The following is a 55,910-nucleotide window of genomic DNA, read 5'->3' as shown; positions in this document are numbered from 1 at the left end:
GCCTGTTCCACGTGTTGGCCGTGCAGATCAGGGCGATGAGCTGGGCGAGTTCCCGCTCGTCGAACTCCTCGGCCGCCTCGTCCCAGACCGCGTCGGACACCCCTTCGGGAAGCCGGGTCATCGCCTCGGTGAGGGCGAGGGCGGCCCGCTCCTTGACGGTGTAGAGGCTGGACTCCTCCCAGGCGCTGAGCTGGTAGACGCGTTCTTCCGTCTCGCCCGCCTTGCGGGCGTCGGAGGCGTGGTAGTCGATGCAGTACACGCAGCGGTTGATCTGGGAGGCGCGGATCTGCACGAGCTCGACGAGCACCGGGTCGAGCCCTTCCCGGGCCGCCCCGTCGAGGGCCAGGACGGCCTTGAAGACCCGGGGGGCGGCCTTGCCGAAGTTCATGCGCTGGGGGACCTGGAATGTCGTCATGTGTTCACCGTAGGGCGGTCAGTGACTGGACATAGGGTGCATTTCCATGCGGGATTCATGGGTCACTTCGGCGGCGGAGCCTTCGAGAGGCGGCGGCGATCTGCACCTCGAGCTGACGGGCGGCGGGAGCATCCGGGTCCGGCTCATGCACGCGCTGCGGGAGGCCGTCCGCTCGGGCAGGCTCGCGCCGGGCGCCCGGCTGCCCTCCTACCGGACGCTCTCCGCCGATCTCGGCATCGCCCGCAACACCGTCGCCGAGGCCTACGCCGAACTCGTCGCCGAGGGATGGCTGACCGCCCGTCAGGGATCGGGGACCCGGGTCGCCCGGCGGTCGGCGCCTCCGCCGCCCGTCCGCCGGGCCGCGTCGGCTCCGCGGCGCGGCCCGATCCACGATCTGGCGCCGAGTTCCCCCGACGCCTCCGCCTTCCCCCGCGCCGCGTGGCTGGCGGCCGCCCGCCGCGCGCTGACCGCCGCGCCGAGCGAGGCCTTCGGGCCCGGCGACCCGCGCGGCCGGCCGGAACTGCGGCGCGCGCTCGCCGACTACCTGACGCGCGCCCGAGGGGTGCGCGCCGACGCCGAGCGGATCGTGGTCTGCGCCGGCTTCGCGCACGGCCTGCGGCTGCTCGGCGCGATCCTGCCGGACACCGTCGCCGTGGAGTCCTACGGTCTGGCCTTCCACCGCGACCTGCTGCGAGAGGCCGGAAAGCGGACGGCGCCGCTGGAGGTCGACGAGCGCGGCGCCCGTGTCGCCGGGCTGCCCGGCACCGGGGCGGGGGCGGTGCTGCTCACCCCGGCGCACCAGTACCCGCTCGGCGGCCCGCTGCACGCCGCGCGCAGGGCAGAGGTCATCGACTGGGCCCACGGGACCGGCGGCCTCGTCCTGGAGGACGACTACGACGGCGAGTTCCGCTATGACCGGCAGCCTGTCGGCGCCGTGCAGGGCCTCGACCCCGATCGCGTGGTCTACCTCGGTTCGGCGAGCAAGAGCCTGTCGCCCGCGCTGCGCATGGGCTGGATGGTGCTGCCCGACCGGCTCATCGACGACGTACTGGCCGCCAAGGGGCCGCGCGAGTTCTGGTCCGGGTCGCTCGACCAGCTCACACTCGCCGACTTCATCGCCCGCGGCGCCTACGAACGGCATCTGCGCGCCATGCGGCGCACCTACGGACGGCGCAGGGATCTGCTGGTGCGGGCTCTCGCCGAGCACGCGCCGCACATCCGGGTCACCGGCATCGCCGCGGGGCTGCACGCGGTCCTCACCCTGCCGCCCGGCACCGAGCCCGCCGCGCTGTCCGCGGCCCGCAGGCAACGCCTCGCCGTCGACGGCCTGTCCGCCTACCGGCATCCCGAGAGCACCATGCCGCCCGGCGACGGCCTCGTCGTCGGCTACGGCACCCCGCCCGAGCACTCCTTCGCGGCGGCCCTGCACGCCCTGTGCCTCGCCCTGCCCGCACGACCTTAGGCGAAGGGGCACTCACGGCGCCGACATGAAAGACGGTCGCCCCTTGCGGACGGTCCATGGCATGCGCTCCGCGCCGGCCTGGTCCGGTGCCGCCTGCGATTCTCTGGGCGACGCTCCGGAAAATGTTGATCTTTGGTGCCATACTCGCGAACGGCGGACGTGGGGGTGGGAAGGGGCTGTTGTGCGGCGCTGGGTGAGTGGTGGGGTGTGGGGGTCGGTCGTGCTGTTCGCGGGGTGGGCGGTCGGGTGGGTGGTCGGGTGGGATCTGGGGTTTCGGTGGGTGCAGTTGGTGTCGTTCACGCCTTATGTGGCCGGGGTGTCGGTGGGCGTGCCGGTCGTCGCTCTGGTTCTGCGCCGCTGGAAGGCGGCGGCGGTCGGGCTGGTCACGGCGCTGGTGCTGGTGGCCGGGGTGGTGCCCCGGGTGGTGGGGGACGGGGAGCCGGTGGCCGGCGGGCCGGAGGTGCGGGCGTTGAGTGTGAACACGCTGCATGGGCGGACGCGGCCAGGGCGGATTCTCGAGCTGGTGCGGGAGTTGCGGCCGGATGTGCTGTCGGTGCAGGAGCTCTGGACCGAGGACCGGGCGGAGCTCGATCGGCTCGGGCTTCAGGAGGTGCTGCCGCACCGGCTCGACGGGACCAACGGGACGTCGCTGTTCTCGCGGTATCCGGTGGTCTCCCCCGGGCCGTCGCCCGGCGGGTCGGTGCGGGGGGAGGTGACGGTGCCGGGGTTCGCCGAGCCCGTCGAGGTGGTCGCGGTGCACACGTGCGCGCCGGTCCATCCGGGGAAGGCGGAGTGCTGGCGGGCGAGCCAGGCCACGGTGCCCGCCGCCACCCCGGACGGAAGGATCCGGATCCTCGTCGGCGACTTCAACGCCACCTTCGACCACGCCACGTTCCGCCGCGTGCTGGACACCGGGTACCGGAGCGCGAGCGCGGCACTCGGCGACGGCCTGGAGGCCACCTGGCACGCCCGCGCCCACCCGCTCCCCGGCATCGTGATCGACCACGTGCTGGCCGACCGGCGCGTCGCCGTCCTCGGCTACGCCACCCGCGCCCTGCCCGGCAGCGACCACCGCGCGGTCTACGCCCGCCTCCGCCTGCCCTGACCCGGACGGCCCCGCCGCGTCAGCCGGAGCCGCGGGACAGGGCCCGCATGGTGGGGGCGGTGGCTTCGCCCAGGGCGCGCCACTGGCGGTAGGCGTCGTCGTAGCGGGAGGTGAGGACCGGGTTCGGGTCGATCACGGGGCCGGGCCTGACGAAGGCGTCGATCGCTTGCCAGCCGGGGAGGGCGGACCCGCCGACGGCGGCGGCCACGGCGGCGCCGAGGGCGGCGCCGGGGTGGTCGCGGAGGGTGCGGAGGGGGGTGCCCAGGACGTCGGCGTGGATCTGCTTCCAGAGGGCGGAGGTGGCGCCGCCGTTGGTGATGCTGGCGGTGGTCAGGGCGATGCCGCGGGCGCGCAGGACGTCGGCGTTGTGCCGGAAGCCGAAGGCGATGCCCTCCAGGGCGGCGCGGTGCAGGTCGTGTCGATCGTGGCCGAGGTGGAGGCCGGCGAAGACGCCGCGGAGGAGGGGGTCGTTGAGCGGGGTCTTCTCGCCGAGGAAGTAGGGCAGGCAGAGGAGGGAGGCGGCCTCGCGCCGGCTCGCCCCGTCGTCCAGGGAGGCGAGGTCGTCTTCGCCGAGGAGCGCCTGGACCCAGCGGACGAGGCTGCCGCTGGTGGCCATGCAGCCGTTGGGGAGCCACAGGCCGTCGACGGGGTGGCGGTCCAGGTAGAAGCGGTCGTCGCTGACGGGCTCGGCGCTGACGGCGAGGATGTCGCCCGCGCCGCCGAGCTTCACCAGCCAGTCGCCGGGCGAGGTGAGCCCGGCGCCGTAGGCGGACAGGACGTGGTCGGCCCCGCCCACGACGAGGGGGATCCCCTGCGGCAGGCCGGTCCGCGCGGAGGCGGCGGCGCTCAGCTCCCCCACGACGGTCCCGCCGGACGCCACCGGGGGAAGGCGGTCCCCCACCCCGCCCGCGGCGACGGCCGGGCCGAACGGCCGCCCGTCGAGGTCGAAGAGCCCCGATTCGATGGCCCAGTTGAGCTCGACGTGGGGGCGTGCGCCCAGCCCCGTCAGGACCGCGTCGTAGGAGCCGAGCACCGTCGCGGTCCTGTCCCAGACGTCGGGTTCGTGGGTCCGCAGCCAGCGGGTCGTGGGCGCCACGGACTGCTGGGTCACCGGCGATCCGGTGCGCCGCAGCACGTCGGCGTCGCGCAGCAGCTCCCCGACCTCCGCGACCTCGGTGACCGCGCGCGCGTCGTTCTGGAGGATCGCCTTCCGCAGCGGCCTGCCCGACGCGTCGAGGCACACCACCGCCGGGACCATGCCGGTGGTCGCCACGCCGACGACCCGGGCGACGTCGATCCGCGACGCGAGCTCGGCGAGGACGTCGGCGACGTTGGCCGACCACTGCCCCGGATCGGCCTCGGCCCAGCCCGGCCGGGGCGAGCCCAGCGCGTTGCCGCGGCCCGCCTCGGCGACGATCCCCCGCTCGACGTCCAGGGCCACCCCCTTCACGCCGGTCGTGCCGACGTCGATCCCGAAGGCGATCGCGCTCACGCGCGCGCCACCTCGACGAAGCGCCGGGCCCGGTCGGCGTCCACCGGGTTCCAGGTGTGCCCGTCGACCTTGAGTGACGAACCGACGACGCACCCATCGGCGATCTTGAGCAGTTCCGCGATGTTCTCCTCGCGCGCCCCGGTATTGAGCAGCACGGGGACCTCGTCAGGCACGCTCTCGCGCACCTCCCGCAGGGTCTGCGCGGCGGGTTCGGCCCCGGCCATCGGCCCGGACACGAGGATCACGTCGGCGAGGCTCGACACGACCGTCGAACGCGCCATCTGGGCGGGGGTCCGGGAGCCGATCGGGGAGGCGAACTCCGGCGTCACGTTCATGAAGATCGCGAGGTCCTCGTGGTCGAGGCGGCGGCGCTCGCGCAGGGTGTGCGCGGCGTTGGTGTGCCACAGGCCCATGTCGGACTCCCACACCCCCGTCACGACCTCCCGCATGAAGCGCGCGCCCGTCGCGACCGCGGTCGCCAGCGCGATCCTGCTGTCCCAGAGGTAGTCGACGCCGAAGGGGATCGACGCGGGACGGCACTCGGTGACGACCCGCGCCATCACCGCCGCCGCCTCGGGCCCGGCCTCGAGCTCGTACGGCCGGTCGTTCTCGTTGCAGAACATGACGGCGTCGAACCCCGCGTCGACGAGCAGGGCCACATCGGCGTCGACCTGGTCGATGATGCCCTGGATGCCCGCTCCCGCGTCGTACAGGGGGGTGCCGGGGAGGGCGGGAAGATGCGCCATCGCGATCAGCGGCTTGTCGGCCGTGGAAAAGATCGCCGCGAAACGGTTCATGCGCTGTCTCCTGTTCGTTCGCCGGCGGTCGCGGGGGTCAGCACGACCTCCGCGCCGGCCGCGAGGGCCGCTTTGACCGTCGGGTGGTCCTGCGGGGCGTCGGTGACGAGGACGCCGACCGCGGTGATGGGGGCGATGTTGACCAGATGGACCCGGCCGAGCTTGGCGGCGTCCGCGCCGACCAGCAGCCGGGACGACGCGGCGAGCGCGGCGCGTTTCACGCTGGCCTCGCCCGGGTGGTACTCGGTGAGGCCCTTGTCGGCGTCGACGCCGGCCACCCCGATCACGAAGGTGTCGCAGTTGAAGCGTTCGAAGGTCCGCTCGGCGTCGTGGCCGATGAGACTGAGCTCGCCGGGACGGACGGTGCCGCCGGTCAGGATGACCTGGGTGTCCGGTTCGTCGGCGAGCGCGGTCGCGACGGGGAGGCTCGGCGTGATCACGGTGAGCCCGAGGCCCCGGCCCCGGATGGCCTGGGCGACCCTGGCCACGGTGCTCCCGCTGTCGAGCACGACGGTCTCGCCGGGACTCAGCAGGCTCGCGATCGCGGTCGCGATGTCGTCCTTGCTGTCGGCGGCGAGGTCGGCGCGCAGGCCGTAGGAGGGTTCGAAGGCCGTCGCCGAGACGGGGATCGCGCCGCCGGAGACCCGCCGGACGACGCCCTGCCGTTCGAGCGCGTCGATGTCGCGGCGCACCGTCATCTCCGAGACGTCGAACTCCTCGGCGAGGACGCTGAACTGGACCTCGCCGGTGCGGATCACCTGCTGCTCGATGAGTTTGCGGCGGTCCTGCGCGTTCATGTGCTGGTCTCCCTCGTCCCTCGGGCGTGCATCCTGGACGAGAGGATGTCGTAGTCGGCCTGCTGCCGCCGCGCCGCCGCCGCGAGATCGAGGGTGCGCACGGCCCGGTCGGCCATCAGCCACGCCCCGTCGGCCATCGAGTGCGTCACCGACGCGCCGGAGGTGCCGTAGACCAGCGCGGCCTCCAGCGACTGGGCGCCCACCGGGCCGCGGGCGATCTCGGTGACGGGGACCGCGATCAGGTCGGCGACGGCCCCGGCGACGAGCCGTCCGTCGTCCGGGCCGCCCGCGAGGGCCCGGTGGCCGCCGACGGTGGCGATCTCCAGGATCTCCCGCGAGGTCACCTGGTCGGGCACGCGCGAGGTGAACGCCGCGAGCTTCCCCAGGGTCCGCATCTCCTCGAAGAGGTCGGTGTTGGTGTTGTTGCAGACGTTGTCCGAGCCGAGCGCGACGAGCACGCCGTGGTCCAGCGCGGCCCTGACGGGCGCGGCGGGCACCCCGCTCATCATCGCGACGCTCGGGATCACGGTCATCGCCGCGCGCGTCCCGGCGAGCAGCGGAAGCTGGTCGACGGGCACCGTGGTGCAGTGCGCGAGGATCGTCGGGACGTCCAGCATCCCCAGGTCCCGCAGCACCTCGAGCGCGGAGCGTCCGTAGTGCTCATGGCACCACTTCTCCTCCTCGCCGGAGGTGGCGAAGTGGACGTGGAGGCCCGCGTCCAGGCGGCGGGCCAGCGCGAGTTCTGCGGCCATCGCCTCCGGGGTGTTGTCGACGAAGTAGGCGTGCGGGCCCACCCACGCCGACACCCGGCCCCCCGGGGGGAGGCTCTCGGCGAAGCGCGTCGCGGCGGCGAGTTCCCTGGCGCGCGCCGTGTCGTCGCCGAGTTCCACGATGCCCCAGGCGATCCTGGCCCGGAGCCCGGACCGCTCGACGGTCGGCGCGATCTCGTCGGCGTAGAAGTACTGGTCGGCGAAGGCGGTGGTGCCGTGCCGGATCATGTCGCCGCACGAGACCGCGACGGACGCGGGCACCAGGTCGGGCGTCAGGTGCTCCTCCCTGCTGCGGAGGACGGTCAGGAACCCCTCCATCGACAGCAGCGAGTGCCCTTCCGCGGTCCCCCGCATCAGCGACATCGGGGTGTGCGCGTGCGCGTTCACCAGGCCGGGCAGGACGACCCGGGCGCCGAGATCGGTGACCCCCTGCCCGCTCGGACGGGGTCCGGTGACGGCGCCCGCCGAGAGGATCCGGCCGTCCGCGACCTCGACGGCCCCGGGAGACAGCACGGTGCCTTCCCCGTCGTTGACGAACACGTGGTCGGCGACGATCAGTTCCGCCATGTCACTCCCCCTCCACGCCGGCCATCAGCCGGCCGAGGCGTTCCCGGTCGACGTCGGCCCGGTCGAACGGCCCGATCAGCCGCCCGTCGTACATCACGGCGATCCGGTCGGACAGCGCCATGACCTCGTCCAGCTCGGCGGAGACCAGCAGGACCCCCGCCCCTTGCGCGCGGGCCCGGGACAGGGCGCCGTGCACGAACTCGATGCTGCCCACGTCGAGCCCCCGGGTGGGCTGGTTGGCCAGCACCACGCGAGGGTTCCCGGACAGCTCGCGGCCGATGACGATCTTCTGGAGGTTGCCGCCGGACAGCGAGCGCACCGGCCGGGCGGGGGCCGCGCCGCGCACCTCGTAGTCGGCGATGAGCGCCGCGGCGAAGCGTCGTCGCGCCCGTCGTCTGATCAGTCCGGCCCGGCTGAACCTGCGGGTCCGGAACGCGGTGGACACGGCGTTCTCCTCCAGGGTGGCTTCGAGATTGAGTCCGACGCGCATGCGGTCGGCGGCGATGTGCGCGATGCCGCGCCGCCGCGTCTCGGCGGGGGTGGCGCGGGTGATGTCGACGCCGTCGACGGCGACGCTGCCGCCTTCGAGGCGACCGAGTCCGGTGACCGCGTCGATGAGCTCGTCCTGGCCGTTCCCGCCGACCCCGGCGATGCCGAGGATCTCGCCGGAGCGCAGCGCCAGGTCGACGCCGCGCAGCCCGCTGCCGCCCTCCAGCGTGGGCGGCACCGCGGCGCCCTCCACCCGGAGCAGCTCCGGGCCCGCCGGCGCGGTCGCGTACGAGCCCGTCACCGGGACGTCCCGGCCGACCATCAGCCGGGCGAGCGCCGCGTCGTCCGCGCCGCCGCGGCCGACCTCGCCGACGATCCTGCCGCGCCGCATGACCACGACGCGGTCGGCGACCTCCTGGACCTCGGGGAGCTTGTGCGAGATGAACACGACCGACCGGCCGGCCGCCGCCAGCCCCCGCACGAGGACGATCAGCTCGTCGGCCTCCTGCGGGGTCAGGACGGCGGTCGGCTCGTCGAGGATCAGCACCCGGGCGTCGCGGGCGAGCGCCTTGAGGATCTCGACCCGCTGCTGCGCGGCCACCGGCAGGTCGCGCACCCGGCGCCGGGGGTCGAGGACGAGCCCGGAGCGCGCCATCAGCTCCGTGACCCGCCGCTCGGCCTCGGCGTCGTCGTAGCGGCCCCGCCGGGTCGGCTCCCGCCCGAGGAGCACGTTCTGCGCGACGGTGAAGCCGGGCACCAGCTCGAAGTGCTGGTGCACCATCGCCACCCCGTGCTCGATCGCCGCCTGCGGGCCGCTGATCCGCACCGGCCGCCCGTCCACCCGGATCTCGCCGGCGTCGGGCTGGTGCACCCCGAACACCAGGTTCATCAGGGTGGTCTTGCCGGTCCCGTTCTCGCCGATGAGGGCGACGACCTCTCCCGGCGCGACGGCCAGCGACACCCCGTCGACGGCGAGGACCTTCGACGTCGCGAAGTACTTGCGCAGGCTCCGCAGCTCCAGGCGCGGCGGCGCGGTCATGGGCGGGCTCCCCGTGGTCGGCATCGGATGCGGTCTCGTGCGGTCAGGACTTCAGGCCGAGGTCGGCGCAGGCCGCGGAAGCCGGCTCGTTGAGCGCGTCGCAGACCTTGATCTCGCCCTTGAGGATCTGCTCCTTGAGCCCGGTGACCTTCTCGGTCACCCCGGCGACCTTCCCGGCCATCGCGGCGGGGCCCTTGTCGGCGAAGACGGTCGACCCGTCGGCCCACGACAGGCCGGTGACCTCGTCGGCGAGGCCCGCCTGCACGAAGCCCGCCTTGAACGAGCCGTTCTTGGCGGCCTCGATGAGCTGGAAGGTCGTCTGGTCGACGCGCTTCATGACCGACACGATGACGGTGCCCGGCGCGTCGCCGTCCTGGTTCGAGTCGACGCCGATGGCGTACTTGCCCTCCTGCTTCGCGGCGGTGAACACGCCCTGGCCGCTGAGTCCGGCGACCGCGTAGACGATGTCGTTGCCGCCCTGGAAGAGCGAGAGCGCCGCCTCCTGGCCGACGGACGGGTCGCTGAACTCGCCGTTGAGGTAGCTCGGCGTCACGGTGCAGTCGGGGCACGCGGCGAGCACGCCCTGCTTGTAGCCGTAGAAGAACTGGTTGAGCCCGGGGTTGTCGATGCCGAGGACGGCGCCGACCTTCTTGGTCTCGGTCATGCTCCCGGCGACGTAGCCGCCCAGGAAGCTCGACTCGTGCACGTTGATGGAGAACGCCGAGACGTTGTCGGGCAGCTTGTCGGCGAAGATGTCGCTCGGCACGCCGAAGAGCTGCCCGGGGTTCTCCCCGGCCACCGCGAGCAGGGACTCGGGATCGAGCCCCGGCGCGATGATGACGTCGGGGTGGGTCGCGACGGTCGAGCGGATCACGCCCTCCTGCTGCGCGACGGACTCGGCCTCGACGACCCGGCCGGTCACGCCGAGGTCCTTCTCCGCCTTCTTGGTGCCGAGGATCGCCGAGTCGATGAACCCGCCGTCTCCGGCGGCGCCGGGCGTGATGAGGGAGTAGCTGAACGCGTCGGGAGCGGCGGGGTCGTCGCCGCCTCCCGAGCAGGCCGCCGCGAGCGTCAGCGCGGCGGTGACGGCGGCCGTCCGGAGGAGGGTTCCGGTGCTGCGCGATCTGGTCATGGGATCTCCTGGGGGGTCTTGGTGGAGCTCTCTGGTGCGGGGGATGAGGGAGCGGGACGGGAACGGAGCGAGAGGGTGGTGCTGGCGCGCCACAGCCGGGCCACGTTGCCGCGCAGCCTGCCGTGCACGCCGACCAGGACGAGGGCGACGAACGCGGCGCCCTGGGGCAGGAACTGGGTCAGGTTCGAGGGCACGTCGAGCGTCTGGAGCCGGATGCTCGCGGCCGAGGCGAAGCCGAAGATCCCGGCGGCGGGCACGACCAGGGCGGGCCGGTTGAGCGCGAGCAGCGCCGCGGTGATGCCGATCCAGCCGCGGTCGGCGCTCATGTTGCGGGTGAACAGGCCGACGTCGCCGATCGAGAGGAACGCGCCGCCGATGCCCGCGACGGCGCCCGCCGCGACCAGGGCGAGCAGTTGCGTGCGCGCGACCGGGATCCCGGAGGCCGCCGCGGAGAGCGGCGCCTCACCGACGGCCAGGAGATGGCGGCCGCCGCGGGTGCGGAAGTAGAGGGCGACCGCGATCGCGGTGGCGAGGGACAGATAGACGAGCAGGTTGAGCCGGGCCGTCAGGTGGTCGAGGAAGGGCAGGTCGGACAAGAGCGGGATGCCCACCTCCGGCAGCCGGTCGATCTCCGGCGCGTAGGTGCCCACACCGCCCAGATAGGAGCGCATCAGGTACACGGTCAGTTGCAGGACCAGGATGTTCAGCCCGATCGCGAGCACCACGAGGTCGACGCCGATGCGATGCGCGACCGCCATGAGCAGGCCGAGGACGGCCCCGGTCAGCGCCGCGGCGGCGACGCCGGCCCAGCCGTTGCCGAAGGCGGCGGCCGCCAGGATCCCGACGAACGCTCCGGCGAGGACCTTGGACTCGATGGCGAGGTTGAGGATGCCGGCCCGGGCGGAGATCAGGGACGCGATCGCCGCGAAGAGGATCGGGGTGGTCATCCGGATGCCGCTGTTGAGGAAGTCCGCGATGAGGTTCATGGCGCGGCCTCCGCCGTCTCCCGTGCCGTCGTCAGGGGGCTCCCGGGGTCGTCGGGGGGGTCGCCGCGCCGTCCGCCCGCGCGGCGGCGGTTGATCGCGGCCTCGAACCTGGCGAGCAGCGGCGCCTGGAGCGCGACCAGGACGATCATCAGCGCCAGCGTGGTGGAGCCGATCTCGCGGGGCACGCCGAGCACGATCTGGAGCCCGTTCACCGCGCCGACCGTGATGCCCGCGTACAGCACGCCGGCCAGGCCCGCGCCGAGCGCGGTGGTCCCGCCGAGGATCGCGGCGGTCAGGCCGGTGAAGCCCGTGCCGTCGGCGAACCCCTCGATGACGCGGTAGTTGGTGCCGAGCACCTGGACGCCGCCGCCCAGTCCGGCGAGCGCGCCGCCGATCAGCCCGGCGCGCAGCACGCTCGCGGTGCTCGACATGCCCGAGTAGCGCGCGAAGGCGGTCGCCTCCCCCGACATCCGCTGCTCGTAGCCGGTCGTGGTGCGGCTGAGGAAGAACCACACGGCGGCGCACGCGAGGACCGCGATGACGAACCCGAGCCCGAACTTGGTCGACGGGTCGAAGACCGGCAGCCGCGCCGAGGCGTCGACCGGCCGCGTGTAGCCGACCGTGGAGGCCTCGGCCCTGAGCGGGTGGTTCACCAGGAAGTCGAGCAGCAGCCCGGCCATCGCGTTGAGCACGATGGTGATGATCAGCTCGTTGACGCCGAGGAAGACCTTGAGCAGCGCGGGGATCGCCCCCCACGCGGCACCGACGAGGACCGCCGCGCCCAGCGCGACCACGGGGTGCAGCCCTCCTGGCAGGGACAGCGCCGAGCCCGCGACCGCTGCGGCGAGCCCGCCCAGCGCGTACTGGCCTTCCTGCCCGATGCTGAACAGCCCGCTGCGCAGCGAGACGACCGCGCCGAGCGCGCACAGGATGATCGGCCCGGCCAGCGCGAGCGTCCCGCCGAGGTTGCAGTACTCCGCCCCGCAGCTGAATCCCGCGTCGATGACGGTGCTCGCCGCCGTCAACGGCGAGTGCCCCAGCGTGGCGACGAGTCCGCCCCCGATGCCGAGGGCGAGCACGACGGCCAGGACGGGCATGCCGATCCGGCGGATCAGTCGGGTGACCGCGTCGCGATCCATGGCCTCACCTCCTTGGGTGCGGTTCGGCGACGGAGTAGACGATCACGCCCGAATGTTGCTGATTCACACTTCCTGCCGTGTCCGTCCTGTTAATTAGTCACAACCATGCCCCCGGGCGGGGCCCTCGGCCGAGGCGTGGACATGGACCCGTGGACCCGTCGGGGCGGGGAGATCACGGAACCCGGACCGTGGGCGTCTTCCTTCCCGCGTCCGTCGTGTGGATTTCTCACAGCGCGTCCGGGGACGGGGCCTGCCGGGGGCGCGCCCGACGGCGGAACGCCCTGGAACAGCCGGGCCCGGATGCCGCGTTGCACCCCGTATGAGGACAGAGGTGCTGCGGTACAGCGCGTTCGCGGACGGCCCGGAGGGCGGGAATCCCGCGGGGGTCGTGCTCGACGCCGCCGGGCTCGGCGAGCGGGAGATGCTGGAGATCGCGCGGGAGGTCGGGTACTCCGAGACCGCGTTCGTCACCGAGGAGGGCGCGCGGGACCCGGCCGGACCCGCGCGGTTCGGGGTGCGGTACTTCTCCCCCGCCGCCGAGGTGCCGTTCTGCGGGCACGCGACGGTGGCGCTGGCGGCGGCCCTGGCGGCGCGGACGGGCCCGGGGGCCTACGTGTTCGGCACCGCGGCCGGGGAGGTCGCCCTCGACACCGTGGCGGACGCCGCGGGAACCGTCTCGGTGTCCTTCACGAGCGTGGACACCCGGACCCGTCCGTTCGGCGGCGCGCCGCTGCGGGAACTGCTCGGCCTGCTCGGTCTGGCGCCCGACGACCTTGACCCCGCGTTCCCGCCCCTGGAGTCCTTCGCCGGGAACTGGCATCCGATGCTGGTCCTGAAGGACCGCGGGCTCTTCCACCAGTTCCGCTTCGCGCCGCGCGAGGTGGCGCGGCTGATGCGCGAGCGCGGCTGGACGGGCACCGTCACCGTGCTCAGCGTCCGCGGCCCGCACGAGTACGAGGCGCGGAACCTCTTCCCCGTCGGCCGCATCACCGAGGACCCGGCGACGGGTTCGGCCGCCGCCTCCACCGGCGCGTACCTCCGCGCGATCGGCCGGGCCGAGCCGGGCGACCGCGTCGTCATCCGGCAGGGCGCCCACGTGGGCCGGCCCAGCGTGCTGGTGGTCGACGTCCCCGCGCGGGGCGGCGTCACCGTCACAGGCGGCGCGATCCCCATCGACGGCTGAACCCGCCCGCCACGTCGGCGAAAAGGCGCCGCGCTCCGTGAGGAGGGCGGCGCCTTCGCGCGGGGCGGAGCGGAGGGCGCGGTCAGCCCGCCGCCACCGCGGCGTCCTGGCTGTCGAGGGTCTTCTTCAGAGCGGGGGCCGCGGGGCCGGTGACCTCGGTGAGGGCCTTGATCTTCTGCTTGTGCTCCTTGTGCTTGGCCTTCGGGACGACCTTGTGCAGGCGGCCGAGGACCGAGAGCGAGACGAGCGCGGCGTCGGCGGGGTCGACGCGGCCGACGGGGTCGCGCAGGACCGCCGCGACGATGGACACGAGCCGGGTGCGGACCCGGGGGTCGCGCAGGGTGTGCCGGGTCGTCGGGAAGAGCCCGAGCACCTTGCGGGACTCGGCCTTGAGCAGGCCGCCCTGGACGAGCTGGTCGAGGACCGCGTCGGCGGACTCCTTGCCCCTGCGGCCCACCCAGTGCTGCCACTTGCGGGGACGGCCCGCGCCGATCTCCTCGAGGATCCCGGCGAGGACCGGGTCGCCGCACGGGCCGGCCACCTCGACGGCGGGCCTGCCCGACTCGTCGCGGAGGTGGCCGGAGAGGTAGAGCTCGGTGAGGGCCGCGGACCGCACCAGGGGCCGCAGGTAGGACTTGGACACGGTCCTGCCCGTGGCCGGGTCGAGGGCGAGCAGGTACATCCGCTGCGGAAGGCTTTCGGGCTGCTTCACGGCTTCTCCTCCTGGTCGGGGGGATCGTCTGGGGAGGCTGTCTCGGCCGGCCCGGTGGTCGGCTCTTCTTCGTCCTGCGCGGCTCTGGAGGGCCGGCCGGGGCGGCGGATCCGGGAGACCCCGGAAGGCAGCCGCCCGGCTTCGGCCAGCGCCCGGCGGAGCAGGAACTCGATCTGCGCGTTGGTGCTGCGCAGATCCTCCCCGGCCCAGCGGGCCAGGGCGTCGTGCACCGCCGGGTCGAGCCGCAGCAGGAGCTTCTTGCGTTCCACGGCCATGGGACTAGGCGTAGAGGGTTCCGGTGTTCACGACCGGCTGGGCGTCCCGGTCGCCGCACAGGACCACGAGGAGGTTGGAGACCATGGCCGCCTTGCGCTCCTCGTCCAGGTCGACGATGCCGTCGTCGGTGAGGCGGTTGAGCGCCATCTCGACCATGCCCACCGCGCCCTCGACGATCTTGCTGCGGGCCGCGACGATGGCCGACGCCTGCTGGCGGCGGAGCATCGCCTGGGCGATCTCGGGGGCGTAGGCGAGGCGGGTCAGGCGCGACTCGATGATCTCCACGCCCGCGGCGTCGACCCGGAGGCCGATCTCGGTGGACAGCCGCTCGGTGATCTCGTCGGCGTTGTCGCGGAGGGACAGGCCGGTGTCGTGGGTGTCGTAGGGGTAGCTGTTGGCGATGTGCCGGACCGCGGTCTCGGTCTGGATGGCGACGAACTCCACGAAGTCGTCGACCTCGAAGACGGCGCGGGCGGTGTCCTTGACCTGCCAGACGACGACGGCGGCGATCTCGATCGGGTTGCCGTCGGCGTCGTTGACCTTGAGCACGTCGGTCTCGTGGTTGCGGATCCTGGTCGAGACGCGGCGCCGGTCGGTGAGGGGGTTGACCCAGCGCAGGCCGTCGGTGCGGACGGTGCCGGTGTAGCGGCCGAGGAGGGTGATGACGCGGGCCTCGCCGGGGGCGACCGCGGTGAGCCCGCACATGTAGAGGAGGCCCGCGAGGGCCACGAGGATCCCGACGACGATGAGGGCGACGCCGGCCGCGCCGCCCGCGACGATCCCGCCGATGACGGCCGCGGTACCGGCGAGGAGGCCGAGCAGGCAGAGGCCGAGGACGGGCCAGCCGGAGGCCCCGCGGGCGATCCTCTCCCGGATCTGGGGGGTGGGCATCAAGGTCTCGCTCATGGGTGCTCCTTGCTCTGGGGCGATGTCTCCAAGTTAGCAAAGTGATATCACTTTGCCAACCCCGGATCTCGCGGGACCGCCGAGGCTGTCAACCAAGCGCTCGCTTGTTAGACTGCCGGGCATGCTCGACGGTCTGCGGGTGCTCGACCTGACGATGTGGCGGCCCGGCCCCTACGCGACCCTGCTGCTCGCGGGGATGGGGGCCGACGTGCTCAAGGTGGAACCGCCCGGCGGGGAGCCGATGCGGGCGTTCGCAGGGCATTTCGGGCCGCTCAACGCGGGCAAGCGCGGGATCGTGCTCGATCTGAAGGACCCCGAAGGGCTGGCCCGCTTCCTGGAGCTGGCGGCCGAGGCCGACGCGGTGGTGACCGGGTTCCGGCCCGGCGTCGCGGAGCGGCTCGGGATCGGGTCCGCGCGGCTGCGGGCCGCCCGCCCCTCCCTCGTGACGTGCGCGCTCACCGGCTACGGGGAGACGGGCCCGCTCGCGGGGGTGCCGGGCCACGACGTGAACTATCGGGCGACGGCGGCCGCGCTCCCGCCCGGCGGCCTCCCGCCGGACGCGGTGGACCTCCCGCTCGCCGACATGGCGGCGGCGACCACTGCGGCGTTCGCCCTCACCGCGGCCTGCCTGCGCGCGGCGAAGACGAGCGAAGGCGCCCACCTGGACATCGGCCTCGCCGACACCCTCGCCCACTGGGTGTCCACCGCCCCGCCCGCCCTTCCCGGGGGTGACGGCATCGGCCCCGTCGCGGGCTACGGCGTCTACACCTGTGCCGACGGGCTGCGCGTCGCCTTGGGCGTCGTGTCGGAGGACCACCTGTGGCGGGCCACCTGCACGGCCCTGGGGCTGTCCGCCCTCGCCGAAGAGCCTTTCGGGGCCCGTCTCTCCCGTGTACGGGAGCTGGACGACCAGATAAGGCAGGCCCTCAAGGCCCTCCCCCGGGACACCGCGCTCGAACGGCTGACGAAGGCGGGCGCCCCGGCGAGCGCCGTCCTCGACCGTGCGCGGATGCTCGGCCATCCGCACTTCCAGGCCAGGGGCGTCATCGCGGCGGACGCCACCGGGGCGCCGGGGACCGGGTCGCTGGTGCCCGGGACGTCGGCGGGTCCGGCCGGACCCGCGCCCGGCCTCGACGAGCACGCGGGACAGGGCTGGCGGCCCCGGTAGGCCCTCAGACGAGCGAGGGCAGCGTCTCGGCCGATTCGATGAGGAAGTCGCGCAGCTCCCGCGGCCACAGGGGCAGTCCGGTGAAGGACGCGCTCCGGCACGGGAGCCGTTCGACGTCGTAGCCGCCGCGCGTCGGGTCGGCGAACTCCGGCCCGGACCGCAGCGCGAGGTCCATCGAGGTGAGGCGGCAGACGAAGAAGTGGTGCACGTAGGTGGCGTGCGGGCGGTGCTCGGAGAAGGTGTAGACCGGTTTGACGGGTCCCGCGGTGGCGCCCAGCTCCTCCATGAGCTCCCTGCGCAGCCCGGCTTCGATGTCGGCGTCGAAGTCCTCCACGCCGCCGCCCGGGGTCGTGTAGTACGGGATCCTTCCCGGCCTCGTACGGCGGAACAGGACGAGGGAGTCCTGCTCCAGGAGCAGCGCCCGGGCCTTGATCACCCTGGGGCGCTCCGCCCCCGCGATGCCCCGGAGGACGAGGCCCTCGGCGAATCCCCCTCGGGCGGCGGCCTTGGCAGCGCGGACGCGTTCCAGCTCGACCGGGTCGCAGCCGATGCCGTCGGCGAGGGCGCGCACGACCTCGAGGACGTCGGCGAGTTCCTCGGCGGAGGGTTCCGCGGAGAACTCGTCGGCCTCCTCCCAGAGCTTGGCCAGCAGGAGCCGCCGGATCTCGGAGGGGTCGGCGGTGCGGATGTCGGGCCGCCCGCCGGAGGCCCGGATCAGCTCGGGGATGCGGTCCCGGACGAGCTTCTCGTTGCGTTCGGCGTAAGGATCGCGGTGATCCTTGTGGTCGGTCATGGTGCGTCCCCTCCTTCCGCCTAACGCAAGCCTAGGCAGGAAGCGCACTCGGCGCCGGGACTTCGCCCGACCCGGGCGGCTCGGCCGGATCCGGTGGGGCCGCCCCTCCCCGACGGTTTTTATCACGGCATGACAGACGTATCCGCGATTTCTGTCATGGAAACCAAACGAAGCCCAGAAGGAGCGCATGGTACTTTCCGGCCCTATCCCCCCAGGAGGCCGCCGTGCACCGTGTCGCCGTCACCGGAATGGGCCTCAAAAGCCCGGCCGGCAACACCCCGGAAGACGCCTTCGCCACAGTCCTCGCGGGCAAGGGCACCGCGGTCCACCTGCCCGCGCTCCTGGAGGCCGCGGTCCCCGTGACGTTCGGGTGCGCCGTCACCGGCTTCGACCCCGACGCCTACTTCCCCCGCGCCCGCCAGCGCCATCTGGACCGGCCGACCCGGCTCGCCGTCGCCGCCGCGGCCGACGCCCGCACGGACGCGGGCCTGCCCGACCTCCGGCCCGAGGACGACGAGGGAGACCCGCGCACCGGGGTCTTCGTCGGCACCGGAGGCGCCCACACGTCCTATATCTCCGACCTCGGCGCCCTTCCCCGCGAGAGGCTGCCCGTCGCGTCGGTGCCGATGATCATGCCGAACGCCACCGCCGCGCGGATCTCCATCAGGCACGGGCTCCAGGGCCCGTGCCTGACGTTCTCGTGCGCGTGCGCGAGCGCCGCGGTCGCGCTGGGCGAGGCGATGACGGCGATCCGGTACGGCAGGGTCGACGCGGCGGTCGCGGGCGGGGTCGAGGCGATGCTCAGCCCCTTCGCGGTCGCCGCCTTCGCCAGGATCAACGCCCTGTCGCGCCGTGCCGACGCCCCGCACGAGGCGTCCCGCCCGTTCGACCGGGACCGCGACGGGTTCGTCATGGCCGAGGCCGCGGCGTTCCTCATGCTGGAGCGGATGGACCTCGCCGTCGCGCGCGGCGCCCGGATCCACGGGGAGCTCGCCGGGTACGCGGCGGGCGCCGACGCGGGCCACATCGTGCAGCCCCTGGACGACGGCAGGGTGGCGGCCCGCACGATGCGCGCGGCCCTCGCCGACGCCGGGGTGCGTCCCGAGGAGGTCGGCCACGTCAACGCGCACGCGACCGCGACCACCTACAACGACAGGGCCGAGGCCCGCGCGATCGCCGCCTGCTTCCCCGCCGGATCCCCCCCGGTCACCGCCACCAAGGGCGTCACCGGCCACCTCCTGGGCTCCGGCGGCGCCGTGGAGGCGATCTTCGCCCTCCTCGCCGCCTCCCGCGGCACCGTCCCGCCCACCGCGAACTTCACCGGCGGCCCCGACGCCACCTCCATCGACGTCGTCCACACCGCCCCCCGCGGCATCGCGCCCGCCCCCGTCCTCTCCAACTCCTTCGGCTTCGGCGGCCACAGCGCCTCCCTCGTCTTCCGCCCCGCCTGACGCCCCGGGAGAAGACGCGCACCAAAAAGGCGTTCCCGGTGGATCGGGCTGCCACCGGGAACGCCGGGTTCCGGCCGGAACTCCTTACGGCCGGAGTCTTGCGGACGAACGCCCCGCTCCGCCCTGCCGCGCCGGAGAGTGGGATGGCCGGCGTGGCGGGCCTTGCCGCTCGCGCGAGGAGCGGGGCCGTCCGTGGGATCCTTCCGGTTACGCGGCCGGAAGGAAGGATGCGGGTCCGAAGACGATCGAGTCGATCGGGCCGGACTGCGGGAAGACCGAAGGCGCGTCGTCGTGGGCCCGCACGAGGCGGCGGGCGCGGGCGGACTCGGCCGCCGAGACGCTCAGCGCGCTGGCGACCAGGCGGGCGGTGCCCGCGTCGGAGGCGCCCTGGGCCTTCAGCCACTCGGTCATCTCGCGGGTGCGCTCCAGGACCGGGGCCCCGGCGGGCAGGACGGTGACGGTGGCCGCCTCGCACGGGGTGACGTCGGGGTCGAGGTTGACGTTCCTGGCGGCCTCGCCGGGCAGCCACAGGCCGCGGTGCCCGCCGAGCAGGACCGGACCCGCCGGATGGGCGAGCCTGGCCAGCGGGGTGCCGACCGGAACCTCGTGGACGCCGGGGTGCGGGACCGCGCCGGTCAGCGTCACCAGCATGGTGCCGGGCGCGGCGGCGGTGCCCTGGCCGCGGAACCAGGCGGCGCCGTGCCGGGCGATCAGGGCGAGCTGGGCCAGGGTCTCGGCGTTGCCGACGAACCACCCCTCGTCCGACGGCAGGAAGGCCGTCGGGACCGCGGGTCCGCCGCGCAGGGCGCTCACCAGGGCGGTGTCCTCACCCGCGAAGTAGCCCCCGCGGTTCTCCGCGACCTGGACGGGCGGTTCGTGCCCGTCCCGTCCGGCGAACGCCTCCTTGAGGAGCGCGCCGAGGCCGTCGATGCCCTCGGGGACGGCGACCGTGATCTCCCGCGCGCCCAGCATCCGGGCGACGGCCACGGCCCCGTCCGCGACGAGGTGCGGGGCGTGCTGGAGCAGCCAGGTGTCCTTCTCCGACAGCGGGTCGCCCTCCATGCCGTTCACCACCACGGTGTGGCAGTGCCGGACGGCCCTCAACCGGGCCGCCGCGGGCGCCCACCGGCCGCCCCGTCCCCGCAGGCCGGACCGCTCGACCTCGGCGAGCGTGAGCTCGCCCGCCGGACCGACCAGGTCCCGGTGGTCCCGCAGGCCGGTCCCGGCCGCCGCTTGCATGAGCCTCATGGCGTTCTCCCTCCCTTGCCCCGAGATCCACTGTCCGTCGGGTCCGTGAGAACCAGGTGAATCCCACGTGAGAAGGCCGGGCGTCCGCCGGTGAGAAACACGTGACGGAGGTCTCATCGGGTTCTCATCCGCGCTGCCTACTCTCCTGACCATGGGGAGAAGCGCAGGGGAGCCCAGGTGGGCACGCCCGTCTCTGGCCGTGCTACTGGCCGCGACGGGCGTGCTCTACCTCTGGGGGCTGGGCGCGTCAGGGTGGGCCAACGCCTACTACTCGGCGGCCGTGCAGGCGGGGGCGGAGAGCTGGAGCGCCATGTTCTTCGGCGCGACGGACGCGGCGGGCGCGATCACCGTCGACAAGGCGCCGCTGGCGCTGTGGCCGATGGTGCTGGCGGCCCGGGTGTTCGGGGTGAACTCCTGGAGCGTCCTCGCACCGCAGGCCGCGGAGGGCGTCGCGGCCGTGGCGCTGCTGTACGCGGCGGTCCGCCGGGCGCTGGCCGGCACGGTCACGCCGCGGGCCGCGGCGGCGGGCGGCCTCGTCGCCGGGGCCGCGCTGGCCACCACGCCGGTGGCCGCGCTGATGTTCCGGTTCAACAACCCTGACGCGCTGCTCGTCCTGCTGCTGGTCGCCGCCGCCTACGCGGTCGTGCGGGCCTACCCCGAGGGCTCGACCCGCTGGCTGCTGATCGCGGGCGCCCTGGTGGGGCTGGCCTTCCTCGCCAAGATGCTCCAGGCGTTCCTGGTGCTGCCCGGATTCGCCCTGGCCTGGGTGCTCTTCGCCCCCGGATCGGTCAAACGACGGCTGGGCCAGCTGCTCGGCGCGGGCGCGGCGATGATCGCGGGCGCGGGCTGGTGGATCGCCGCGGTCGCCCTGGTCCCCGCCTCTTCGCGGCCGTACATCGGCGGCTCGCAGGGGAACTCGGTGCTGGAGCTGGCGTTCGGCTACAACGGGATCGGGCGGCTCAACGGCGCCGACTACGGCGGCCTCGGCAACCTCGACCAGCAGGCGGGCCTCGGCCGGATCTTCGCCTCCGAGCTGGGCGGCCAGGTCTCCTGGCTGGTCCCGGCCGCGCTCATCCTCCTGGTCACCGGCCTCATCGTGACGCGCGGGGCGGCCAGGTTCTCCTTCGCGCTCTGGGGCGGCTGGCTGGTGACGACGGGCCTGGTCTTCTCGTTCATGCGGGGGATCTTCCACGCCTACTACGCCGTCGCGCTGGCCCCGGCCGTCGCGGCGCTCGTCGGCATGGGGGTGGCGGTCTGCCTGCGGCGGCGCGAGGTGCTCTCGGCGACGGCCGCGGTGACCGCCGTGTGGGGGTACGCCCTGCTCGGCCGGACGCCCGACTTCGTGCCGTGGCTGCGCTGGGCCGTCGTCGCCGCGGGGCTGGTCGCGGCCCTGCTGCTGCTCGGCCGGGGCCGCGCCCTGGCCGTCGGGGTGGTGGGGGCGCTGCTCGCGGGCCTCGCCGGGCCCGTCGCCTACGCCGTGGACACCGCGGCCACCGCGCACACCGGCGCGATCCCGTCGGCCGGGCCCACCGCGGACAACGGCTTCTCCGGACGTCCCGGGGGCGGGTTCCCGCAGGCCGGCGGCTTCGGCGGAGGCGGCGGCGGACCTGCCGCGGGCTTCGGCGGAGGCGGCGGCTTCGGTGGAGGCGCCGGAATGCGCGGCGCGGACGGCGGCGGAATGCGCGGCGCCGCCGGGCTGCTCACCGCGCCGGAGCCCGGGGCCGAGCTCGTCGCGGCGCTCCGCGCCGACGCCGGCGACTACACCTGGGCCGCGGCGGTCATCGGGTCGAACAACGCGGCGGGCTATCAGCTCGGCTCGGGCGAGCCGGTGATGGCGATCGGCGGGTTCAACGGCACCGACCCCGCCCCGACGCTCGCGCGGTTCAAGGAACTTGTCGCCCAAGGCAAGATCCATTACTTCATAGAGAGTTCGATGTTCGGTTCTTCAGAGCATGGGAGCGACGAAGCGCAGCGCATCGCCGACTGGGTGGCCGCGAACTACGAGGCCGCGCAGATCGTTGGAACCACGGTATACGCCCTCGCCTGATGGAGATTCGTTCGTGAAGAAATGGACATGGTGGGTCGTCGGCGTCGTCGGCGTACTCTTTCTCGGATTCGTCGTCGCCCCGTTCGTCTACACGCGGTTCATCGAAGGGGACGCCCCGGAGAAGCTCAGCGTCGGCAGCGCGAGCCCGTCCGCCGCGGCGGCGGGCGCGGCCGGTGAGGCCGGTGCGGCCGCCTCGGCCGACGGCGCCTGGAAGGTCGGCACGGGGTCGCAGGCCGGCTACCGCGTCAAGGAGGTGCTGTTCGGCCAGAGCGTGGAGGCGGTCGGCCGCACCGACGACGTCACCGGCGACCTGACCATCACCGGGAGCACGGTGAACGAGGGCTCGTTCACCGTGCAGATGGCGGGCGTCAAGAGCGACCAGGAGCGCCGCGACGCCCAGTTCCAGGGCCGGATCATGAGCGTCGGCCAGTTCCCGACCTCGACGTTCAAGCTCACCTCGCCGATCGAGCTCGGCACGCTCCCGGCCGTCGGGGCCCAGGCCAATGCCGAGGCCAAGGGCGAGCTGACCCTCAAAGGCAAGACCCAGCCCGTGACGTTCCCCGTCACCGCGTCCCGGACCGCCGCCGACACCTTCGAGGTGGCGGGCCAGATCCCTGTGACGTTCGCCGACTACGGCATCGCCAACCCGTCGTTCGGCGGCATCTCGGTGGAGGACGACGGCCAGGTGGAGTTCCTGCTCAAGTTCACCCGCTGACGCGTCCGCGCGAACCCCGCGCCCTCCCGGCCACCCGGCCGGGAGGGCGCCGCCTTTACAAAGCGTTTCCCTGCCCGTATCTTCTTTTCCGACCTGTTTGATTGGTTTTGTAGGGAGATGGGGTCGCGGTGGCACGAGGCGTGGCGCTGCGCGTGGGCGGGGTACTCGCCCTGCTCGCGCTCTGGTGGGCCGTCGCGGCGGCCGGGATCTGGCCCGAGGTGTTCGTGCCCAAGCCGTCGTCGGTCTGGCACGCGCTCATCGAGACCTCCACCGTGCAGGACAACGGGCAGCGCGGCTACGCCGGGCATCTGCTGTGGGAGCACCTGGGCATCAGCCTCCGGCGCATCATCCTCGGCAGCCTGTACGGCATCCTCGGCGGCATCGTCATCGGGCTGTTCATCGGACTGGTCCCGACGGTCCGGGCACTGCTCGGGCCCCTGGTGACGTTCGTGCGGACGCTGCCGCCGCTCGCCTACTTCAGCCTGCTCATCATCTGGTTCGGCATCGACGAGACGCCCAAGGTCGTCCTCCTGTTCGTCGCGGCGCTGCCGCCCGTCGCGGTGGCGACGGCCGACGCCGTGCGGGGCGTGCACGAGGACTACCTGAACGCGGCGCGGTCGCTCGGCGCGGGGCGCCTGGCCCTGCCGTGGCGGATCGTGCTCCCGTCGGCGCTGCCGGAGATCATGACCGGCGTGCGCGTCGCGGTCGGCGTCGCCTACACCACGGTGGTGGCGGCCGAGACCGTCAACGGGGTCCCGGGAATCGGGGGGATGATCCGGGACGCCCAGCGCTACAACCAGTCGGACGTGGTGGTCCTCGGACTGCTGGTCATCGGGGCGTCGGGCCTGCTCATCGACGCCCTCCTTCAGTACGGCGAACACAAGCTCGTGCCCTGGCGCGGCCGGGCATGACCCTCCCCCGAAAGTCGAGAACCACTGTGAAGCTCACCTCGCTCATCGCCGGCACGGCGCTCCTCCTGGGTGCCCTCGCCGGCTGCGCCTCCACCGAAGAGGGCGGCGGCGCCAACACCGACGGAACGCCGAAGGAGCTGCGCGTCGCCTACCAGCTCATCCCCAACGGCGACCTCATCGTGAAGAACCAGAAGTGGCTGGAGCAGGCGCTGCCCGACACCAAGATCACCTGGTCGAAGTTCGACTCGGGAGGCGACGTCAACACCGCGGTCATCGCGGGCTCCGTCGACATCGGCCTCGCGGGCAGCAGCCCCGTCACCCGCGGCCTGTCCGCGCCGCTGAACATCGCCTACCAGATTCCGTGGATCTTCGACGTCATCGGGGAGAACGAGGCGCTCGTCGCCAAGGACGCGGCGGCGATCACCGACCTCAAGGGCAAGAAGATCGCCACGCCGTTCTCCTCGACGTCGCACTACAGCCTGCTCGCCGCCCTCCAGGACGCGGGCCTCGCCGAGTCCGACGTGGAGCTCATCGACCTCGAGCCGCAGGACATCCAGGCCGCCTGGACGCGCGGGGACATCGACGCGGCCTACGTCTGGACGCCCGTCCTGGGCGAGCTGGAGAAGGACGGCAAGGTCCTCATCTCCAGCAAGGACCTCGCGGCCAAGGGCAAGGTGACCGCCGACCTCGCCGTCGTGCGCACCGAGTTCGCCGAGAAGTACCCGGCGGCGCTCAAGACCTGGCTCCAGCAGCAGGACCGCGCGGTCAAGCTGACCCGCACCGACCACGACGCGGCCGCCGCCGCGATCGGCCAGGAGCTCAGCCTCGACCCGGCCGAGGCGGGCCGCCAGCTCGACCAGCTCGTCCTGCTGGACGGCGCCGAGCAGAAGGGCGCCGACTACCTCGGCACCCCCGAGGCGCCCGGCAAGCTCGCCGACACCCTGTTCAGCGCCGCCGAGTTCCTCAAGGCGCAGAACCAGATCGACGCGGTGCCGCAGCTGTCGGTGTTCCAGTCCGGTCTGGCCACCAAGGCCCTGTCCGATGCCTTCGCCAGCTGACGCCGGCGGCGCGGTGACCCTCCGCGGCGTCTCCCTGGTCTACGGGGGGCGCCGCGACCCGGTCCCGGCGCTCGCCGACATCGACGCGGACCTCGCGCCCGGCTCGTTCACCGCGATCGTCGGGCCGTCGGGGTGCGGCAAGAGCACCCTGCTGCGGCTGGTCGCGGGGTTCGCCGCGCCGACCGGCGGCGAGGTCGCGGTCTCCGGCTCGCCGGTGACCGGTCCGGGCCCCGACCGGGGCGTGGTCTTCCAGCAGCCGCGGCTGTTCCCGTGGCTGTCGGTGCGCGGCAATGTCGAGTTCGGGCTCAAGGGGCTGCCGAAGGCGGCCCGGCGGGCCCGGTCGGCGGAACTGCTCGAGCTGGTCGGCCTCGCCGACGCGGCGGGGCGCAGGCCCTACGAGCTGTCGGGCGGGATGCAGCAGCGCGCGGCGATCGCCCGCGCGCTCGCCCCCGACCCGGCGATCCTGCTGATGGACGAGCCGTTCGCCGCGCTCGACGCGCTGACCAGGGAGCGCCTTCAGGAGGAGCTGCGCCGGGTCTGGCAGGCTACGGGCAAGACGGTCCTGTTCGTCACGCACAGTGTCGACGAAGCCGTCTACCTCGGCACCCGGGTCCTGGTGCTGAGCAAGCGGCCCGGCCGGGTGGTGCTCGACGCGGCGTCGGAGCTGCCGTACGCCGACGACCCGCACCTGCATCCCGACCAGCCGGCGTTCCGGGACAAGATCGCCTCCGCGGTCCGGGCCGCGGCGGCGTAAGCTCACCGGGGCAATCCCCAGTATTACGACTGAGATTGAAGAGAGGTAGCACGGCCCATGCGTTTCCACTGGTTCCTGCCGACGACCGGAGACGGCAACGAGGTGCGCGCGGCGATCATGACGACGGACACCGGCCGTACCTCCCGCCGGCCGGGGAACGTCCGCTACCTGTCGCAGGTCGCCTGTGCCGCCGAGGACGCCGGCTTCGAGGCGGTGCTCACCCCCGTCGGGGCGGGCTGCCCGGACCCGTGGATCGTGTGCGCCGCCGTCGCCCAGCACACCGAGCGGATCAAACTGCTCGTCGCGTTCCGGCCCGGGTTCACCCTGCCGACGCTGCTCGCCCAGCAGGTCCAGGCGTTCCAGGAGATCTCCGGCGGACGGCTGATGCTCAACGTCGTCACCGGCGGCGACCCGGTAGAGCAGCGCGCCTACGGCGACTTCCTCGACCATGACGCCCGCTACGGCAGGACCGCCGAGTTCCTCGACGTCCTGCGCCGCTCCTTCACCGGAGTGCCGTTCGACCACGTCGGCGCGCACTACCGGATCGAGGGCGGCGGGCTGGGCAGCCCGCTGGAGCAGGTCCCGCCGCTGTACTTCGGCGGGTCCTCCCCCGCGGCCGTCCAGGTGGCCGCCGAGCATGTGGACGTCGCGCTCACCTGGGGCGAGCCGCCCGCGGCCGTCGGCAAGAAGGTCGCGGTGCTCAAGGCGGCGGCCGCGGCGCGGGGCCGCGAACTGCGGGTGGGCCTGCGCGTCCACGTCATCAGCCGCGACACCTCCGCCGAGGCGTGGGGCGAGGCCGACAAGCTGCTCGCGGGCATGGACCCGGCCAGGATCGAGGCCGCGCAGGCCAGGTTCGCCAGGTTCGACTCGACCGCGCAGCGCGCGATGACCGACCTGCACGGCGGCGACACCCGCGACCTGGAGATCTCGCCCGGCCTGTGGGCGGGCGTCGGCCTCGTGCGCGAGGGCGCGGGCACCGCGCTCGTCGGCTCGCACGAGGAGGTCGCGACGCTGCTGCGCGGGTACGCGGCGGTGGGGATCGAGGAGTTCATCCTGTCCGGCTGGCCGCACCTGGAGGAGGCCTACCGGATCGGCGAGAACGTGCTGCCCAGACTGGCGCCCGCGCTCGTCTGACACGAAGCCCATGGGGATGGGGGAACCGCGCGGCCCCGCCCGTCCATCCGACGGGCGGGGCCGCGCGTCTTTCAGCCTTCGACGAGTTCGGCGATGGCGTCGTGGTCCGTCCAGTCCGAGGCCGCGGTGTGCGCGGCCTTGCTGACGCTGGCGAACCCGAAGGCGAAGCCGACCCCTGCCGCGACGGCTAGGGCGGCGGCGCCCCCGATGACCCTGCGTGCCTTCATGATCGTTTCCCTTCCCCCCGGCGGCTCCCGCACACCGTGGCCGCACCCGTCCCAGTGTGTCAACGGCCTGTGCGCGACCGTGACCGGGGTGGTGCGCAACCGTGCCCGGCGGGGCTCAGGGGGCGCGGTGGACGTAGTTCGGGCGCAGGTCCGCGTCCTGGTAGAGCCGGTGGAAGACGGGGGTGGCCGACGCCGACAGCGGCGGCACGATCCAGGACCAGTCGGCCGGGCACACGCGGCCGGCGCGCTCCTCGCGGGCGAGGTGGGACAGGAAGCGGCGGGCCTCGGTGTGGTGGTCGGTGATGGTGACCCCCGCCTTCCGGAAGGAGTGCAGCACCGCGACGTTCAGCTCGACCATGGCGCGGTCGCGCCAGAGCGTCGCCTCGTCTCGGGTGTCCAGGCCGAGCAGGTCGGCGACGGCCGGGAGCAGGTCGTACCTGTCGGTGTCGGCGAGGTTGCGCGCCCCGATCTCGGTGCCCATGTACCAGCCGTTGAACGGGGCCGCGGGGTAGCGGAGGCCGCCGATCTCCAGGGTCATGTTCGAGACCGCGGGCACCGCGTACCAGCGCAGCCCGAGCCCGGCGAAGGCCGCCAGCTCCGGATGGCCGAGCGGCACCTCCAGCACCGCGTCGGCGGGCAGGTCGAACCAGCGGGCCGGCTCGCCGCGGCCCTCGACGACCAGGGGCAGCACGTCGAACGCGCCGCCCCGGCCGCGCCAGCCGAGCCGGGTGGCGAGCCGGGTGAGCGGTTCCCCTGCCGGATCGCCGGTGCCCGCCCCGAGGTGGCCGGGGTATCCGGCGTACCGGATGAGCTGGTCGTTGTGGATGACGGGGGCGCGCGCCTCCGGCCCGTCCGGGGCGAAGACCGTGACGACGGGCCGGACCCGGCCGCCGTTGGTCGCCTCGCGCAGGTGCTCGACGCACTCGGCGGCGATCTCCGCCCCAGAGGAGACCCCGCGCCGGTCGCGCACCCGCAGGCTGCGCCAGTACAGTCGGCCGATGCACCGCGAGCTGTTGCGCCAGGCGACCCGCGCCCCGTACTCCAGCTCCTCGGGGGTGTGCCGGTAGGTTCCGGTGCGCCGGATCTCCTCGCGGACGGCCCGCTGCCGGGCCGGGGCCCGCGCCGCGGCGCCCGACTCGGCGTGGAACTCCTCGAGGAACCGCACGGCCTCGTCCTCGTCGACGGATCCGCTCCTGCTCCGGAATAGCAGCATGACCCCCACCCGGGACCTGACGACATGGACGCCCGTGCGGACACCTGCACACCGACAGCTACATGCCAACAAACTGTACATTTGCCATCACGGGAAGTGACAGCATGGCATGGGCGACATGGGCCCGTCCGGTGGATCGGGAACTTCGCAGGGAACACTCCCGCTTCGCCCCGGCGAACCGCCCGGCCCCTCCCACACTGCCATTCATCAGGGCTTTCGCCAGATTTGCCGGATCTGCCCTGGGGTGTGTGCCGCGTCCGAAGCGGCCTCCGTCAGAGCGTCCGGAAGGTGAGGCCCGCGCGCTGGAGGCGGGCGATGAGCGCGTCCCCCATCGCCTGGGCGGTGGTCACCTGGCCCGCGGTGGGCGGCAGGTCGTCGTGCAGCAGGCACAGGGCCGACTCGGCGAGCATCTTGGCCGTCTCGCTGTAGCCGGGGTCGCCGCCGGAGACCTCGGTGGCGATGCGCACCCCGCCGCCCTCGCCCTGGAATCGCACCTTGAACCAGTTCTCCGCGCGCTGCTCGGCCGACGGCCCCTCGCCGGGGGCCTGGCGCAGCATCGCCCGCAGGCCCGCGCCCCCTCCGACCTTGGCGCCCTTCACCAGGGCGAGGAAGTGGCCGTAGGTGAAGTCGGGGCCGTAGCGCGCCAGCGCGCGGGCGCTGCGCACGACGACCTGCGGGTCGAGCGTCGGCAGCGGGACCGTGACGCCGCCGTGCACCCGCGTGTGCGGCAGGGGGCTGCGCGCGACCCGGGCCCGCCGCCCCTCCGGCGGCGCCTCGGCCTTGGCCCGCTCGGCGGCCGCGCGGCGCATCCCGAGCGGGTCGCGCAGCACCCCGAGGAACGACGCGATCGTCCCGCCCGAGACGCTGCCGCGCGCGCTGACGAACCCCTCGACGCGCAGGGGGACGTTCTCCGGCAGCCGCTGCACCGTGTAGTAGGCGCCGAGGTCGTGCGGGATCGAGTCGAAGCCGCACGCGTGCACCAGCCGGGCCCCGGACCGCACCGCGCGCTCGTGGTACCTCAGGTACATCCGGTCGACGAACTCGGGCTCGCCGGTCAGGTCGACATAGTCCGTCCCGTGCTCGGCGCAGGCCGCGACGAGCGGCTCGCCGTACTTCAGGTACGGGCCGACCGTCGAGATCACGAGCCGGGACGACCGGGCGAGCTCCGCGATCGAGTCCGGGTCCCCGGAGTCGGCGTGCAGCAGCGGCACGTCCACCCCGATCCGGTCCCGCACCCGCTCCAGCTTCGCCCGGTCGCGCCCGGCCAGCGCCCACCGGGTCTCCCCCGCGTGCGCGGCGAGGTACTCGGCGGTGAGCCCGCCGGTGAAGCCGGTCGCTCCGAACAGCACCGCATCAAAACGACGCCCCATGGCGCTCTCCTCGCTCAGCACGCGGTCGGTGCGACACGCGGTCATTGGACACAGTGTCTACCAGACCGCGGATCGCGAGGCGAGGCCCCCGGTGCGTCGGCCGTCAGCGCAGCGGCAGGACCAGCGGACGGCCGGTGCGCGGGTGCGGGACCACCTCGATCGGATGGCCGTACACCTCCGTCAGCAGGTCGGCGGTGAGCACCTCGGCAGGGGGGCCGCACGCGGTGAGCCGCCCGTCCGAGAGCACCGCGACCCGGTCGGCGTGCGCGGCGGCCAGGCCCAGGTCGTGCACGACCGCGACGATGGACCTCCCGCGCTCCGCGAGCTCCCGCGTCACCGCGAACACCAGCTCCTGGTGCCGGACGTCCAGGGCCGCCGTGGGCTCGTCCAGGAGGACGACCGGGGTCCGCTGGGCCAGGACCCGGGCGAGGGCCACCCGGGCCTGCTCACCACCGGACAGGCGCGGGAACGGCCGCCCGGCGAACCGGGCCGCGTCGGCGTCCGCCAGCGCGGCGGCGACGGCCGCGTCGTCCTCGTCCTCCAGCGGGGTGCCGATCCAGGGGGCGCGGCCCATCCGGACGATGTCCTCGACGGCGAAGGAGAACGACACCGCGTGGGTCTGGGTGAGGATGGCCCGGCGCATGGCGAGCTCCACCGGCCGCCAGTCGGCGAGCGGCAGCCCGTCGACCCGGACCGTGCCCTCGTACGGGAGGTCGCCGCAGAGCGCGGCGAGCAGCGTGGACTTGCCCGCCCCGTTGGGGCCGACGAGCGCCAGCACCTCGCCGGGCCTGACCTCCAGGTCGACGCCGGCGAGCACCGGCCGTCCCCCGCGCCGCACCGAGACGCCCTCCGCGGTGAGGGAGACCCGGTCCCCGGGCAGGCGCGCGGGGTGCCGGAACGCGTTGAGCAGGGTCGCGACGCTCATCCCCAGCCTCCGGAACGGGCGCGGGTGCGGCGCAGCAGCCAGAAGAAGAACGGTCCGCCGACGACCGCGGTGAGGACGCCCAAGGGAAGCTCCTGGTACGGGACCGCGGTACGCGCGACGAGGTCGGCGACCACGAGAAGGCAGGCCCCGCCCAGCGCGCTGGCGGGCAGCAGGACCCGGTGCCCCGGCCCGACGGCCATGCGGATGAGGTGCGGGATGACCAGGCCGACGAAGGAGATGATGCCGCTGAACGCGACGGCCGCCGACGTCAGCAGCGCGATCACGACGATCCCGGTGAACCGCAGCCGCTCGACGTTGACGCCGAGGTGCCGCGCGGTCCGCTCCCCGAGCGCCAGCAGGTCCAGCCTCCGGGCGAGGGCCAGCGCGACGACGCAGCCGGCGATCGCGATCGGGCCGACGACGTAGACCGAGTCCCAGGTGGCGCCCGCGAGGCTGCCGAGCTGCCATGAGGTGATCGAGCGCAGCGCGTCGTTGCTGGACAGGAACATGAGCAGGCCGAGCGCCGCCCCGGCGACCGCGTTGACCGCGATGCCGGTGAGCAGCAGCGTGACGACCTCGGTCCGCCCGTTGGACCGTGACATCGCGTAGACCGCGAGCGTCGTCAGCAGCCCGCAGACGAACGCGGCGGTGACGATCGTCCAGCCGCCGAGCGCGTTCAGCCCGAAGGTGATGACCGCGGCGGCGCCGACGGCCGCGCCCGAGGAGACGCCGATGACGCCCGGTTCGGCCAGCGGGTTGCCGAACACGCCCTGCATGAGGGCGCCCGCGCAGCCCAGCGCGGCCCCGGTCACCGCGGCCATGAGGACGCGCGGGATCCGCACGATCCACAGGGCGTTCTCGCCCTGCGCGGCGGTGGGCAGGTCCCCGAAGGGGAGGCCGAGCCGGTGCAGCACCGAGCCGAGCACCTGGCCGGGCGGGATGTCCACCTGGCCGCTGCCCGCCGCGACGAGAACGAGAACGGGCAGGGCGACGGCCAGCCCGACGACCAGCGCCACCCGGCGGCCGCGGCCCTTCGCCTTCGCCGGTCGCGCCGCGGTGGGCGCGGACTCCGGACCGGGGTCCGCGGCGGGCCGTGCCTTGTCTTCTTGAAGGGTCATGACGCGCACGTTCCGTAGACGGCGTGCGCGAGGGCGGCGATCGTGTCGCCGGTGCGCGCGCCGAAGTTGAGCAGTGAGCCGTCGTCGGCGTCGATGACGCGGCGGTGCTCGCCCGCGGGGGTCTGCGCGACGCCGGGCAGCTTCAGCAGTCCGTCGACGCCGCCGACGGACTCCAGGCCCGAGCTCATCACGAGGATGGCGTCGGGGGCCGCGTTGATGAGGCCCTCGCTGGTGAGCGGCCGGAAGCCCTCGAGGCCGATGGCGGTGCCCGCGTCGCGTGCGCCGATCGCCTCGATCATGGCGTCGGAGCCCGCGCCGTCGCCGCCGATGAGGTAGACGCCCGCGGTGCCGCGCACGTAGAGGAACGCGATGGTCGGCTGGGCGCCCTCCGGGGCGCTGCGGCGGGCCTCGGCGATGCCGTCGGTGACCCGCGCGGACAGCCTCTCGCCCGCGTCCGCGACGCCGAGTGCCGCCGCCACGTCGGCGATGTGCTCGGTGACGGCGGGCAGGGTCTGCGCGTCGTCGACCATCACCACCGGGATGCCCGCCTCCCGGATCTGGGTGATCGCCTCGGCCGGTCCGATGCTGGCGTCGGCGAGCACGACCGTCGGGTCGAGGCCGAGGATCGCCTCGGCGGACAGGTCGTGGCCGTGCGTGGTGACCAGCGGAAGGTCCTTGGCCGAGGCGAAGGTCGTGGAGGCGTCCCGGCCGACGACGTGGTCGCCGAGGCCGAGGCTGAACACGATCTCGGCGAGCGAGCCGTACATGTTGAGCGCGAGGATCCGGCTGGTGTCGGTGACCGTGGTCTTCTCGCCGTCGGCGCCGGTCACGGTGACCGGGAGCCGCGGCTTCGGCGCGGGGGCGAGCGGGTCGACGTCCTCGGGCAGGCCGGTCACGGTCGCGGGACCGCAGCCGTCCGCCGCGGCGGTGCCCTGGGCGTGCTCGGCGGCGGGCCGGCCGCCGCAGCCCGCCACGAGGGCGAGCGCGAGCGCGGCGGTGCCCCACCGCCGCGCCCGGGGAGCGGTCACGCCGCCGCCTTGCGCCGGCGGGCGAGCAGGAACCCCCCGCCCGCGACGACCACGAGCGCGGCGACGCCGCCGCCCGCGTAGAGCGCGGTGTCCGAGCCTTCGGCCGCGGCCTCCGTGGTGAACGTCAGCGGGATCCGCACGTCGGCGGTCCGGTCGTCGGTGCGGGTGTGGTCGGCGCGGGTGACGACCGAGCACAGGTCGACGGTGCAGTCGACGTCCTCGCCGATCTTCGCGGCCAGCTTGATCCGCACCGTGAAGCCGCCGTTCGCGCCGTACTTCTCGGCGAGGTCCTTGCCGTAGGGCGGGGGGTCGTCGGAGATCCAGTGGGAGCCGCCGCCGAGGCCCGAGGTGTCGGCGCCGCCTCCGCACGGGGTGGGCGCGCGGCCGTCGCCGAGGTCCTTGCAGAACGCGACGTAGATGCCCTTCGTGGTGTCGAAGCCCTCGCCGGTGATGGTGACGGTCTGCCCGTCCGTCACCGTGGTCGCCGAGACGGTCAGCTTCTGGCCCTCGGCGCCCTGGGCCGTGCCGGAGTCCGCGTGGGCCGCCACGGGGAAGGACGCGAGGGAGGCCGCGGTGAGCAGGCCGAGCAGGCCGAGCGGGCGGGTGCGCACGCGGGTCACGCCGCCTCGTTCCAGGTCAGTTCGCCGAGCTCGGCGAACAGCGCGGTGTTCAGCCGGTAGGCCTCGCGCACCTCGGAGACGACGAGCGCGCGGCCCTCGGCGTCGAAGGGCGCCTCGTCGATGAGCGCGCGGTAGGCGTCCTTGAAGGGCTTGGGCTTCGGGATGGCGGCGAAGCGGTAGAAGGCGACGCCCTTGCCGTCGGCGAGGTCGTACACGCGCTCAAGGGTGCGGCCGATGATGAGCCCGCCGGACAGGTCGCCGAGGTAGCGCGTGTAGTGGTGCGCGAAGAAGCCCTCGGGGGTGTCGAACGCGACGGCCCGGATGCGCTCGGTGTAGGCGCGGGCGGCGGGCGAGTCGCCGAGGCGCTCGGCCCATTCCGGCCCGTACAGGAACGCGAGGTCCTCTTCGAGCGCGGGCGTGCGGCTCAGCTCGTCGTGCACGAAGCGGCCCGCGACGGGGTGCGCGCGCATCGCCTCCGCGGCCTCCTCCAGCGCGGTGTAGACGGGGTGCAGGCGCGCGGTGAGCGCGGCGAAGGCGGCGATCGGCAGCTTCCCGCCCATCAGGTCGCCCATGTACCCGGCGGACTCCGCGGCCGCGTGGTCGCCGGCGCTGGCCGCGCGGAGCACCGCCGAGAACGCCGTCTCAGGGGCCTGGTTCATTGCAAATCTCCTTATTTGTCACGGTTTGGGGACGTTTGACCTGTTCATCCCGCCTGATCAACACCTTAGCTTAGGCTTACCTAAGAAACATAGGGCTGATCGGAACCCACCCGTAAGCCCGCTCCCGTCTGATTGGTCTCTTCCCATGAGTACGCACCGCGCAGCAGCCGCCTTCGCCGCCATCGGTGCGGCGTGCGCGCTCACCCTCGTCAACGCCTCCCCCGCCTCCGCCGGTTCCCTTCGCGTGTCACCGTCCACCGGGCTCTCCGCCACGGGCACGAACAGCGTCTCCATCAGCGGCTCCGGCTTCGACGCCAAGGCCAACAACGCCTTCGGCGTGTACGTCGTCTACGGCCCGAAGCCGCCGAACTACTACCTCGACGCCGGCCTCTTCGCCTCCGCCAAGTGGGTGCACACCGGCGGCGCGGGCAAGGGCGCGGGACAGGCCGAGATGAAGGCCGACGGAAGCTTCAGCGTGACGCTTTCGGTGCAGGCCCGTTACACCGACGGCAACGGCAAGAAGGTCGACTGCACGGTCACCCAGTGCTTCATCCTCACCATGGCCGCGCACGGCGTTCCCGACCGGAGCCAGGACAGCTCGACGCCCCTCGGGTTCAAGGGCGGCTCGTCCGGAGGCGGCTCGTCCAACGGCTCGTCCAACGGCTCGTCCAACGGCTCGTCCAACGGCTCGGGTTCGGGCGCGGGCTCGGGTTCCGGCGCGTCCAGCGGCGCGAACGCGTCGGACGGCTCGGGCGGCGGCGCGACCGGCGGCACCGGGGCGAGCGCCGAGCCGTCGACCGGCACCGTGAAGACCGGTACCGCCGCGCCCGTCGGCGGCGGCGCCGCCGAGACGAGTGCGACGCCGCTCGCCGCGGTCTCGGTGGCCTCGTCCGACGCGGCGCCCGCGTGGCCCTTCTGGGCGGCGATGGCGGTCGCGGTGGGCGCGGGCCTCGGCGCGCGGCCGCTGCTGCGCCGCGCGACCGCCCGCAAGTAGGACACGCCGTCGCGCGCGGCACCGGCCGCGCGCGACGGAGCGAGACCTCAGGACTCGCGGCCCCTGCTCAGTGCCCGCGCGGCTCGACCCCGAGTTTCGCGCAGGCCTCCTGGTACATGCGCACGACCTCGTGCCGCACCTGCACCCGGTCCTTGAGCGGGGCGCTCCACGGCACCCGGACCTCGGTGTCCGCGCCGTCCACGACGGCGGTGAACACCAGCGCCTCGGCGTCCAGGCCGCGCACCAGGGCCGACGACGGCTCGACGCCGCCGAACGCGCGGCAGATGAGGACGTTGTCCTCGGCGTGGTCGCCGTTCATGTGCGCGGCGATCGCCGTGACGGCGTCAGGACCGAAAGGGAGTTCGGACATGTCTTGGGCTCCTTGACTCGACCGGACAGACGTCCGCTAAGTTAGCGGAACGGTTAGGTAAGGCTTACCTAACCAGAATCCCCCCTCTGAAGGAGGAACACTTGCGCAAGCGCGCACTGCCCATCCTGCTGGGCGCCGGACTCATCGCCGGACTCGCCTCCCCCGCCCACGCCGCGGGCGCCGCGGTCACCGTCAGCCCCGCTTCCGGGCTCGACCCGGCCGGGGCGACCATCAGCGTCGCAGGCTCCGGCTTCGACGCCAACGCCAACAACGGCTTCGGCATCTACGTCGGCTTCGGCTGGAAGGACACCTCCGCCACCTGGTACCTCAACGCGGGCGCCTTCGAGTCGGTGAAGTGGGTCCACAAGAACAACACGGCCCCGACCGCCGGCCAGGACAAGCTGAACGCCGACGGCACCTTCAGCTTCGACCTGACCGGCCTCAAGGCGCAGTACACCGACGGCGCGGGCAACGCCATCGACTGCATGGTCACCCAGTGCTACGTCGTCACGATGGCCGCGCACGGCGCCGCCGACCGCAGCATGGACACCTTCACCCCGGTGACCTTCGCGGGCAGCACGCTGGAGCCGGGCGAGCCCGGTGAGGGCGGCGAGAACCCGGGTACCCCGGGCGGCGTCACCGACCAGCAGAACATCACCACCCAGGTGACCGGCGAGGGCGCGCTCTCGCTCGCCGTCGCGGGCCCGAACGTCGCGCTGACCAGCGCGGCGCGGGGCGGCTCGGCCACCGGCGACCTCAACAAGGTGACCGTCACCGACACCCGCGGCACCGACGCGGGCTGGAACCTCGTCGGCCAGGTCGGCGACTTCACCTCCGGTGAGGGCGACGTCATCCCCGGCGCCAACCTGGGCTGGACCCCGTCGGCCGCGGCCGTCGCGGACGGCTCGACCGGCGTGGCCGTCCCCGGCCCCGCGGTCTCCGGTCTCGACGAGGCCCGCACCCTGGGCTCCGCCGAGGGCGGCCTGTCCGGCGGCATCTTCGACCTGGGCGCCGCCCTTGAGCTGAACATCCCGGCGGGCGCCGCGACCGGCACCTACACCGGCACGCTCACCCTGACCCTGTCCTAACGGACCGGGCCGCAAGAAGTGTGCGGGATGAGGACGGTAACGACGCCCTCATCCCGCACTCCCCGTATTCTCCACGGAGTCCGACCTTGATCACCAACCTGGTGCTCGCCACCACCCTCGCGCTCGCCCCCTCCCCCGGATTCAGCTGGTCGGTCCAGCCGTCCGGACCCGACGGCCCGACCGGCCGCGACTACTTCAGCTACTCGGCCGCGCCCGGCGACACCATCAGGGACACGGTCGGCATCACCAACCGCGGCGCCGAGAAGATGACCTTCAAGGTGTACGCGACCGACGCCTTCAACACCTCCGACGGGTCCTTCGCGCTGCTCACCGCGGACCGGAAGCCCGACGACGTCGGCTCCTGGATCGCGCTGGCCGAGCGCACCTTCACCGTCAAGCCCGGCAAACGGGTCGATGTGCCCTTCACCGTCAAGGTGCCCGAGAACGCCACGCCCGGCGACCACTCCGGCGGCGTCCTGGCCGCGGTGACCCAGCAGGAGACGACGGGCGGCGGGCAGAAGGTGAACGTGGACCGGCGCATCGCCGCGCGGCTGCACCTGCGCGTCAACGGGCCGACGACGACCGCGCTGAAGGTCGACCGCATCACCGCCTCGCACGAGGGGCCGCTCGTCGGGGACCGGACGGTCAAGGTCAGCTACCGGGTCACCAACACCGGCAACATCCGGCTCACGGCCAAGGCCCACGTCTACGCCGAAGCGCTGTTCACCTGGCCGCAGGGCACCGCCGCCGACCGGGAGATCCCCGAGCTGCTGCCCGGCTCGTCCTACACGTTCACCGACGAGATCACCGGGGTGCTGCCCGCCGGGCCGCTCCAGGCCGCCGTCCGGCTGACCCCGGCCGACCCGAGCGAGCTCACCCCCGCCCGGCTGTCGGCCACGACCCGGTCGATCACGTTCTGGGCGGTGCCGTGGGTCGTCGTCGGGGCCGTGGCCGTCGTCGCCCTGCTGCTGCTCCGCCGCCGCCGTCCCGCCCGCTGCTGACCCGCCCCGACCCGATACCGCCTGACCGGAAGGTGAATGCAAGTGAAGTCCGTCCTGGTGGCCGCCCTGGCCCTCCTGCCCGTGAGCGCGCAGGGCGCGACCGTCGAGCTCGACCGGCAGGAGGTCGCGCCCGGCCAGACCGTCGCGGTCCGGCTCGCGGGCTGGCCCAGCGGGAACGTCGCCATCGAGCTGTGCGGCAACGAGGGCCGCCGCGGCACCGCGGACTGCGCGGTGGCCTCCTCCGCGACGACCTTCGTGGGCGCGCAGGGCAGCGCGACGGCCCTGCTCACCGTCGCGAAGCCGCCCGTCGGCTGCCCGTGCGTCGTCTCGGTCCGGCCGGTCGGCGGCGGGCAGGCCAGGACCGTGCCCATCACGGTCAAGGGCGTGCGGACCCTCGACGAGGCCCAGCGGGCCGAGGCCGACGCCGCGGTCCCGTCCCTGACCGTCACGAGCGTGCGGCTGGAGGGCGGCGGGCCGTCCGGCGCCTGGTTCGGCGGGTCCGCGGAACGGACCCTCGTCTACACCGTGCAGAACGACGGCGACCTGCCCGTCACCGACGCGCCCGTGTCCCTGGCCGTCGGCCGCGCGCCCGACCCGACGGGCATCCTCACCGCGCCCGCGATCGGCACGATCGAGCCCGGCGCGTCCAAGACCTTCCGGGTCCCGGTGAAGCTGAACGGCCCCGCCTTCGGCGCCTACCAGGTGCGCGGCGAGGTCGAGGGGCAGGCCCGCGACGTCGTCTTCACCGCGGAGACCTCCTCCTACCCGTGGGCGTGGCCGCTGCTGCTGCTCCTGCTCGTCGCCGCGCCCGGCCTGCGCCGCCGCGTCCCGGCCGCGAAGCCCGCGCCCGGCGGAACGGCCACCGCCGTGACCGTCGCCTGCCCGCACTGCGGCGGCGACCTCCATCTGCGGCTCACCGACCCGGCCCCGGCCGCCCCCACCGGGACCGCGCCCGAGGAGGCCGACCCCGCGCCCGCCGGGACCGGCGACGGCTCGTGGGCACCCGCCGACACCGGCGGCGACCCGGCCGCGACCCGCACCGACAAGGTCGTGGCCACCGCGCGCCCCGAGACCGCGACGACGGCGGTCCTGCCCCCCTTCGGCGGCGACCGGCCCGGACCCGCCGCTTAGACTGGCGATCATGAACTACCAGGCCGCGGAAGACCGCTACGACGACCGCCTCCCCTACCGACGCTCCGGCCGGAGCGGGGTCAAGCTCCCCGCGGTCTCCCTCGGCCTCTGGCACAACTTCGGCGACGACAAGCCGCGCGAGACCCAGCGCGCGATCCTCCGCCGCGCCTTCGACCTCGGCGTCACCCACTTCGACCTGGCCAACAACTACGGTCCGCCCGCTGGGTCCGCCGAGTCCAACTTCGGGGAGATCTTCGCCCAGGACTTCCGGCCTTACCGGGATGAACTGCTCATCTCCACCAAGGCCGGATACGACATGTGGCCCGGCCCGTACGGCGAGTGGGGCTCGCGCAAATACCTGCTGTCCAGCCTGGACCAGTCCCTGAAGCGGATGGGCCTGGACTACGTCGACATCTTCTACAGCCACCGGTTCGACCCGGACACCCCGCTGGAGGAGACGATGGGCGCGCTGGACCACGCCGTCCGCTCCGGCAGGGCCCTGTACGCGGGCATCTCGTCCTACTCCCCCGAGCGGACCGCCGAGGCCGCCGCCATCCTCCGCGAGATGGGCACCCCGCTGCTCATCCACCAGCCGTCCTACTCGATGCTGAACCGCTGGATCGAAGGCGGCCTCCTGGACACCCTGGAGGCCGAGGGCGTCGGCTGCATCGCCTTCTCCCCGCTCGCCCAGGGCGTCCTCACCGACCGCTACCTGAACGGCGTCCCCGCCGACTCCCGCGCCGCCCAGAACCGCTTCCTGCGCCCCGAGCACCTGACCGACGAGATCCTCACCCACGTCCGCACCCTCAGCGGCCTCGCCGCCGCCCGCGACCAGACCATGGCCCAGCTGGCCCTCTCCTGGGCCCTCCGCGACGAGCGCGTCACCTCGGTCCTCATCGGCGCCAGCAGCGTCCGCCAACTGGAGGACTCCCTCGGCTCCGTCCGCAACCTCGCCTTCACCCGCGCCGAACTGGACGCCATCGACGCCGACGCCGTGGAAGCCGGCATCAACATCTGGTCCGCCTCCAGCGCCCCCTGACCCGATCTCAAGGACCATCGGGAGTTCCCCGTCTTCAGCGGACGTCCACGCCGGTTCCTGCACCAATGCCACAGAATCGTCGGACGCGGTGGGGTGCGCGAAGGCGCAGGGAACCGAGCGCCCGGTCTCAGTCCGATCTCCGGGCGGGGCGGTGCGCTCGGCCCCGCGTCGCCGCGCTCGACGCGCACCTGGAATCCGGCGTACGAGGCGAGCGCCGCGACCTGGAGATCCTCTTCCGGACCGGCGGCCCGCTCGGCGGGCCCGAGGAGTACCTCGTCACCGCGCACCGCCCCAAGGATCTGTTCCTCCTCCCCGACGGCGCGGCCCTGCTCCCCAACGAGTGAGGACGGGCCGGCGCCGAGGGAAGCTCTCGGGAACGGGTGATGAATAGGCGTATACGCCTATAGGCTGTCGGCATGCCTCTCGACGCGTCACAGAACGGCCTCGTGCTGCCGCTGCTCGGGCTCCTCGTCGAGCAGCCGTCGCACGCGTACGCGCTCGCGGCCCGGCTGCGCGAACGGTACGGGGACCTCCCCGCCACGCGGAGCACCGTCGCGACCCTCCTGAAATCGCTGGAGCGGGCGGGGCTCGTCGCCGCCCGCCTTCCCGAGCAGGTCGGCAACCGGCCGGCCCGCACGGTCTACCGGCTCACCCCCGGCGGCGCGGACGAGCTGCGCCGAAAGGTCGAGACCGGCATCGCCGAAGGCAGACCCGCCTCGGTCGACTTCCTCATGGCCGTCGCCTATCTCGCCGTCCTCGACGCCGACCGCGCCGCCGGGCTCCTCGCGGCCCGCGCCGACCGGCTGGACGGCGACCTCGCCGCGCTCCGCGATCGCCCCGAGGGCGTCGCCGAGGCGCACATGCTCGAAGCCGCCTACTGGCGCGTCGTCGTCTCGGCGGAGGCCGCATGGACCAGGACGCTCGCATCCCGGGTCCGCTCGCGCGACATCGAGTGGCCCGGCGTCACGGAAGGACAAGAGGGATGAGGTTCGGCATCTACCCGGGCGGGAGGGCGGGCACCGTCTGCGCCCGTCCGCAGGATCCCGCGGCGATCGGCCCCCTGGTCGAGGACCTCGCGGGCGACCGCCCCTTCGCCGTGCGGGAGTACGTGCACTTCTTCGGCGCCGGCCCGGTGCCGGAGGCCGCCCGGGCCCTCGGCGCCGAGCACGACCTCGTGCGGCTGACGATGCCCGACGCGTGGTACCGGGAAGGCGGCCGCGAACTCGACCTCGTCGTCAGCTACCTGCCGCCCGCCGCGGACGTCGCGGGCTGGCTCGCCTTCCTCGACGCCGTCATCGACAGGTACGGCCATCTGGCGCGCTGCCTCCAGGTGACCCTGGAGCCCAACTTCCCGATCCCCCACATAGACGGCAGTTCACCCGGTGTCCTGGAGGCCCTGACGCGCGGCGTGCCGCACGCGCGAGCGGCGCTCGACCGCGGCGGCCTGCACGACGTCCGCGTCGGCTTCTCCGTCGCCGAGCCCGCCGAGTGGCTGGGCGGGGACGACGCCTTCTGGGCGCACCTCGCCGGTCTTCCCGCCCGCGCGTTCGCCGACCACGTCGACTACGTGGGGCTCGGCCTGTATCCCGACGCCTTCTCGCCCGTCGCGCCGCGCGGCGAGCCCGGCGACGTCGCCTCGCTCACCGAGCACGCCCTGCGCCACCTGCGCGGGCACTCGCTGGCACGGGCGGGCATCCCGGACACGACGCCGATCCACGTCGCCGAGAACGGCAGCCCGAGCGGGGCACCGCGCACCGAACAGGCCCAGCACGACGCGCTCGCCGACATGCTCGCCGCGGTCCTCGCCCTCGCCGGACCGCTGAACATCACCCGGTACGAGCTGTTCTCCCTCCGCGACGCCGACTCCTCCTCCGACCAGCCCACCGGAACCCTCGGCCTGGTCACCGACACCTACCGGCCCAAACCCGCCTACGACCTCTACCGCACGACCGTCCGCGCCCACACCACCCCCACCGCACGACCGTCCGCGCCCACACCACCCCCACCGCATGACCCGCCGGCCCGCGCCCCCTCCGCTGGGACCTGTCCGACAAAGAGGCCGCCGTGGAGCGGTGGGGCGATGAGAAGCGGAGCGATCTGCGAACCCTGCAAAGCCCTGGGCCTGCTTGAGCCGAGGTGCGGGGAAAGCCCGCAAGCCCGGTTCTGCGGGGGCCGGGTCACGGCAACGTGATCCGGGGCCACCCGACCAGTTCAGAGCCATCGCGACGCGATACGACAAGCTGGCCGGCCGCTACCGAACAGGCATCCCGCTGGCCGGCCTCATCCTCTGGACCCGCGAATGATCGGACAGGCCCCAGGGCGGACTCGGTGCCGCGCAGACCATGGAGTTCATCGCCGAAAGAGCCGCGCGAGCAGATCGTCGACCTAGTGCGCGGCGGACTGTCGGCGGGTGAGTTCTGAGGTGCCCGCGGCGCGCATGGCTTCGACGGGGACGTCGTCGCGGCCGGTCATCAGGGTGACCTGGCGGACGGCCTGGTGCAGGAGCATGGCGAAGCCGTTGACGACCGGGGCGCCTTCGGCGAGGGACGCCTTGGCGAGGGCGGTGGGCCAGGGGGCGTAGATGGCGTCGAAGAGGGGGAGTTTGGAGGCGGCGACGGCGGCGGCGTAGGGGGCCGCGGCGTCGCCGGGGAGGGTGGACATGACCAGGTCGGCGCCCTCCAGGGCCGACTCCAGGTCCGCGAGGGGGACGACCTCGGTCGGCAGGGAGAAGCGGGGGCCTACCTCGGCGGTCTCGGCGGCGCGGGCGGGGGTGCGGACCGCGAGGATCGCGCGCTCGGCGCCCAGGAGGGACGCCGCGGCGAGGGACGACGCGGCGGTGGCGCCGCCGCCCAGGACGACGACCCGGTCCAGCGCCGTGACGCCGCCTTCGGCGAGGGCCTGGAGGATGCCGTACACGTCGGTGTTGTCGGCGGACCAGCCGCCGCCGGGGCGGCGCACGAGGGTGTTCGCGCCGCCCGTCTTCACCGCGAGGTCGCTGCGTTCGGTCGCGAGGTCCAGCGCGACCCGCTTGAGCGGCATCGTCAGCGACAGGCCCGCGAAATCCTCGGTGAGGAACGCCGCGAGGCCGTCCTCGGCGCACTCGTGCCGCTCGTAGGTCCAGCCGTCCAGGCGCAGCGCCGCGTAGGCGGCCCGGTGCAGGACGGGGGACAGGGAGTGGGCGATGGGCGAGCCCAGGACGGCGGCGCGGGTCACGGCTGCGGGTGCTCCTTGAGCCACTTCTCGAACCGCGCCTTCATCTTGGCGAAGTCCTCCTCGGTCTCACCGAACTCGGTGATCTGGTTCACCGGGTCGACCGCCACGAAGAAGATCCAGTCTCCGGGGGTCGGGTTCAGTGCGGCCTTGATCGCGGTGAGGCCCGGCTGGCTGATCGGACCGGGCGGCAGGCCGGGGTGCTGGTACACGTTGTACGGCGAGTCGACCTCGAGATCCTTGTGCAGCACCTCGATCGTGCGCCGCTGGTGGACGTACATGACCGGGGTGTCGAACTCCAGGTTCCGGCCGATCTTGATCCGGTTGTAGATCACCCGGGCGACCTTGGCCTGGTCCTCGGGCTTGGCCGCCTCGGCCTGGATGACGCTCGCCATCGTGATGATCTCGGCCGGCTTCATGTTGTGCTTCTTGGCGCCGGCCTTGAGGTCGACCTTCTGGATCTCCTGCTTGAAGCGGTCGACCATCGGCTTCACCAGTTCGGTCGCCGACGCGTCGGGCGGCAGGCTGTACTGGCCGGGGAACAGGAAGCCCTCGGGGTTGCCCTTGGCATAGGCGGGCAGGCCCAGGTCCTTGGGCTTGATCTTCTTGAACTGCTTGAGCGGGACGCCGCTCTCCTTGGCGAGCTTCTGGTAGATCTCCGACACCCACAGGCCCTCGGGGATCGTCAGGATGTGCGCGCGGGCCTTGGGGTCGAGGATGAGCTGCACCGCGGCCGCGGCCGACATCTTGCTGCGCATCTTGTAGAACCCCGGCTGTACGCCCTGGATGTCCGGCTCTTCCTCGGCGGCCTTGATGAAGGCCTTGCTGGACTTCACCACGTCTTCCTTGAAGAGGGTGTCGGCGATCGCGGAGGTGTAGTCGCCCTCCTTGACCTCGATGGTCTTCTCGCCGGTGCCCTGGCCGTCGTAGTCCGGGGGCCGCATGAAGCCCTCGAGCTTGGAGTAGCCGAAGTACCCGCCGCCGCCGAGGACGACGACGAGGAAGAGGACCGCGGCCATCGCCGCCGCGCCCCCGCCCCGCTTCTTACGCTTGTCGCGCTTGCGCTGCACGGTGCGCTCGGTGCGGTCGGCTCGGGCGGTCCGGTCGGCCCGGCTGTCACGCCGGGTCTCCTCGCCCCAGAAGTCGTCGTTCACTCTCTCCCCTTGACGGGCACGCCCGGTGGATTGCCGGTGAGCCGCTCGGCGTCGAGTGCCGCCTGAAGCAGCACTGTGGCCGCCGCCTGGTCGATCACCCGTCGCTGGTCCTTCGCCTTGGTTCCGCCGGACCGCAGCCCGCTCGCGGCGGTCACGGTCGTCAAACGCTCGTCGTAAAGGCGTACGGTACCGAAGGGGAGTTTCCGTGCCAATCTGGTGGCAAATGCCCTGGCCGAGGCCGCGGCGGGCCCCTCCTTGCCGGAGAGGTGGGCGGGCAGGCCCACGATCACCTCCAGGGCTTCGAATTCGGACACGAGCGCGACGATGCGTGCGACATCGCCCCGTCCTGCCCGGACCGTCTCCACGGGGACGGCCAGGATGCCGGCGGGGTCGCTGCGGGCAACGCCAATACGGACACTGCCCACATCGACCCCGAGCCGAACACCGTTTCTCACTCGGCGCCCACCTGGCGCTCCACCACCGCGAGCGCCTCTTCGATCTTGCCCGGGTCGGCCCCGCCGCCCTGGGCGAGGTCGTCCTTGCCGCCGCCGTTGCCGCCGAGCACCTTGGCGGTGACGCCGACGAGGCGGCCCGCCTTGTGGCCGCGCTCGCGGCCGGGCTCGTTCACGGCCACCACGACGACCGGGCGGTCCTTGGGCACCGCCGTGATCACGACGACCGCCGGACGGCCCGCCAGGCGGTCCCTGACGTCGATGGCGAGCTTGCGCAGGTCGTCCGCGCCCACGCCGTCGGGGGCGCGGTGGCCCACGAACGCGGTGCCGTTGACGTCCTTGGCCTGCTCGGCCAGGCCCGCGGAGGCGGACAGGATCTGCTCGGCGCGCAGCCGCTCCAGGTCCTTCTCGGCCTCGCGCAGCTTGGTGACGATGCCGGCGATCCGCTCCGGCAGCTCCTCGCGGCGCGCCTTGACCTGCTCGGCGAGCTGGTTGACCAGCACGTTCTCCTTGGCCAGGAAGCGGAACGCGTCCATGCCGACCAGCGCCTCGATGCGCCGCACGCCCGCACCGATCGACGACTCGCTCATCAGCTTGACCACGCCGAGCTGGCCGGAGCTGCCCACGTGGGTGCCGCCGCACAGCTCGCGCGAGTACTCGCCGATCTCCACGACGCGGACCTCGTCGCCGTACTTCTCGCCGAACAGCGCCATCGCGCCCATCGCGACGGCCTCGGTCTGCGAGGTGGTGAACGCGCGGACCTCCAGGTCGTGCATCAGGACGTCGTTGACCTCGTCCTCGACGTCGCGCAGCACCGAGACGGGCACCGCGCCGGAGGCGGTGAAGTCGAAGCGGAAGCGGCCGGGCGAGTTCTCCGAGCCCGCCTGCGCCGCCGACTCGCCCAGCGCCTTGCGGAAGCCCGCGTGGACCAGGTGGGTGGCGCTGTGCGAGCGGGAGATCGCCATGCGGCGGGACCTGTCGATCTCGGCCAGCACGGTGTCGCCGGAGCGGGCCAGGCCGCTCTTGACGACGCCGCGGTGCACGGTCAGGCCCGGCAGCGGCGACTGCACGTCGTGGACGGCGATCTCCGCGCCGCCCAGGAACTTGATGACGCCCTGGTCGGCGAGCTGGCCGCCGCCCTCGGCGTAGAACGGGGTGCGGTCGAGCACGACCTCGACCTCGGTGCCCTCGGGCGCCTCGGCCACGTTCGCGCCGTGCACGAGGAGGCCGACGACGCGGGCCTCGGAGTCGTAGGCGCCGTAGCCGAGGAAGTCGACCTTGCCGCCGACGCTCTCCAGGAGGTCGCCCAGCACGGAGACGTCGGCGTTGCCGGTCTTCTTCTCGCGGGCGTCGGCCTTGGCCCGGTCGCGCTGCTCCTGCATGAGGCGGCGGAAGCCGTCCTCGTCGACCGACAGGCCCTGCTCGGAGGCCATCTCCAGGGTCAGCTCGATCGGGAAGCCGTAGGTGTCGTGCAGCTTGAACGCGTCCGCGCCGCCGACGGTGCCGCGCCCGGCGCGCTTGGATTCCGCCGCGGCCACGTCGAAGATCGACTCGCCGGTGCGCAGCGTGCGCAGGAAGCTCTCTTCCTCGGCGTCGATCACGGTGTGGATGTTGGCGGCGGTGCGGACCAGCTCGGGGTACTGCTCGCCCATCGCCTTGACGGCGGTGGCGGTCAGCTCGTGCATCAGCCCGGCGTCCTGGCCCCCGCCGAGCAGCCGCAGCTTGCGGACGGCGCGGCGCAGGATGCGGCGCAGCACGTAGCCGCGGCCCTCGTTGGACGGGATGATGCCGTCGGCGACCATCATCATGCCGGACCGGACGTGGTCGGCCACGACGCGCAGGGACACGTCGTCGGTGGCGTCCTTGCCGTACTGGGACTTCGTGAGGCCGGCGGCCCTGTCCAGGATCGCCCACATCGTGTCGGTCTCGTAGATGTTGTCGACGCCCTGGAGGATCGCCGCCATGCGTTCCAGGCCCATGCCGGTGTCGATGTTCTTGCCGGGCAGCTCGCCGCTGATGTCGAAGTCGATCTTGGACCGGACCGCGCTCAGCTGGAACTGCATGAAGACGAGGTTCCAGACCTCGAGGTACCTGTCCTCGTCGGCCTCGGGCCCGCCGTCGCGGCCGTACTCGGGACCGCGGTCGTAGTAGATCTCCGAGCAGGGTCCGCCGGGGCCGGGGACGCCCATGTGCCAGAAGTTGTCGGCGAGGCCGCGGCGCTGGATCCGGTCCATGGGGACGCCGACGTTCTTGTGCCACAGGTCGGCGGACTCGTCGTCGTCGTGCAGGACGGTGACCCAGAGCCTCTCCTCCGGGAAGCCGAAGCCGCCGTCGGCCTGGGGCTTGGTCAGCAGCTCCCAGGCGAACGGGATCGCCTGCTCCTTGAAGTAGTCGGCGATGGAGAAGTTGCCGAGCATCTGGAAGAAGGTGCCGTGCCGGGTGGTCTTGCCGACCTCTTCGATGTCCGGCGTCCGCACGCACTTCTGGCAGCTGGTCATCCGCTGCGCGGGCGGGGTCCGCTGGGCCAGGAAGTAGGGCTTGAACGGAACCATGCCGGCGGGGACCAGCAGCAGCGTCGGGTCCTCGGCGACGAGGCTCGCCGACGGCACCACGAGGTGCCCCTTCTCCTCGAAGTACCGCAGGTATCGGCGCGCGATTTCAGCCGACTCCATGTGTTCCGTCCTTGTCGTCGTCGTTGCTCTTGAGTTCTCGGCGGCCGCGGCGGGCGTCCGGCTCGGCCGGGCCGACCTCGACGGCCCGCGCCCGCAGGATCCGGCCCCGCACCTGTCCGCGCGGGTCCAGCGGCGGCGCCTGGTCCAGTTCGATCGCCTCGGTCAGCTCGGCCTCGCGGACCGCCGCGTGGTACCTGACGTCCTCGGCGAGCTCCCGCAGCCGGTGCCCGGTCTCCCGGCCCTGCGCCACGGCCTTCTCCGCCGCCATCACCGCGAGGTTCTGCGGGGTGAGGCTCCGGACGAACCGGACGGCCTTGCGCTGCGCGTACAGGGCGGCGCCCGCGCCGACCCCGATCCAGAACAGCCTTCTCATCGGCGCCCCTTCCGCTGCGCGGGCAGCTGCGGCCGCGACGGCTGCTCGTCCGGACGGCCCAGCGCCTTGCGCACCCCGTAGGAGAAGGAAGCGGCCTTCACCAGCGGCCCGCTCACCACGGACGTCATCACCGTGGTCACCGCCGAGACGTTCTGGCTGACCCCGGCGACCTGCTTGGTGATCACGTCGGTCCGGTCGAGCTGTTCGCCGGCCTGCTCGACGGTCTTGGCCATGTCGTCGAGCAGGGGGCCCGCCTGGTCGGCGAGGTCGCCGACGAGCTTGGCCGCCTCGCGCAGCACCTTGGCCAGGCGCAGCAGCACCAGCGAGACGAAGCACACCAGGATCGCCCAGAAGACGGCGACGATCAGACCAGCGAGCTGTCCACCAGTGAGCATCGGGTCTTTTCCAATCGGGATGCGGTCGCCCTACCGGGCTTTGCGCGGGCGAGTGCCCTCGGGGCGGCCTACCGGCGGCCTCCCGGCCACTTTTTCGATATGGAGAAAGCAGCCATCCGACCTTACCGCGATCGCGCCCCCCAGGTGGTTACGGCCGGGTAGCACGGCGGTCAGCGGCCCCTCAGCGCTTTGCCGATCCGTTCCAGCACCTCCGCCCAGCGCGACTCCGCGCCGTGCCGGGTCGGCCGGTAGTAGCGGCGGGCGGCCAGTTCGTCCGGGGCGTACTGCTGCGCGACGACGCCGCCGGGATGGTCGTGGGGGTACAGGTAGCCCTTGCCGTGGCCGAGCTTCTCGGCGCCCTTGTAGTGGGCGTCCCGCAGATGGTTCGGGACGTGCCCGACGTTGCCGCGCCGCACGTCGGCCATCGCCTCGTCGATCGCGGTGATCACCGCGTTGGACTTCGGCGCCAGCGCCAGATGGATCACCGCCTGCGCGAGGTTGATCCGCGCCTCCGGCAGGCCGACGTGCTCGACCGCCTTGGCCGCGGCGATCGCCGTCTGGAGCGCGGTCGGGTCGGCCATGCCGATGTCCTCGCTGGCGTGCACGATGAGGCGGCGGGCGATGAAGCGCGGGTCCTCCCCCGCGACGATCATGCGGGCGAGGTAGTGCAGGGCCGCGTCGGGGTCACTGCCGCGGATGCTCTTGATGAACGCGCTGATGACGTCGTAGTGCTGGTCGCCGTCCCGGTCGTAGCGGACCGCGGCCTGGTCGACGGCCTTCTCCAGGACCTCAAGGGTGATCTCGCCGTCGCCGACGAGGGCCGCGGCCTCCAGGTAGGTGAGGGTGCGCCTCGCGTCGCCTCCTGCGAGCCTGACGAGCTGGTCCTCCGCCTCCGGGGTCACCTTGGCCCGGATGCCCCGTTCGTCGCTCAGCGCCCTTCTCAGGACCTCCCTGACCTCTTCGTCACCGAGGGGCTGGAGCGTCAGGAGGAGGGAGCGGGAGAGCAGCGGGGAGTTCACCGAGAAGAACGGGTTCTCGGTGGTCGCGCCGATGAAGGACACCCACCGGTTCTCGACGGCCGGGAGCAGCGCGTCCTGCTGCGCCTTGTTGAACCGGTGCACCTCGTCCACGAACAGCAGGGTCTGCCGCCCGGACATCCCCAGGCTCCGCTTCGCCTCCGCGATCGCGTCCCGGACCGCCTTGACCCCGTCGGAGACCGCGGAGATCTCCACGAAGCGGCGGCTGGTCGCCTTGCTGACGACCGAGGCGAGCGTCGTCTTGCCGGTGCCCGGCGGGCCCCACAGCACCAGCGACATCGGGGCGTCCCGCTCCACGAGCTGGCGCACCGCGGTGCCGGGACCGGTCAGGTGAGACTGGCCGACCACCTCGTCAAGGTTCCGGGGGCGCATCCGGACCGCCAGCGGCTCATGCGCGCGCCGCGCCTCCTCGGCAGGCTCATCGAACAGGCTTTCCATGCCCTCGACACTATCCGGCGCAGTCCAGAACCGGCGTTGCGGTTGACAGAGCGGCCGCCCCGGCGGTCATCTTGTCCTCCATGACGTCCTCCGCCACCGAAGAGCCCAGCGGATTCCACCGCGCCCTGGACCTCTTCGAGGAGGCCGCGTCCGCCGTCCCCGCCGACGCCTGGGGCAATCCGTCCCCCTGTTCCGAATGGACGGCCAGGGACGTTCTCGGCCACGTCATCGGAATCCAGTACGAGATAGTCGCGCTCACCCGGGGCGACGTCCCCCCGCGCGTCGGCGACGCCCCCGGCCGCTTCGCCGCGGGACCCGTCCCCCTCGCCTCCTGGACGGCCGCCCGCGCCGCCTGCACCGCGGCCCTCACCCCCGGGGCCCTCGACCGCCTCGTCCCCTTCGCCGGCTTCGGCGAACTCCCCCTCCGCACCCTCCTGGACACCTACGTCCTGGAACTCCTGGTCCACACCTGGGACCTCGCCCAGGCCGCCGCGGTCCCCGTCCGCCTGGACCCCGACCTCGTCCACCACGCCCTCGCCACCGCCCAGGTGATCGCCCCCGGCCTGCGCCGCGACGGCCTCGTCGCCGCCCCTCTCCCCGCCCCCCGCGGCACCGGCGAGCTCCCCCGCCTCCTCGCCTTCCTCGGCCGCCCCACCGGCTGAGGGCGCCCCGGAAACGACGAAAGGGCCGCGCACACCGGGTGTGCGCGGCCCTTTCGGGGTCGAGCCGTCAGCCGGAGAACTCGGCCAGGGTGCGTTCGGCCTCTTCGAGCCAGGCGCGGCGGGCGGTGAGGCCCTCTTCCGCGTCCTTGATCCCCTTGGCGTTGTTCGCGGCCTGGGCCTTGGCCAGCTTGGTCTCCAGCTGCTCGATGCTGGTGCGGAGCTGGGCGACGGTGGCTTCGGCGCGGGCGCGGGCCTCGGGGTTGGAGCGGCGCCATTCGGCCTCTTCGGCCTGGCGGACGGCGTCCTCGACCTTGCGGAGCCGGCCCTCGAGGCGGTCGCGGTCGGCGCGCGGGACCATGCCCGCGGCCTCCCACTTCTCCTGGATGGAGCGCAGCGACTGCTTGGTCTGGCGGAGGTTCTTGATCGGGACGAGGCGCTCGGCCTCCTCCAGGATCTTCTCCTTCACCTCGGCGTTGCCCGCGAACTCCGCGTCACGCTCGTCGAAGGCGGCCTTGCGGGCGTTGAAGAAGGTGTCCTGGGCGGCCTTGAACCGGCCCCACAGCTCCTCCTCGGACTCCCGCGAGGCGCGCCCGGCGTTCTTCCAGCGGTTCATCAGCGCGCGGTAGGCCGCGGCGGTGTCGTTCCACTGGGTCGAACCCGAGATCGCCTCGGCCTCGGCGACCAGGCTCTCCTTCTCGTTCTGCGCGACGGACCGCTGGTCCTCGAGCGAGGAGAAGTAGGCCTTGCGGCGCTTGGTGAAGGCGTTGCGGGCGGCCGACAGGCGCTTCCACAGCACGGTCTCGGTGGCGCGGTCGATCCGCTCGGCGGCCTTCCACTCCTCGACCAGCAGGCGCAGGCGCTCGCCGCCGTTCTTCCAGTGCGTCTCCTCGACGGCGATCCGCTCGGCCTCGGCGACGATGCGCTCCTTGGCCTCCTTGGCGGCGCCGCGGGCGTGGTCGCGCTGGACCTTGAGCTCCTCGCGCTTCTTGCCCGCGAGCTCACCGAGGGCGTCCAGCCGCTGGACCAGGGAGTCCAGATCGCCGACGGCCGCGGCGTCCACCACGGACTCGCGCAGCCGCTCGATGCTGCTGGACGCCTGGGCCGGAGCCAGGTCGGTGGTCTTGATCCGCTGCTCCAGCAGCGTGATCTCGGTGGCGAGCGAGTCGAACTTGCGCTTGAAGTAGGCAAGGGCCTCCTCAGGGGCTCCTGCCTGCCAGGACCCCACGACCCTCTCGCCGTCCGCGGTCTTCACGTAGACCGTGCCCTCTTCGTCGACACGGCCCCACGGATCTGTGGCGCTGGACACCCTTGCCTCCTGCGTCGTGGCCCGAACTGTCTGATTAATGTTCCGGGCCTACCAAACACTAGCGCCCGAGGCGGCTAGTTCTTCTCGATCGAGATGCTCTTGATTTCAACCTTTGTCTTCGGCTTGCCGTCTCCGGCGGGCTCGGACCCGGCCTTCCCCACCTTCTCGACCTCTTCGAGACCCTTGGTGACGGTCCCGAAAACGGTGTAATCCGGCGGGAGGTCGTCCCAGTCCTTGTACACGATGAAGAACTGGCTGCCGTTGGTGTCGGCCCCGGCGTTGGCCATGGCCAGGACGCCCTTCTTGTACACGGCGCCTTCGGTGTTCTCGTTGGCGAACTGGTATCCCGGGCCGCCGCTGCCGGTCGCCGACGGGTCGCCGCACTGCAGGACGTTCTCCGTCAGCCGGTGGCACTCGGTGTCGTCGAAGTAGCCCTCGGCCGCCAGGTGGGCGAAGGAGTTCACGGTGCACGGGGCCTTCGCGCCGTCCAGCGAGAAGGTCAGGTCGCCGACCGACGTCTTCACCGAGGCGTTCACCGCGGTCTCGTACGCGGGCTTGGCCGGGGGTACGGAGACCTCCTTGGACGCCTCGCCCGCCTCGGTGTACAGGCACTCGCCCGGGGCCGCGCTCGGCGCGGCCGCGGCGGGCTCGACGGTGGAGTCGTCCTTGGTGACCCACCAGGCGACTCCGGCGACGCCGAGGATCACCACGGCAGTGGCCACCGCGCCGCCGATCACACTGCGCTTGCGCGCGGCCTTCGCCTCGGCCTCACGACGCGCCCGCTGGCGCTCGACGCGCTGCCGGGCGAGTTCCTTCTTGCGGTCCTTGCCAGCCACTGAGGCTGCCTCCTAGCCTTCCCCCGCCGTATTCGTCCGAAGATCAGTGCACGGCATGCTATCGGTCCCCCGGGCACGTCCGTGCCTCGGGACTGGGCTCCCACCGGCCGACGCGCACACTCCGATACGCGTTCGCGGGAGGGCACGGGCCCCCGGTAGGCTCGGGCTCACCTTCCGTGTACCCCGATCAAAAGAGGTCCGGAGGGTGGTGTTTTCCGTCCGTGCATCCAAGCGGTCCTCGCATAAGGGCCGCGTACAGAGAGGCCGACCGTGCTCGTCGCCGGGTTCCCCGCTGGATCCTTCGCCACGAACTGCTACATCGTGGCACCCGCCGCCGGTGAGGAATGCGTGATCATCGACCCGGGGCAGGACGCGACCGAGGGCGTCCAGGAGATCCTCCGGGAGCATCGGCTGAAGCCGGTCGCGGTCATCCTGACGCACGGGCACATCGACCACGTGTGGTCGGTCGCGCCGGTGTGCGGGGCGAGCGGCGTGCCCGCCTTCATCCACCCGGACGACCGGGAGCTGCTGTCGAATCCGGCCAAGGGCTTCGGTGTCGCCTCCTCCCAGCTGTTCGGCGGGCTCGAACTGAGCGAGCCCGACGACGTCCGGGAGCTGACCGACGGCGCCGAGCTGGAGCTGGCCGGGCTGAAGCTCACCGTCGACCACGCGCCGGGCCATACGCCGGGCTCGGTGACCTTCAGGACCCCGTACGCCGGGGAGGGCGACCTCACCCAGGTGATGTTCTCCGGGGACCTGCTCTTCGCCGGCTCCATCGGCCGCACCGACCTGCCGGGCGGCGACCACGCCGCGATCCTGCGCAGTCTCGCCAAGGTGTGCCTGCCGCTGGCGGACACCACCGCGGTGCTGCCCGGACACGGACCACAGACGACCATCGGCCGCGAGCGCGTGACGAATCCGTACCTGTCGGATCTCGCGCCCGCCGAAGGACCCAAACGAGGCTTGTAACCCGAAATGAGCACTTTCCAGGCCCCCAAGGGGGTCAGTGAATACGTTCCGCCGCGTTCCGCCGCGTTCCTCGCGGCCCGCGACGCGTTCGCCGCCGCCGCGGCCGGAGCCGGCTACTCCTACCTGGAGCTGCCGGTCTTCGAGGACACCCAGCTGTTCGCCCGCGGCGTCGGCGAGTCCACCGACGTCGTGACGAAGGAGATGTACACCTTCCTCGACAAGGGCGACCGCTCGATCACGCTGCGCCCGGAGATCACCGCCGGGGCGCTGCGCGCGGTCCTGGAGCACAACCTGCACCGCGGCGCGCTGCCCGTGAAGGTGTGGGCCGTCGGCCCGGTCTTCCGCTACGAGCAGCCCCAGTCCGGCAGGTACCGGCAGTTCTACCAGGTCGACCTCGAGGCGCTCGGCGCCGAGGACCCGGCCATCGACGCCGAGATGATCGCCCTGGCCTGGGACTACTACCAGGGCCTCGGGCTGCGCCAGGTCGTCCTGAAGCTCAACACCCTCGGCGACGCCGAGTGCCGCCCCGCCTACCGGGCCGCGCTCCAGGCGTTCCTGCGCGGCCTCGACCTCGACGCCGAGACCCGCGCCCGCGTCGAGATCAACCCGCTGCGCGTCCTCGACGACAAGCGCCCCGAGGTCAAGGCCCAGCTCGGCGGCGCCCCGCTGATCACCGACCACCTGTGCGCCGCCTGCAAGGCCCACTACGACAAGGTGCGCGAGCTCCTCGCCGATCTGTCGATCCCGTGGACCGACGACCCGCGCCTCGTGCGCGGCCTCGACTACTACACGCGCACCCTGTTCGAGTTCGACCACCCGCTGCTCGGCGCCCAGTCCGGCATCGGCGGCGGCGGCCGGTACGACGGCCTGTCGGAGACCATCGGCGGCCCCGCGCTGCCCGGCATCGGCTTCGGGCTCGGCCTCGACCGGATCGTCCTGGCCATGGAGGCCGAGCACGTCCCGGCCGTGGCCGGGGCGTCCGTCAAGGTCTACGGGGTCGCGCTGGGCGACACCGCGGCCCGCGAGATCTTCCGGCTGGTCACCGCGCTGCGGCGCGCGGGCGTCCCGGCCGACCAGGGGTTCGGCGGGCGCAGCATGAAGGCCGGCATGAAGGGCGCGGACCGCTCCGGCGCCGAGTGGGCGCTCATCCTCGGCGAGCGGGATCTGGCCGCCGGGACGGTCCAGCTCAAGGAGCTGGCGACCGGCGCGCAGACCGAGATCCAGCTTTCCGACGTCATCGAAGTTCTCAAGGGGAAGTACGCATGATTCGCACGCACGAGGCCGGCTCGCTCCGGGCCCAGGACGCCGGGACCCAGGTCGTGCTGACCGGCTGGGTGGCGCGCCGCCGCGACCACGGTGGAGTGACCTTCATCGACCTGCGCGACGCCTCGGGCACCGTCCAGGTCGTCTTCCGCGAGGAGGACGCCGCGCACGACCTGCGCGCGGAGTTCTGCGTCAAGGTCACCGGCGAGGTCCGGATCCGCCCCGAGGGCAACGAGAACACCGAGATCCCCACCGGCGCCGTCGAGGTCGTGGCCGCCGAGATCGAGGTGCTGTCCGAGGCCGCGCCGCTGCCGTTCCCGATCGAGGGCGACGTCAACGTCAACGAAGAGGTCCGGCTCCGCTACCGGTACCTCGACATCCGCCGCGAGGCCACCGCCAAGGCGCTGCGGGCCCGCTCCGAGGCGACCTTCCTGATCCGCGAGGTGCTCCGCGAGCGCGGCTTCGTGGACGTCGAGACGCCGACCCTGACCGCGTCGACGCCCGAGGGCGCCCGCGACTTCCTGGTGCCCGCGCGGCTCAAGCCGGGCCACTGGTACGCGCTGCCGCAGTCACCGCAGCTGTTCAAGCAGCTCCTCATGGTCGGCGGCCTGGAGCGGTACTACCAGATCGCCCGCTGCTACCGCGACGAGGACTTCCGCGCCGACCGGCAGCCGGAGTTCACCCAGGTCGACGTCGAGATGTCCTTCGTCGACCAGGAGGACGTCATCTCCGTCGGCGAGGCGATGGTCGCCAAGGTGTGGAAGGAGCTCGCGGGCTACGACGTGCCGCTGCCCCTCCCCCGCCTGACCTACGCCGAGGCCATGGCCCGCTACGGCTCGGACAAGCCCGACGTGCGCTTCGGCCAGGAGCTGGTCGACCTCACCGCCTACTTCGAGGGCACCTCCTTCCGGGTGTTCCAGGCCGAGCACGTCGGCGCGGTCGTCATGCCGGGCGGCGCCGGGCAGACCCGCAAGGAGCTCGACGCCTGGCAGGACTGGGCCAAGCAGCGCGGCGCCAAGGGCCTCGCCTACGTCCTCATCGACGCCGACGGCTCGCTGCGCGGGCCCGTCGCCAAGAACCTGTCGGAGGAGCACCTCGCGGGCCTCGCCGCCGCGACCGGCGCGCGGCCGGGCGACGCGATCTTCTTCGCCGCGGGCCGCGAGCACGCGCAGCTGGAGCTGCTGGGCGCCGCGCGCCTGGAGATCGGCCGCCGCTGCGACCTCATCGACACCGCGGCCTGGAAGTTCCTGTGGGTCGTGGACTTCCCGATGTACGAGCCCATCGAGGACGAGAACGGCGTGCAGACCGGCTGGCACGCGATGCACCACCCGTTCACCGCGCCGACCGCCGAGTACCTCGACACCTTCGACAAGGACCCCGGCTCGGCCCTGTCGAACGCCTACGACCTCGTCCTGAACGGCACGGAGCTGGGCGGCGGCTCGATCCGTATCCACCGCAAGGACGTCCAGGAGCGCGCCTTCTCCGCGATCGGCCTGTCCGAGGAGACCGCGAAGTCCCAGTTCGGCTTCCTCCTGGAGGCCTTCAACTACGGCCCGCCCCCGCACGGCGGCATCGCCCTCGGCCTCGACCGCCTGATCACCCTCCTGATCGGCGCCGACACCATCCGCGACGTCATCGCCTTCCCCAAGGCCGCCTCCGGCCTGGACCCCCTCACCGGCGCCCCCACCCCCATCACCCCCCAGCAACGCAAGGAGGCCGGCATCGACACCCCCGTCAAGCCGGCCCCCACCGCCTGACCAACGAACCGGGACATAACCCTTCTCATTTGATCGATCCTGCATTACCGGGGCATT

54 protein-coding genes and 1 pseudogene (1 of these 55 only partly in view) are annotated in these 55,910 nt (G+C 73.0%); 23 read left to right on the top strand and 32 right to left on the bottom strand.

Annotated elements, in window-relative coordinates; translation table 11 throughout:
• Window positions 1–415: the 5' portion of a carboxymuconolactone decarboxylase family protein gene (locus EDD29_RS09600; RefSeq protein WP_211359616.1), read on the bottom strand. 38 nt of this gene lie to the left of the window's left edge; the window shows 415 of its 453 coding nt (coding positions 1–415); its start codon is at window positions 413–415; its stop codon lies beyond the left edge, outside the window.
• A gap of 46 nt (window positions 416–461) precedes the next feature.
• Between EDD29_RS09600 and pdxR the strand changes: the two genes are divergently transcribed.
• Window positions 462–1,877 carry a MocR-like pyridoxine biosynthesis transcription factor PdxR gene (gene pdxR, locus EDD29_RS09595; protein ID WP_123664059.1) on the top strand — a complete coding sequence of 472 codons (1,416 nt, stop codon included), beginning with the start codon at window positions 462–464 and terminating at the stop codon, window positions 1,875–1,877.
• A gap of 289 nt (window positions 1,878–2,166) precedes the next feature.
• Complete coding sequence (locus EDD29_RS09590) at window positions 2,167–2,982, top strand: endonuclease/exonuclease/phosphatase family protein (protein WP_148085913.1); 816 nt, start codon at window positions 2,167–2,169, stop codon at window positions 2,980–2,982.
• A gap of 19 nt (window positions 2,983–3,001) precedes the next feature.
• Here the strand turns inward: EDD29_RS09590 and EDD29_RS09585 are convergent, their stop codons facing one another.
• The 8 genes from EDD29_RS09585 to EDD29_RS09550 are packed head-to-tail and all read right to left on the bottom strand — an operon-like array spanning window position 3,002 to window position 12,190.
• Window positions 3,002–4,474, bottom strand: a complete 1,473-nt coding sequence (locus EDD29_RS09585) for an FGGY-family carbohydrate kinase (RefSeq protein WP_123664057.1) — start codon at window positions 4,472–4,474, stop codon at window positions 3,002–3,004.
• Window positions 4,471–5,271, bottom strand: coding sequence for a BtpA/SgcQ family protein (locus EDD29_RS09580; RefSeq protein ID WP_123664056.1), 801 nt, complete (start codon window positions 5,269–5,271; stop codon window positions 4,471–4,473). Before EDD29_RS09580 ends, EDD29_RS09585 begins: the two co-directional genes overlap by 4 nt.
• The gene (locus tag EDD29_RS09575; RefSeq protein WP_123664055.1) at window positions 5,268–6,068 is read right to left on the bottom strand and encodes a DeoR/GlpR family DNA-binding transcription regulator; all 801 of its coding nucleotides are present in this window, start codon (window positions 6,066–6,068) and stop codon (window positions 5,268–5,270) included. Before EDD29_RS09575 ends, EDD29_RS09580 begins: the two co-directional genes overlap by 4 nt.
• A complete protein-coding gene (locus tag EDD29_RS09570) occupies window positions 6,065–7,405 on the bottom strand; it encodes an amidohydrolase family protein (protein ID WP_123664054.1) in 1,341 nt (446 codons plus the stop codon). The genes EDD29_RS09575 and EDD29_RS09570 overlap by 4 nt, the downstream gene beginning before the upstream one ends.
• Window position 7,406: 1 nt before the next feature.
• Complete coding sequence (locus EDD29_RS09565) at window positions 7,407–8,933, bottom strand: ABC transporter ATP-binding protein (RefSeq protein WP_123664053.1); 1,527 nt, start codon at window positions 8,931–8,933, stop codon at window positions 7,407–7,409.
• Between the two features lie 43 nt (window positions 8,934–8,976).
• Window positions 8,977–10,065: a BMP family ABC transporter substrate-binding protein gene (locus tag EDD29_RS09560; protein ID WP_123664052.1), complete on the bottom strand. Its 1,089-nt coding sequence runs from the start codon at window positions 10,063–10,065 to the stop codon at window positions 8,977–8,979.
• Window positions 10,062–11,051 (bottom strand): ABC transporter permease, encoded by a 990-nt coding sequence (locus tag EDD29_RS09555; RefSeq protein WP_123664051.1) that lies wholly within the window; start codon window positions 11,049–11,051, stop codon window positions 10,062–10,064. The genes EDD29_RS09560 and EDD29_RS09555 overlap by 4 nt, the downstream gene beginning before the upstream one ends.
• A complete protein-coding gene (locus EDD29_RS09550) occupies window positions 11,048–12,190 on the bottom strand; it encodes an ABC transporter permease (protein ID WP_123664050.1) in 1,143 nt (380 codons plus the stop codon). Before EDD29_RS09550 ends, EDD29_RS09555 begins: the two co-directional genes overlap by 4 nt.
• A gap of 331 nt (window positions 12,191–12,521) precedes the next feature.
• On the opposite strand from EDD29_RS09550, the gene EDD29_RS09545 reads away from it, so the two are divergent.
• Window positions 12,522–13,373, top strand: a complete 852-nt coding sequence (locus tag EDD29_RS09545) for a PhzF family phenazine biosynthesis protein (RefSeq protein ID WP_211359615.1) — start codon at window positions 12,522–12,524, stop codon at window positions 13,371–13,373.
• A gap of 82 nt (window positions 13,374–13,455) precedes the next feature.
• Here EDD29_RS09545 and EDD29_RS09540 read toward each other — a convergent pair whose 3' ends face one another.
• Genes EDD29_RS09540 through EDD29_RS09530 form a run of 3 tightly spaced genes read right to left on the bottom strand, consistent with a single transcriptional unit; the run spans window position 13,456 to window position 15,267 of the window.
• Complete coding sequence (locus EDD29_RS09540) at window positions 13,456–14,085, bottom strand: GOLPH3/VPS74 family protein (RefSeq protein ID WP_123664048.1); 630 nt, start codon at window positions 14,083–14,085, stop codon at window positions 13,456–13,458.
• Window positions 14,082–14,360 (bottom strand): type II toxin-antitoxin system antitoxin, encoded by a 279-nt coding sequence (locus EDD29_RS09535; protein WP_123664047.1) that lies wholly within the window; start codon window positions 14,358–14,360, stop codon window positions 14,082–14,084. Before EDD29_RS09535 ends, EDD29_RS09540 begins: the two co-directional genes overlap by 4 nt.
• 4 nt (window positions 14,361–14,364) lie before the next feature.
• Window positions 14,365–15,267, bottom strand: coding sequence for an SPFH domain-containing protein (locus EDD29_RS09530; protein WP_123664046.1), 903 nt, complete (start codon window positions 15,265–15,267; stop codon window positions 14,365–14,367).
• A gap of 121 nt (window positions 15,268–15,388) precedes the next feature.
• On the opposite strand from EDD29_RS09530, the gene EDD29_RS09525 reads away from it, so the two are divergent.
• The gene (locus EDD29_RS09525; protein ID WP_123664045.1) at window positions 15,389–16,435 is read left to right on the top strand and encodes a CaiB/BaiF CoA transferase family protein; all 1,047 of its coding nucleotides are present in this window, start codon (window positions 15,389–15,391) and stop codon (window positions 16,433–16,435) included.
• A gap of 4 nt (window positions 16,436–16,439) precedes the next feature.
• Here EDD29_RS09525 and EDD29_RS46225 read toward each other — a convergent pair whose 3' ends face one another.
• Window positions 16,440–17,228, bottom strand: coding sequence for an NUDIX domain-containing protein (locus EDD29_RS46225; protein ID WP_123664044.1), 789 nt, complete (start codon window positions 17,226–17,228; stop codon window positions 16,440–16,442).
• Between the two features lie 224 nt (window positions 17,229–17,452).
• On the opposite strand from EDD29_RS46225, the gene EDD29_RS09515 reads away from it, so the two are divergent.
• Window positions 17,453–18,679 (top strand): beta-ketoacyl-[acyl-carrier-protein] synthase family protein, encoded by a 1,227-nt coding sequence (locus tag EDD29_RS09515; protein ID WP_123664043.1) that lies wholly within the window; start codon window positions 17,453–17,455, stop codon window positions 18,677–18,679.
• A 207-nt stretch (window positions 18,680–18,886) separates the two neighbouring features.
• Here the strand turns inward: EDD29_RS09515 and EDD29_RS09510 are convergent, their stop codons facing one another.
• Window positions 18,887–19,927, bottom strand: a complete 1,041-nt coding sequence (locus tag EDD29_RS09510) for a hypothetical protein (protein ID WP_170201333.1) — start codon at window positions 19,925–19,927, stop codon at window positions 18,887–18,889.
• 151 nt (window positions 19,928–20,078) lie between these two features.
• Here EDD29_RS09510 and EDD29_RS09505 point away from each other — a divergent pair, with 151 nt between their 5' ends.
• The 6 genes from EDD29_RS09505 to EDD29_RS09480 all read left to right on the top strand — a co-directional run bounded on the left by EDD29_RS09505 (window position 20,079) and on the right by EDD29_RS09480 (window position 26,546).
• A complete protein-coding gene (locus EDD29_RS09505; RefSeq protein WP_123664041.1) occupies window positions 20,079–21,974 on the top strand; it encodes an ArnT family glycosyltransferase in 1,896 nt (631 codons plus the stop codon).
• A gap of 13 nt (window positions 21,975–21,987) precedes the next feature.
• A complete protein-coding gene (locus tag EDD29_RS09500; RefSeq protein WP_170201332.1) occupies window positions 21,988–22,689 on the top strand; it encodes a YceI family protein in 702 nt (233 codons plus the stop codon).
• 128 nt (window positions 22,690–22,817) lie between these two features.
• A complete protein-coding gene (locus EDD29_RS09495; protein WP_123664039.1) occupies window positions 22,818–23,600 on the top strand; it encodes an ABC transporter permease in 783 nt (260 codons plus the stop codon).
• Window positions 23,601–23,626: 26 nt separating this feature from the next.
• Window positions 23,627–24,658 (top strand): taurine ABC transporter substrate-binding protein, encoded by a 1,032-nt coding sequence (locus EDD29_RS09490; protein WP_246052644.1) that lies wholly within the window; start codon window positions 23,627–23,629, stop codon window positions 24,656–24,658.
• The gene (locus tag EDD29_RS09485) at window positions 24,642–25,412 is read left to right on the top strand and encodes an ABC transporter ATP-binding protein (RefSeq protein WP_123664037.1); all 771 of its coding nucleotides are present in this window, start codon (window positions 24,642–24,644) and stop codon (window positions 25,410–25,412) included. Before EDD29_RS09490 ends, EDD29_RS09485 begins: the two co-directional genes overlap by 17 nt.
• A 57-nt stretch (window positions 25,413–25,469) precedes the next feature.
• Complete coding sequence (locus tag EDD29_RS09480) at window positions 25,470–26,546, top strand: LLM class flavin-dependent oxidoreductase (protein ID WP_123664036.1); 1,077 nt, start codon at window positions 25,470–25,472, stop codon at window positions 26,544–26,546.
• A gap of 71 nt (window positions 26,547–26,617) precedes the next feature.
• Here the strand turns inward: EDD29_RS09480 and EDD29_RS45340 are convergent, their stop codons facing one another.
• From EDD29_RS45340 to EDD29_RS09445, 8 genes and pseudogenes are all read right to left on the bottom strand, one after another.
• Window positions 26,618–26,773, bottom strand: coding sequence for a hypothetical protein (locus EDD29_RS45340; RefSeq protein WP_170201331.1), 156 nt, complete (start codon window positions 26,771–26,773; stop codon window positions 26,618–26,620).
• A gap of 115 nt (window positions 26,774–26,888) precedes the next feature.
• On the bottom strand, window positions 26,889–27,986 hold the full coding sequence (locus tag EDD29_RS09475; RefSeq protein ID WP_123670371.1) for a nitric oxide synthase oxygenase: 1,098 nt from the start codon (window positions 27,984–27,986) through the stop codon (window positions 26,889–26,891).
• Window positions 27,987–28,258: 272 nt separating this feature from the next.
• The gene (locus EDD29_RS09470) at window positions 28,259–29,356 is read right to left on the bottom strand and encodes a saccharopine dehydrogenase family protein (protein WP_123664035.1); all 1,098 of its coding nucleotides are present in this window, start codon (window positions 29,354–29,356) and stop codon (window positions 28,259–28,261) included.
• Window positions 29,357–29,459: 103 nt separating this feature from the next.
• A pseudogene (locus EDD29_RS09465) lies at window positions 29,460–30,209 on the bottom strand (heme ABC transporter ATP-binding protein); the annotation flags it as partial.
• A 68-nt stretch (window positions 30,210–30,277) separates the two neighbouring features.
• Window positions 30,278–31,399: a FecCD family ABC transporter permease gene (locus EDD29_RS09460; RefSeq protein WP_123664033.1), complete on the bottom strand. Its 1,122-nt coding sequence runs from the start codon at window positions 31,397–31,399 to the stop codon at window positions 30,278–30,280.
• Window positions 31,396–32,427, bottom strand: coding sequence for a heme/hemin ABC transporter substrate-binding protein (locus EDD29_RS09455; protein ID WP_246052643.1), 1,032 nt, complete (start codon window positions 32,425–32,427; stop codon window positions 31,396–31,398). Before EDD29_RS09455 ends, EDD29_RS09460 begins: the two co-directional genes overlap by 4 nt.
• Window positions 32,424–33,047: a hypothetical protein gene (locus tag EDD29_RS09450; RefSeq protein WP_246052641.1), complete on the bottom strand. Its 624-nt coding sequence runs from the start codon at window positions 33,045–33,047 to the stop codon at window positions 32,424–32,426. Before EDD29_RS09450 ends, EDD29_RS09455 begins: the two co-directional genes overlap by 4 nt.
• The gene (locus tag EDD29_RS09445) at window positions 33,044–33,706 is read right to left on the bottom strand and encodes a biliverdin-producing heme oxygenase (RefSeq protein WP_123664032.1); all 663 of its coding nucleotides are present in this window, start codon (window positions 33,704–33,706) and stop codon (window positions 33,044–33,046) included. Before EDD29_RS09445 ends, EDD29_RS09450 begins: the two co-directional genes overlap by 4 nt.
• 145 nt (window positions 33,707–33,851) lie before the next feature.
• Between EDD29_RS09445 and EDD29_RS09440 the strand changes: the two genes are divergently transcribed.
• Entirely contained in the window at window positions 33,852–34,700 is an 849-nt protein-coding gene (locus EDD29_RS09440) for a hypothetical protein (protein ID WP_123664031.1), read from the top strand.
• Between the two features lie 67 nt (window positions 34,701–34,767).
• On the opposite strand, the gene EDD29_RS09435 is transcribed toward EDD29_RS09440, so the two are convergent.
• Complete coding sequence (locus EDD29_RS09435) at window positions 34,768–35,070, bottom strand: DUF2470 domain-containing protein (RefSeq protein WP_123664030.1); 303 nt, start codon at window positions 35,068–35,070, stop codon at window positions 34,768–34,770.
• Window positions 35,071–35,171: 101 nt separating this feature from the next.
• On the opposite strand from EDD29_RS09435, the gene EDD29_RS46220 reads away from it, so the two are divergent.
• The 7 genes from EDD29_RS46220 to EDD29_RS09400 all read left to right on the top strand — a co-directional run bounded on the left by EDD29_RS46220 (window position 35,172) and on the right by EDD29_RS09400 (window position 41,520).
• Window positions 35,172–36,158 carry a WxL domain-containing protein gene (locus tag EDD29_RS46220; protein ID WP_246052639.1) on the top strand — a complete coding sequence of 329 codons (987 nt, stop codon included), beginning with the start codon at window positions 35,172–35,174 and terminating at the stop codon, window positions 36,156–36,158.
• Window positions 36,159–36,244: 86 nt separating this feature from the next.
• Window positions 36,245–37,159: a WxL protein peptidoglycan domain-containing protein gene (locus EDD29_RS09425; RefSeq protein ID WP_170201330.1), complete on the top strand. Its 915-nt coding sequence runs from the start codon at window positions 36,245–36,247 to the stop codon at window positions 37,157–37,159.
• A 42-nt stretch (window positions 37,160–37,201) separates the two neighbouring features.
• Window positions 37,202–38,290 carry a hypothetical protein gene (locus tag EDD29_RS09420; protein WP_123664028.1) on the top strand — a complete coding sequence of 363 codons (1,089 nt, stop codon included), beginning with the start codon at window positions 37,202–37,204 and terminating at the stop codon, window positions 38,288–38,290.
• A 10-nt stretch (window positions 38,291–38,300) separates the two neighbouring features.
• Window positions 38,301–39,329 (top strand): L-glyceraldehyde 3-phosphate reductase, encoded by a 1,029-nt coding sequence (gene mgrA, locus EDD29_RS09415; RefSeq protein ID WP_123664027.1) that lies wholly within the window; start codon window positions 38,301–38,303, stop codon window positions 39,327–39,329.
• A 65-nt stretch (window positions 39,330–39,394) separates the two neighbouring features.
• On the top strand, window positions 39,395–39,673 hold the full coding sequence (locus EDD29_RS09410) for a hypothetical protein (RefSeq protein ID WP_123664026.1): 279 nt from the start codon (window positions 39,395–39,397) through the stop codon (window positions 39,671–39,673).
• A 72-nt stretch (window positions 39,674–39,745) separates the two neighbouring features.
• On the top strand, window positions 39,746–40,315 hold the full coding sequence (locus EDD29_RS09405; protein ID WP_123664025.1) for a PadR family transcriptional regulator: 570 nt from the start codon (window positions 39,746–39,748) through the stop codon (window positions 40,313–40,315).
• The gene (locus tag EDD29_RS09400; RefSeq protein ID WP_123664024.1) at window positions 40,312–41,520 is read left to right on the top strand and encodes a hypothetical protein; all 1,209 of its coding nucleotides are present in this window, start codon (window positions 40,312–40,314) and stop codon (window positions 41,518–41,520) included. The genes EDD29_RS09405 and EDD29_RS09400 overlap by 4 nt, the downstream gene beginning before the upstream one ends.
• A gap of 194 nt (window positions 41,521–41,714) precedes the next feature.
• Here EDD29_RS09400 and EDD29_RS09390 read toward each other — a convergent pair whose 3' ends face one another.
• The 7 genes from EDD29_RS09390 to EDD29_RS09360 all read right to left on the bottom strand — a co-directional run bounded on the left by EDD29_RS09390 (window position 41,715) and on the right by EDD29_RS09360 (window position 49,060).
• Complete coding sequence (locus EDD29_RS09390) at window positions 41,715–42,542, bottom strand: shikimate dehydrogenase (protein WP_123664023.1); 828 nt, start codon at window positions 42,540–42,542, stop codon at window positions 41,715–41,717.
• On the bottom strand, window positions 42,539–43,693 hold the full coding sequence (gene mltG / locus EDD29_RS09385; RefSeq protein ID WP_123664022.1) for an endolytic transglycosylase MltG: 1,155 nt from the start codon (window positions 43,691–43,693) through the stop codon (window positions 42,539–42,541). Before mltG ends, EDD29_RS09390 begins: the two co-directional genes overlap by 4 nt.
• Window positions 43,690–44,148, bottom strand: a complete 459-nt coding sequence (ruvX, locus tag EDD29_RS09380; protein WP_123664021.1) for a Holliday junction resolvase RuvX — start codon at window positions 44,146–44,148, stop codon at window positions 43,690–43,692. Before ruvX ends, mltG begins: the two co-directional genes overlap by 4 nt.
• A complete protein-coding gene (gene alaS, locus EDD29_RS09375) occupies window positions 44,145–46,817 on the bottom strand; it encodes an alanine--tRNA ligase (protein WP_123664020.1) in 2,673 nt (890 codons plus the stop codon). The genes ruvX and alaS overlap by 4 nt, the downstream gene beginning before the upstream one ends.
• On the bottom strand, window positions 46,804–47,190 hold the full coding sequence (locus tag EDD29_RS09370) for a hypothetical protein (RefSeq protein WP_211359614.1): 387 nt from the start codon (window positions 47,188–47,190) through the stop codon (window positions 46,804–46,806). The genes alaS and EDD29_RS09370 overlap by 14 nt, the downstream gene beginning before the upstream one ends.
• Complete coding sequence (locus tag EDD29_RS09365; protein WP_123664019.1) at window positions 47,187–47,585, bottom strand: DUF948 domain-containing protein; 399 nt, start codon at window positions 47,583–47,585, stop codon at window positions 47,187–47,189. The genes EDD29_RS09370 and EDD29_RS09365 overlap by 4 nt, the downstream gene beginning before the upstream one ends.
• A gap of 170 nt (window positions 47,586–47,755) precedes the next feature.
• Window positions 47,756–49,060, bottom strand: coding sequence for a replication-associated recombination protein A (locus EDD29_RS09360; protein ID WP_123664018.1), 1,305 nt, complete (start codon window positions 49,058–49,060; stop codon window positions 47,756–47,758).
• Between the two features lie 80 nt (window positions 49,061–49,140).
• Between EDD29_RS09360 and EDD29_RS09355 the strand changes: the two genes are divergently transcribed.
• A complete protein-coding gene (locus EDD29_RS09355) occupies window positions 49,141–49,722 on the top strand; it encodes a TIGR03086 family metal-binding protein (RefSeq protein ID WP_123664017.1) in 582 nt (193 codons plus the stop codon).
• A 67-nt stretch (window positions 49,723–49,789) separates the two neighbouring features.
• Here EDD29_RS09355 and EDD29_RS09350 read toward each other — a convergent pair whose 3' ends face one another.
• Entirely contained in the window at window positions 49,790–51,028 is a 1,239-nt protein-coding gene (locus EDD29_RS09350) for a DUF349 domain-containing protein (RefSeq protein WP_123664016.1), read from the bottom strand.
• A gap of 74 nt (window positions 51,029–51,102) precedes the next feature.
• Complete coding sequence (locus EDD29_RS09345) at window positions 51,103–51,864, bottom strand: peptidylprolyl isomerase (RefSeq protein WP_123664015.1); 762 nt, start codon at window positions 51,862–51,864, stop codon at window positions 51,103–51,105.
• 270 nt (window positions 51,865–52,134) lie between these two features.
• Between EDD29_RS09345 and EDD29_RS09340 the strand changes: the two genes are divergently transcribed.
• From EDD29_RS09340 to aspS, 3 genes are read left to right on the top strand one after another with little or no spacing between them, the layout of a single operon-like run.
• Window positions 52,135–52,833 (top strand): MBL fold metallo-hydrolase, encoded by a 699-nt coding sequence (locus tag EDD29_RS09340; protein ID WP_123664014.1) that lies wholly within the window; start codon window positions 52,135–52,137, stop codon window positions 52,831–52,833.
• 6 nt (window positions 52,834–52,839) lie between these two features.
• The gene (hisS, locus tag EDD29_RS09335) at window positions 52,840–54,099 is read left to right on the top strand and encodes a histidine--tRNA ligase (RefSeq protein WP_123664013.1); all 1,260 of its coding nucleotides are present in this window, start codon (window positions 52,840–52,842) and stop codon (window positions 54,097–54,099) included.
• Window positions 54,096–55,853 carry an aspartate--tRNA ligase gene (aspS, locus tag EDD29_RS09330; protein WP_123664012.1) on the top strand — a complete coding sequence of 586 codons (1,758 nt, stop codon included), beginning with the start codon at window positions 54,096–54,098 and terminating at the stop codon, window positions 55,851–55,853. The genes hisS and aspS overlap by 4 nt, the downstream gene beginning before the upstream one ends.
• The last annotated feature ends 57 nt before the right edge of the window (window positions 55,854–55,910 follow it).

The organism is Actinocorallia herbida (genome assembly GCF_003751225.1).
GTDB lineage: Bacteria > Actinomycetota > Actinomycetes > Streptosporangiales > Streptosporangiaceae > Actinocorallia > Actinocorallia herbida.
This window is presented reverse-complemented; position numbering and strand designations above follow the sequence as displayed.

Bases quoted from the DNA above. Each gene is read 5' to 3' on its own strand.
- EDD29_RS46225 (WP_123664044.1), bottom strand. From the start codon at position 17,228: ATGACCGACCACAAGGATCACCGCGATCCTTACGCCGAACGCAACGAG.
- EDD29_RS09535 (WP_123664047.1), bottom strand. From the start codon at position 14,360: ATGGCCGTGGAACGCAAGAAGCTCCTGCTGCGGCTCGACCCGGCGGTG.
- EDD29_RS09560 (WP_123664052.1), bottom strand. From the start codon at position 10,065: ATGACCAGATCGCGCAGCACCGGAACCCTCCTCCGGACGGCCGCCGTC.
- EDD29_RS09565 (WP_123664053.1), bottom strand. From the start codon at position 8,933: ATGACCGCGCCGCCGCGCCTGGAGCTGCGGAGCCTGCGCAAGTACTTC.
- EDD29_RS09475 (WP_123670371.1), bottom strand. From the start codon at position 27,986: ATGCTGCTATTCCGGAGCAGGAGCGGATCCGTCGACGAGGACGAGGCC.
- EDD29_RS09360 (WP_123664018.1), bottom strand. From the start codon at position 49,060: ATGGAAAGCCTGTTCGATGAGCCTGCCGAGGAGGCGCGGCGCGCGCAT.
- EDD29_RS09400 (WP_123664024.1), top strand. From the start codon at position 40,312: ATGAGGTTCGGCATCTACCCGGGCGGGAGGGCGGGCACCGTCTGCGCC.
- hisS (WP_123664013.1), top strand. From the start codon at position 52,840: ATGAGCACTTTCCAGGCCCCCAAGGGGGTCAGTGAATACGTTCCGCCG.
- EDD29_RS45340 (WP_170201331.1), bottom strand. From the start codon at position 26,773: ATGAAGGCACGCAGGGTCATCGGGGGCGCCGCCGCCCTAGCCGTCGCG.
- EDD29_RS09370 (WP_211359614.1), bottom strand. From the start codon at position 47,190: ATGAGAAGGCTGTTCTGGATCGGGGTCGGCGCGGGCGCCGCCCTGTAC.
- EDD29_RS09485 (WP_123664037.1), top strand. From the start codon at position 24,642: ATGCCTTCGCCAGCTGACGCCGGCGGCGCGGTGACCCTCCGCGGCGTC.
- EDD29_RS09550 (WP_123664050.1), bottom strand. From the start codon at position 12,190: ATGGATCGCGACGCGGTCACCCGACTGATCCGCCGGATCGGCATGCCC.
- EDD29_RS09410 (WP_123664026.1), top strand. From the start codon at position 39,395: ATGCCACAGAATCGTCGGACGCGGTGGGGTGCGCGAAGGCGCAGGGAA.
- EDD29_RS09555 (WP_123664051.1), bottom strand. From the start codon at position 11,051: ATGAACCTCATCGCGGACTTCCTCAACAGCGGCATCCGGATGACCACC.
- EDD29_RS09505 (WP_123664041.1), top strand. From the start codon at position 20,079: ATGGGGAGAAGCGCAGGGGAGCCCAGGTGGGCACGCCCGTCTCTGGCC.
- EDD29_RS09445 (WP_123664032.1), bottom strand. From the start codon at position 33,706: ATGAACCAGGCCCCTGAGACGGCGTTCTCGGCGGTGCTCCGCGCGGCC.
- EDD29_RS09470 (WP_123664035.1), bottom strand. From the start codon at position 29,356: ATGGGGCGTCGTTTTGATGCGGTGCTGTTCGGAGCGACCGGCTTCACC.
- EDD29_RS09530 (WP_123664046.1), bottom strand. From the start codon at position 15,267: ATGAGCGAGACCTTGATGCCCACCCCCCAGATCCGGGAGAGGATCGCC.
- pdxR (WP_123664059.1), top strand. From the start codon at position 462: ATGCGGGATTCATGGGTCACTTCGGCGGCGGAGCCTTCGAGAGGCGGC.
- EDD29_RS09580 (WP_123664056.1), bottom strand. From the start codon at position 5,271: ATGAACCGTTTCGCGGCGATCTTTTCCACGGCCGACAAGCCGCTGATC.
- EDD29_RS09440 (WP_123664031.1), top strand. From the start codon at position 33,852: ATGAGTACGCACCGCGCAGCAGCCGCCTTCGCCGCCATCGGTGCGGCG.
- alaS (WP_123664020.1), bottom strand. From the start codon at position 46,817: ATGGAGTCGGCTGAAATCGCGCGCCGATACCTGCGGTACTTCGAGGAG.
- EDD29_RS09405 (WP_123664025.1), top strand. From the start codon at position 39,746: ATGCCTCTCGACGCGTCACAGAACGGCCTCGTGCTGCCGCTGCTCGGG.
- EDD29_RS09365 (WP_123664019.1), bottom strand. From the start codon at position 47,585: ATGCTCACTGGTGGACAGCTCGCTGGTCTGATCGTCGCCGTCTTCTGG.
- EDD29_RS09355 (WP_123664017.1), top strand. From the start codon at position 49,141: ATGACGTCCTCCGCCACCGAAGAGCCCAGCGGATTCCACCGCGCCCTG.
- EDD29_RS09435 (WP_123664030.1), bottom strand. From the start codon at position 35,070: ATGTCCGAACTCCCTTTCGGTCCTGACGCCGTCACGGCGATCGCCGCG.
- EDD29_RS09510 (WP_170201333.1), bottom strand. From the start codon at position 19,927: ATGAGGCTCATGCAAGCGGCGGCCGGGACCGGCCTGCGGGACCACCGG.
- EDD29_RS09480 (WP_123664036.1), top strand. From the start codon at position 25,470: ATGCGTTTCCACTGGTTCCTGCCGACGACCGGAGACGGCAACGAGGTG.
- EDD29_RS09575 (WP_123664055.1), bottom strand. From the start codon at position 6,068: ATGAACGCGCAGGACCGCCGCAAACTCATCGAGCAGCAGGTGATCCGC.
- aspS (WP_123664012.1), top strand. From the start codon at position 54,096: ATGATTCGCACGCACGAGGCCGGCTCGCTCCGGGCCCAGGACGCCGGG.
- EDD29_RS09525 (WP_123664045.1), top strand. From the start codon at position 15,389: ATGCTCGACGGTCTGCGGGTGCTCGACCTGACGATGTGGCGGCCCGGC.
- EDD29_RS09570 (WP_123664054.1), bottom strand. From the start codon at position 7,405: ATGGCGGAACTGATCGTCGCCGACCACGTGTTCGTCAACGACGGGGAA.
- mgrA (WP_123664027.1), top strand. From the start codon at position 38,301: ATGAACTACCAGGCCGCGGAAGACCGCTACGACGACCGCCTCCCCTAC.
- EDD29_RS09460 (WP_123664033.1), bottom strand. From the start codon at position 31,399: ATGACCCTTCAAGAAGACAAGGCACGGCCCGCCGCGGACCCCGGTCCG.